Source organism: Paenibacillus sp. 8b26 (assembly GCF_050626875.1).
Classification (GTDB): Bacteria; Bacillota; Bacilli; order Paenibacillales; family Paenibacillaceae; genus Paenibacillus.
Genome location: NZ_CP192445.1, coordinates 2,395,343 through 2,453,013, shown reverse-complemented (window position 1 = coordinate 2,453,013; position 57,671 = coordinate 2,395,343). Strand labels below are relative to the sequence as shown.

Annotated in this window: 53 protein-coding genes and 1 pseudogene (2 of these 54 running past the window's edge); 31 read left to right on the top strand and 23 right to left on the bottom strand. The window is 45.5% G+C overall.

Annotation, left to right across the window (positions count from 1 at the left end; translation table 11 throughout):
* Together nirB and nirD are read left to right on the top strand one after the other, a co-directional pair.
* Window positions 1–1,287 carry the 3' portion of a nitrite reductase large subunit NirB gene (gene nirB / locus ACQ4MX_RS11110; protein WP_431090591.1) on the top strand. 1,143 nt of this gene lie to the left of the window's left edge, so the window shows 1,287 of its 2,430 coding nt (coding positions 1,144–2,430); its start codon lies beyond the left edge, outside the window; the stop codon is at window positions 1,285–1,287.
* Window positions 1,288–1,329: 42 nt separating this feature from the next.
* Window positions 1,330–1,650: a nitrite reductase small subunit NirD gene (gene nirD / locus ACQ4MX_RS11105; protein ID WP_044645354.1), complete on the top strand. Its 321-nt coding sequence runs from the start codon at window positions 1,330–1,332 to the stop codon at window positions 1,648–1,650.
* A 57-nt stretch (window positions 1,651–1,707) separates the two neighbouring features.
* Here the strand turns inward: nirD and ACQ4MX_RS11100 are convergent, their stop codons facing one another.
* The 3 genes from ACQ4MX_RS11100 to ACQ4MX_RS11090 all read right to left on the bottom strand — a co-directional run bounded on the left by ACQ4MX_RS11100 (window position 1,708) and on the right by ACQ4MX_RS11090 (window position 7,821).
* On the bottom strand, window positions 1,708–2,979 hold the full coding sequence (locus tag ACQ4MX_RS11100; protein ID WP_431090589.1) for an exosporium glycoprotein BclB-related protein: 1,272 nt from the start codon (window positions 2,977–2,979) through the stop codon (window positions 1,708–1,710).
* Between the two features lie 553 nt (window positions 2,980–3,532).
* Window positions 3,533–7,432, bottom strand: a complete 3,900-nt coding sequence (locus ACQ4MX_RS11095) for an immunoglobulin-like domain-containing protein (protein WP_431090588.1) — start codon at window positions 7,430–7,432, stop codon at window positions 3,533–3,535.
* A gap of 47 nt (window positions 7,433–7,479) precedes the next feature.
* The gene (locus ACQ4MX_RS11090) at window positions 7,480–7,821 is read right to left on the bottom strand and encodes a phage tail protein (protein ID WP_431090587.1); all 342 of its coding nucleotides are present in this window, start codon (window positions 7,819–7,821) and stop codon (window positions 7,480–7,482) included.
* Between the two features lie 312 nt (window positions 7,822–8,133).
* Here ACQ4MX_RS11090 and ACQ4MX_RS11085 point away from each other — a divergent pair, with 312 nt between their 5' ends.
* The 3 genes from ACQ4MX_RS11085 to ACQ4MX_RS11075 are packed head-to-tail and all read left to right on the top strand — an operon-like array spanning window position 8,134 to window position 12,150.
* On the top strand, window positions 8,134–9,834 hold the full coding sequence (locus tag ACQ4MX_RS11085; RefSeq protein ID WP_431090586.1) for a spore germination protein: 1,701 nt from the start codon (window positions 8,134–8,136) through the stop codon (window positions 9,832–9,834).
* Between the two features lie 28 nt (window positions 9,835–9,862).
* A complete protein-coding gene (locus ACQ4MX_RS11080; RefSeq protein WP_431090585.1) occupies window positions 9,863–10,954 on the top strand; it encodes a GerAB/ArcD/ProY family transporter in 1,092 nt (363 codons plus the stop codon).
* Window positions 10,951–12,150: a Ger(x)C family spore germination protein gene (locus ACQ4MX_RS11075; protein WP_431090584.1), complete on the top strand. Its 1,200-nt coding sequence runs from the start codon at window positions 10,951–10,953 to the stop codon at window positions 12,148–12,150. The genes ACQ4MX_RS11080 and ACQ4MX_RS11075 overlap by 4 nt, the downstream gene beginning before the upstream one ends.
* A 98-nt stretch (window positions 12,151–12,248) precedes the next feature.
* Here ACQ4MX_RS11075 and ACQ4MX_RS11070 read toward each other — a convergent pair whose 3' ends face one another.
* The gene (locus ACQ4MX_RS11070; RefSeq protein WP_431090583.1) at window positions 12,249–12,797 is read right to left on the bottom strand and encodes a PadR family transcriptional regulator; all 549 of its coding nucleotides are present in this window, start codon (window positions 12,795–12,797) and stop codon (window positions 12,249–12,251) included.
* Between the two features lie 167 nt (window positions 12,798–12,964).
* Here ACQ4MX_RS11070 and ACQ4MX_RS11065 point away from each other — a divergent pair, with 167 nt between their 5' ends.
* Complete coding sequence (locus tag ACQ4MX_RS11065; RefSeq protein WP_014279672.1) at window positions 12,965–13,456, top strand: phenolic acid decarboxylase; 492 nt, start codon at window positions 12,965–12,967, stop codon at window positions 13,454–13,456.
* A 406-nt stretch (window positions 13,457–13,862) separates the two neighbouring features.
* Here the strand turns inward: ACQ4MX_RS11065 and ACQ4MX_RS11060 are convergent, their stop codons facing one another.
* Window positions 13,863–15,383: an MFS transporter gene (locus tag ACQ4MX_RS11060; RefSeq protein WP_431090582.1), complete on the bottom strand. Its 1,521-nt coding sequence runs from the start codon at window positions 15,381–15,383 to the stop codon at window positions 13,863–13,865.
* Complete coding sequence (locus tag ACQ4MX_RS11055; protein WP_431090581.1) at window positions 15,380–15,577, bottom strand: hypothetical protein; 198 nt, start codon at window positions 15,575–15,577, stop codon at window positions 15,380–15,382. The genes ACQ4MX_RS11060 and ACQ4MX_RS11055 overlap by 4 nt, the downstream gene beginning before the upstream one ends.
* A 168-nt stretch (window positions 15,578–15,745) precedes the next feature.
* On the opposite strand from ACQ4MX_RS11055, the gene ACQ4MX_RS11050 reads away from it, so the two are divergent.
* A complete protein-coding gene (locus ACQ4MX_RS11050; RefSeq protein WP_192512300.1) occupies window positions 15,746–16,213 on the top strand; it encodes an Lrp/AsnC family transcriptional regulator in 468 nt (155 codons plus the stop codon).
* 75 nt (window positions 16,214–16,288) lie between these two features.
* Here the strand turns inward: ACQ4MX_RS11050 and ACQ4MX_RS11045 are convergent, their stop codons facing one another.
* Window positions 16,289–16,678: a winged helix-turn-helix transcriptional regulator gene (locus ACQ4MX_RS11045; RefSeq protein WP_014279676.1), complete on the bottom strand. Its 390-nt coding sequence runs from the start codon at window positions 16,676–16,678 to the stop codon at window positions 16,289–16,291.
* A 155-nt stretch (window positions 16,679–16,833) separates the two neighbouring features.
* Window positions 16,834–18,177: a glycoside hydrolase family 30 protein gene (locus tag ACQ4MX_RS11040; protein WP_431090580.1), complete on the bottom strand. Its 1,344-nt coding sequence runs from the start codon at window positions 18,175–18,177 to the stop codon at window positions 16,834–16,836.
* Window positions 18,178–18,372: 195 nt separating this feature from the next.
* Here ACQ4MX_RS11040 and ACQ4MX_RS11035 point away from each other — a divergent pair, with 195 nt between their 5' ends.
* The 7 genes from ACQ4MX_RS11035 (at window position 18,373) to ACQ4MX_RS11005 (ending at window position 24,100) form a co-directional block, all read left to right on the top strand.
* Window positions 18,373–19,053, top strand: coding sequence for a response regulator transcription factor (locus ACQ4MX_RS11035; RefSeq protein WP_431090579.1), 681 nt, complete (start codon window positions 18,373–18,375; stop codon window positions 19,051–19,053).
* Window positions 19,050–20,819 carry a sensor histidine kinase gene (locus tag ACQ4MX_RS11030; RefSeq protein WP_431090578.1) on the top strand — a complete coding sequence of 590 codons (1,770 nt, stop codon included), beginning with the start codon at window positions 19,050–19,052 and terminating at the stop codon, window positions 20,817–20,819. The genes ACQ4MX_RS11035 and ACQ4MX_RS11030 overlap by 4 nt, the downstream gene beginning before the upstream one ends.
* Window positions 20,820–20,843: 24 nt before the next feature.
* Window positions 20,844–21,368 carry a CDP-diacylglycerol--serine O-phosphatidyltransferase gene (gene pssA, locus ACQ4MX_RS11025; protein ID WP_044645397.1) on the top strand — a complete coding sequence of 175 codons (525 nt, stop codon included), beginning with the start codon at window positions 20,844–20,846 and terminating at the stop codon, window positions 21,366–21,368.
* 6 nt (window positions 21,369–21,374) lie between these two features.
* Entirely contained in the window at window positions 21,375–21,869 is a 495-nt protein-coding gene (locus ACQ4MX_RS11020) for a DedA family protein (protein ID WP_431090577.1), read from the top strand.
* A gap of 86 nt (window positions 21,870–21,955) precedes the next feature.
* Complete coding sequence (gene psiE, locus ACQ4MX_RS11015) at window positions 21,956–22,372, top strand: phosphate-starvation-inducible protein PsiE (RefSeq protein WP_431090576.1); 417 nt, start codon at window positions 21,956–21,958, stop codon at window positions 22,370–22,372.
* A gap of 56 nt (window positions 22,373–22,428) precedes the next feature.
* Complete coding sequence (locus ACQ4MX_RS11010) at window positions 22,429–23,436, top strand: AI-2E family transporter (protein ID WP_431090575.1); 1,008 nt, start codon at window positions 22,429–22,431, stop codon at window positions 23,434–23,436.
* Window positions 23,437–23,533: 97 nt separating this feature from the next.
* Window positions 23,534–24,100, top strand: coding sequence for an NADPH-dependent FMN reductase (locus tag ACQ4MX_RS11005; protein ID WP_431090574.1), 567 nt, complete (start codon window positions 23,534–23,536; stop codon window positions 24,098–24,100).
* 102 nt (window positions 24,101–24,202) lie between these two features.
* On the opposite strand, the gene ACQ4MX_RS11000 is transcribed toward ACQ4MX_RS11005, so the two are convergent.
* The 3 genes from ACQ4MX_RS11000 to ACQ4MX_RS10990 form a co-directional block, all read right to left on the bottom strand.
* Window positions 24,203–25,126 carry a ketopantoate reductase family protein gene (locus ACQ4MX_RS11000; protein ID WP_431090573.1) on the bottom strand — a complete coding sequence of 308 codons (924 nt, stop codon included), beginning with the start codon at window positions 25,124–25,126 and terminating at the stop codon, window positions 24,203–24,205.
* Window positions 25,126–25,998, bottom strand: coding sequence for a 3-methyl-2-oxobutanoate hydroxymethyltransferase (gene panB, locus ACQ4MX_RS10995; protein ID WP_431090571.1), 873 nt, complete (start codon window positions 25,996–25,998; stop codon window positions 25,126–25,128). Before panB ends, ACQ4MX_RS11000 begins: the two co-directional genes overlap by 1 nt.
* A gap of 387 nt (window positions 25,999–26,385) precedes the next feature.
* The gene (locus ACQ4MX_RS10990) at window positions 26,386–27,267 is read right to left on the bottom strand and encodes a metal-dependent hydrolase (RefSeq protein ID WP_431090570.1); all 882 of its coding nucleotides are present in this window, start codon (window positions 27,265–27,267) and stop codon (window positions 26,386–26,388) included.
* A gap of 130 nt (window positions 27,268–27,397) precedes the next feature.
* Here ACQ4MX_RS10990 and ACQ4MX_RS10985 point away from each other — a divergent pair, with 130 nt between their 5' ends.
* The 3 genes from ACQ4MX_RS10985 to ACQ4MX_RS10975 all read left to right on the top strand — a co-directional run bounded on the left by ACQ4MX_RS10985 (window position 27,398) and on the right by ACQ4MX_RS10975 (window position 29,563).
* Window positions 27,398–27,769, top strand: a complete 372-nt coding sequence (locus tag ACQ4MX_RS10985; protein WP_431090569.1) for an MmcQ/YjbR family DNA-binding protein — start codon at window positions 27,398–27,400, stop codon at window positions 27,767–27,769.
* A gap of 170 nt (window positions 27,770–27,939) precedes the next feature.
* The gene (locus ACQ4MX_RS10980; RefSeq protein ID WP_431090568.1) at window positions 27,940–28,566 is read left to right on the top strand and encodes a nitroreductase family protein; all 627 of its coding nucleotides are present in this window, start codon (window positions 27,940–27,942) and stop codon (window positions 28,564–28,566) included.
* 46 nt (window positions 28,567–28,612) lie between these two features.
* Window positions 28,613–29,563, top strand: coding sequence for a ring-cleaving dioxygenase (locus tag ACQ4MX_RS10975; RefSeq protein ID WP_431090567.1), 951 nt, complete (start codon window positions 28,613–28,615; stop codon window positions 29,561–29,563).
* A 128-nt stretch (window positions 29,564–29,691) separates the two neighbouring features.
* On the opposite strand, the gene ACQ4MX_RS10970 is transcribed toward ACQ4MX_RS10975, so the two are convergent.
* Window positions 29,692–30,147 carry a MarR family winged helix-turn-helix transcriptional regulator gene (locus ACQ4MX_RS10970; RefSeq protein ID WP_431090566.1) on the bottom strand — a complete coding sequence of 152 codons (456 nt, stop codon included), beginning with the start codon at window positions 30,145–30,147 and terminating at the stop codon, window positions 29,692–29,694.
* 511 nt (window positions 30,148–30,658) lie between these two features.
* A complete protein-coding gene (locus ACQ4MX_RS10965) occupies window positions 30,659–34,021 on the bottom strand; it encodes an SNF2 helicase associated domain-containing protein (protein WP_431090565.1) in 3,363 nt (1,120 codons plus the stop codon).
* 247 nt (window positions 34,022–34,268) lie between these two features.
* Between ACQ4MX_RS10965 and ACQ4MX_RS10960 the strand changes: the two genes are divergently transcribed.
* The 5 genes from ACQ4MX_RS10960 to ACQ4MX_RS10940 all read left to right on the top strand — a co-directional run bounded on the left by ACQ4MX_RS10960 (window position 34,269) and on the right by ACQ4MX_RS10940 (window position 38,114).
* Window positions 34,269–34,709 carry a hypothetical protein gene (locus ACQ4MX_RS10960; RefSeq protein ID WP_431090563.1) on the top strand — a complete coding sequence of 147 codons (441 nt, stop codon included), beginning with the start codon at window positions 34,269–34,271 and terminating at the stop codon, window positions 34,707–34,709.
* A gap of 296 nt (window positions 34,710–35,005) precedes the next feature.
* Window positions 35,006–35,281 (top strand): hypothetical protein, encoded by a 276-nt coding sequence (locus tag ACQ4MX_RS10955; protein WP_431090562.1) that lies wholly within the window; start codon window positions 35,006–35,008, stop codon window positions 35,279–35,281.
* 53 nt (window positions 35,282–35,334) lie between these two features.
* On the top strand, window positions 35,335–36,615 hold the full coding sequence (locus ACQ4MX_RS10950) for a lipase family protein (protein ID WP_431090560.1): 1,281 nt from the start codon (window positions 35,335–35,337) through the stop codon (window positions 36,613–36,615).
* Between the two features lie 63 nt (window positions 36,616–36,678).
* Complete coding sequence (locus ACQ4MX_RS10945; protein ID WP_404519719.1) at window positions 36,679–36,951, top strand: hypothetical protein; 273 nt, start codon at window positions 36,679–36,681, stop codon at window positions 36,949–36,951.
* Between the two features lie 74 nt (window positions 36,952–37,025).
* Window positions 37,026–38,114 (top strand): site-2 protease family protein, encoded by a 1,089-nt coding sequence (locus ACQ4MX_RS10940; RefSeq protein WP_431090558.1) that lies wholly within the window; start codon window positions 37,026–37,028, stop codon window positions 38,112–38,114.
* Window positions 38,115–38,195: 81 nt separating this feature from the next.
* On the opposite strand, the gene ACQ4MX_RS10935 is transcribed toward ACQ4MX_RS10940, so the two are convergent.
* From ACQ4MX_RS10935 to ACQ4MX_RS10925, 3 genes are all read right to left on the bottom strand, one after another.
* Entirely contained in the window at window positions 38,196–38,981 is a 786-nt protein-coding gene (locus ACQ4MX_RS10935) for a hypothetical protein (protein ID WP_431090556.1), read from the bottom strand.
* Between the two features lie 70 nt (window positions 38,982–39,051).
* On the bottom strand, window positions 39,052–39,282 hold the full coding sequence (locus tag ACQ4MX_RS10930; protein ID WP_044645326.1) for a hypothetical protein: 231 nt from the start codon (window positions 39,280–39,282) through the stop codon (window positions 39,052–39,054).
* Between the two features lie 225 nt (window positions 39,283–39,507).
* Window positions 39,508–40,416, bottom strand: a complete 909-nt coding sequence (locus ACQ4MX_RS10925; RefSeq protein ID WP_431090555.1) for an AraC family transcriptional regulator — start codon at window positions 40,414–40,416, stop codon at window positions 39,508–39,510.
* A 374-nt stretch (window positions 40,417–40,790) separates the two neighbouring features.
* Here ACQ4MX_RS10925 and ACQ4MX_RS10920 point away from each other — a divergent pair, with 374 nt between their 5' ends.
* The 6 genes from ACQ4MX_RS10920 (at window position 40,791) to ACQ4MX_RS10895 (ending at window position 48,991) form a co-directional block, all read left to right on the top strand.
* Entirely contained in the window at window positions 40,791–42,797 is a 2,007-nt protein-coding gene (locus ACQ4MX_RS10920; protein ID WP_431090554.1) for a beta-galactosidase, read from the top strand.
* A 133-nt stretch (window positions 42,798–42,930) separates the two neighbouring features.
* A complete protein-coding gene (locus tag ACQ4MX_RS10915; protein ID WP_431090553.1) occupies window positions 42,931–44,727 on the top strand; it encodes a sensor histidine kinase in 1,797 nt (598 codons plus the stop codon).
* Complete coding sequence (locus ACQ4MX_RS10910; RefSeq protein ID WP_431090552.1) at window positions 44,724–45,791, top strand: response regulator; 1,068 nt, start codon at window positions 44,724–44,726, stop codon at window positions 45,789–45,791. Before ACQ4MX_RS10915 ends, ACQ4MX_RS10910 begins: the two co-directional genes overlap by 4 nt.
* 172 nt (window positions 45,792–45,963) lie before the next feature.
* On the top strand, window positions 45,964–47,244 hold the full coding sequence (locus tag ACQ4MX_RS10905) for an ABC transporter substrate-binding protein (RefSeq protein WP_431090551.1): 1,281 nt from the start codon (window positions 45,964–45,966) through the stop codon (window positions 47,242–47,244).
* Window positions 47,245–47,282: 38 nt separating this feature from the next.
* Window positions 47,283–48,167 (top strand): carbohydrate ABC transporter permease, encoded by an 885-nt coding sequence (locus ACQ4MX_RS10900; protein ID WP_431090550.1) that lies wholly within the window; start codon window positions 47,283–47,285, stop codon window positions 48,165–48,167.
* Window positions 48,164–48,991 carry a carbohydrate ABC transporter permease gene (locus ACQ4MX_RS10895; RefSeq protein ID WP_431090549.1) on the top strand — a complete coding sequence of 276 codons (828 nt, stop codon included), beginning with the start codon at window positions 48,164–48,166 and terminating at the stop codon, window positions 48,989–48,991. Before ACQ4MX_RS10900 ends, ACQ4MX_RS10895 begins: the two co-directional genes overlap by 4 nt.
* An 894-nt stretch (window positions 48,992–49,885) precedes the next feature.
* On the opposite strand, the gene ACQ4MX_RS10890 is transcribed toward ACQ4MX_RS10895, so the two are convergent.
* Window positions 49,886–50,737 (bottom strand): aldo/keto reductase, encoded by an 852-nt coding sequence (locus tag ACQ4MX_RS10890; protein WP_431090548.1) that lies wholly within the window; start codon window positions 50,735–50,737, stop codon window positions 49,886–49,888.
* A gap of 173 nt (window positions 50,738–50,910) precedes the next feature.
* Between ACQ4MX_RS10890 and ACQ4MX_RS10885 the strand changes: the two genes are divergently transcribed.
* On the top strand, window positions 50,911–51,360 hold the full coding sequence (locus tag ACQ4MX_RS10885) for a MerR family transcriptional regulator (protein WP_431090547.1): 450 nt from the start codon (window positions 50,911–50,913) through the stop codon (window positions 51,358–51,360).
* A 230-nt stretch (window positions 51,361–51,590) separates the two neighbouring features.
* Here ACQ4MX_RS10885 and ACQ4MX_RS10880 read toward each other — a convergent pair whose 3' ends face one another.
* The 3 genes from ACQ4MX_RS10880 to ACQ4MX_RS10870 form a co-directional block, all read right to left on the bottom strand.
* Window positions 51,591–51,983 (bottom strand): hypothetical protein, encoded by a 393-nt coding sequence (locus ACQ4MX_RS10880; RefSeq protein ID WP_431090546.1) that lies wholly within the window; start codon window positions 51,981–51,983, stop codon window positions 51,591–51,593.
* Window positions 51,984–52,061: 78 nt separating this feature from the next.
* The gene (locus ACQ4MX_RS10875) at window positions 52,062–52,271 is read right to left on the bottom strand and encodes a hypothetical protein (RefSeq protein WP_431090545.1); all 210 of its coding nucleotides are present in this window, start codon (window positions 52,269–52,271) and stop codon (window positions 52,062–52,064) included.
* A gap of 717 nt (window positions 52,272–52,988) precedes the next feature.
* Window positions 52,989–53,219 (bottom strand): hypothetical protein, encoded by a 231-nt coding sequence (locus tag ACQ4MX_RS10870; RefSeq protein ID WP_431090544.1) that lies wholly within the window; start codon window positions 53,217–53,219, stop codon window positions 52,989–52,991.
* Window positions 53,220–53,401: 182 nt separating this feature from the next.
* Between ACQ4MX_RS10870 and ACQ4MX_RS10865 the strand changes: the two genes are divergently transcribed.
* Complete coding sequence (locus ACQ4MX_RS10865) at window positions 53,402–53,845, top strand: AbrB/MazE/SpoVT family DNA-binding domain-containing protein (protein ID WP_431090542.1); 444 nt, start codon at window positions 53,402–53,404, stop codon at window positions 53,843–53,845.
* A 506-nt stretch (window positions 53,846–54,351) separates the two neighbouring features.
* On the opposite strand, the gene ACQ4MX_RS10860 is transcribed toward ACQ4MX_RS10865, so the two are convergent.
* The 3 genes and pseudogenes from ACQ4MX_RS10860 to ACQ4MX_RS10850 form a co-directional block, all read right to left on the bottom strand.
* On the bottom strand, window positions 54,352–54,807 hold the full coding sequence (locus tag ACQ4MX_RS10860) for a hypothetical protein (RefSeq protein WP_431090541.1): 456 nt from the start codon (window positions 54,805–54,807) through the stop codon (window positions 54,352–54,354).
* A 421-nt stretch (window positions 54,808–55,228) separates the two neighbouring features.
* Entirely contained in the window at window positions 55,229–55,453 is a 225-nt protein-coding gene (locus tag ACQ4MX_RS10855) for an aspartyl-phosphate phosphatase Spo0E family protein (RefSeq protein ID WP_431090539.1), read from the bottom strand.
* Window positions 55,454–55,702: 249 nt separating this feature from the next.
* A pseudogene (locus ACQ4MX_RS10850) lies at window positions 55,703–57,075 on the bottom strand (helix-turn-helix domain-containing protein).
* 297 nt (window positions 57,076–57,372) lie between these two features.
* Between ACQ4MX_RS10850 and ACQ4MX_RS10845 the strand changes: the two are divergent.
* Window positions 57,373–57,671: the 5' end (the start) of a hypothetical protein gene (locus tag ACQ4MX_RS10845; protein ID WP_431090537.1), read on the top strand. Its footprint extends 748 nt past the window's final position; 299 of the gene's 1,047 nt are visible here — the first part of the coding sequence; it begins with the start codon at window positions 57,373–57,375; its stop codon lies off the right edge, out of view.

The following is a 57,671-nucleotide window of genomic DNA, read 5'->3' as shown; positions in this document are numbered from 1 at the left end:
GTACGGCAGCAAACGTTGATGACAGATGAGATATATGGACAGCTCATGGGTACTGGATGCAGCAAGGACGGGGCGAAATCATTATCCGCTGAAACGATGGCTGATGATGAAATTGTCTGTGGCTGTAACGGTGTAACTAAAAAGACGATTGTGGATGCAATTAATGAAAATGGACTGACCACAGTTGATGAAATTAAGGCATGTACCGGAGCAACTCGTTCCTGTGGAGGATGTAAGCCTGTCGTTGAGCAAATTCTGCAGTATGTTCTTGGAGACAGCTTCAAGACGTCAGCCAAGCAAGGAATATGTGGCTGCACAACATTGAGCCGGGACGAGATTGTGGAAGCAATCAAAACCAAAGGGCTGACGACAACGCGTGAAGTTATGAATGTACTGGGTTGGCATAATGATGAAGGATGTTCCAAATGCCGCCCGGCGCTGAATTATTACTTGGGTATGATTAACCCGGATACCTATGAAAATGAGGAAGATTCCCGTTTCGTCAACGAGCGGTTGCACGCGAACATTCAAAAAGATGGAACGTTTACAGTTGTTCCAAGAATGTACGGCGGTGTAACAACTCCAGAGGATTTGAAGAAAATAGCTGATGTTTCTCTTAAATACAACGTTAAAGTTGTTAAAGTAACAGGAGGACAGCGGCTAGATTTGATTGGTGTCCGTAAAGAGGATTTGCCTAAAGTATGGGAAGAACTCGATATGCCGTCGGGATATGCCTACGCGAAATCTCTTCGTACAGTTAAAACCTGTGTTGGATCGCAATTTTGCCGTTTTGGCACACAGGATTCTATGGGAATGGGAGAGTTGCTGGAACGGAAATTTGAAAGATTGGATTTTCCGGCAAAATTTAAATTAGCGGTCAACGGGTGTCCCCGCAACTGTGCGGAATCGTGTACGAAGGATATCGGGATTGTAGGCAATGATGGAGGCTGGGAGATTTTTATCGGTGGAAACGGCGGTATAAAAGCGCGGTTGGCTGATTCGCTCTGTAAAGTGAAGACGGACGATGAATTAATTGATATTGTGGGAAGCGTGATGCAACTGTACCGGGAAACAGGCCAATATCTGGAACGTACTTCGGAATGGGTCGAACGGACCGGCCTTGAAGAGATACGGAAGGCTGTCGTTCACGATGTAGATCATCGCAAAGCTTTAGTAGAACGGATCGAATTTGCACTCCAGCAGGTTGAAGATCCCTGGAAAAAGATCATCAACGATGCCGATTCACGCAAAAATTTATTTGAAGTAGTTACACCATCTGTTGTGTGAATGCTTTTTAAATAATGCCTTAAGAAGGGAGCAATCAAGCGAATGATCAAGCATGCTGAGTGGCTTATCGTCGGTAACAGTAAGGATTTCCCAAATAGAATTGGGCGGACTATCCGGTTGGATGATAACGAAATCGCCGTTTTTCGCACTTCGGAGAACAAGCTTTACGCTGTTGAAAATTCCAGCCCGCATCCCAAAGGAGGGCCGCTTACCGAAGCGATGGTATCTGGTCATTACATTTATGATCCGCTATGTGATTGGAAGATTGATTTGGAGACGGGTATCGTTCAAGAGCCTGATCACGGACAAATTAAAACATTCACCATTCGGGAAGATGGAGAAGAAGTGAAAATATCACTTTAATGCAAATAAGAAAAGGCTCGGCAGGAACAAGTCCTGCTGAGCCTTTTTCGTCTTGGATCAGGTAATGGTAATGCCTGCGCTCGCATAACCCACAACGGTATTCACAAGAGAAACTCCCGTAGCAGTCGCGGAGAAGACCAGAAGCAGACGAGTTTGTGCAGTTACCGGTATTGCTAATCCTGTTGTGATACCACTGGAAATTGTACCCAGGGCAACGATGCCTGTGAGTGGTGGTGCCAGAGTAACTGCGGCTCCAGGAACCGCTGTAAAGGTATTGTTAGGTGTAGGCGAACTGAACAACTGGGCAGTAATCGTTGAGGATGAAGCTACTAGAGCAAGCGCGGCCGTTGTACTAAAATATCCGGCAATCGATGTAATGACGCCATCCCGTGGAACGGAGAAAGCAAAGTTGATCGGTGGACCGACAAGCGTACCGGTCAGGTCTACGGTTCCACCCACAAGGCTAATGCCTGTTGCCGAGCTTCCGAAGCCGATTAAACTGGCAGTGCCCACCAAACCACCAGCAATGGTTGTCAAAATCGCAGGTCCGCCAGAAGCAAACGGAATGATCGCTCCCGAACCCGTGGCTCCAGTAACGCCTGTAGCTCCTGTAGCCCCAGCGACCCCCGCTGCGCCCGTGGTCCCGGTAGCACCCCCGGCAGGTCCTGCTGCGCCTGTAGCTCCAGCAGCCCCGGCGGCTCCTACTGGCCCAGCGGCGCCGATAGGGCCGGCGGCTCCAACAGGTCCGGCAGCCCCGACAGGCCCAGCAGGTCCAACTGGACCTTGTGGTCCTGCCGCACCCACAGGTCCTGGTCCACCGACAGGACCTGGCGCACCACCCGGCCCAACAGGTCCGGCAGGCCCTTGTAGCCCGGGTGTGCCTGACCTGCCTCCCAATGCAATACTGATAGCCGTCCCGGCACTTCTGATAGCACTGATCAAACTGTCTTTAAGGGCAGGGTCAATGGATTCCTGCAAAATGATAGACAACAAGATATCCAGTAGTTGTTGCAATGTGGTTCCAACGCCGATCGGAGAGAAAGGGGTGGCTTCCGACGCTACGATAGCCAGTTCCAACGCCGCCAGTAAATCTGCTTTAACGGAGCCTTTAAGTTTTAAGGTACTCGCCAGAGCTAATAACCGGCGTAAAATCTGTTGCAATGAAGATACATTAGCTGCAGAGGGATTAGCGAAAACCAGCGGGATGATCGCGATTAATTCCTGAATCAGCTTGAGAAGTTCTTCCATTTCTCTGCTAACTTTAGGTGGTTTGCAATCCTCTTCTTTTTTTGAAGCACCACTGAACCTGAACGGTTTTCTGTGTTTCATGTTCAATTATCTCCTCCTCACATTTCTCCCTACTGTAGAGGTGACAAGTGGATCATCGCCCCCGTTTTGCAGATATTAACAATATATTTACTGAAGCGAAAAGGGTGAATCACCACACAAGAATTATTATTGGAGGCTTGTACATGAGCTTTAATATCGATTTTCTGTATTTCCAAACCGGGCTTCTAACTTGTAACGCTGTATAAAATATTCGTTAATTGCGGAACAGTTGTGACCTCAATGTGAACTTTCGGATGCTCCTTCTTTAGTGAGACAATAACGTTGACCAGTGGCCTGACTGATGGCGGATTGAAGCGCATCAGGCGCATAAGCTTCCTGACTCCGTGTCTCTTGAGGAAGGAGCCCTTATTGAGCCAACTGCTGTGTTTGGAGCTTTTAATTTCAGACAAGCGTCAATCTAAAATCTTAATTGATACGCAAGGTTAGTCCATATCATTCATAAACAAAGCGCGGTCTCCGAATAACTCGGAAACCGCGCTGTTTTGCTTACACTCCACTAATATATCTAAATCCATTGGGTACTTAATCAGTCTTATTTGAAAATACGTACCAGTAGTTCAGCCATCTCGCCTCTGCTAATGGCTGCCTTTGGTTTGAGCGTTCCATCAGGATATCCGCTGATCCAACCTGAGGAAACAGCCTTTTCGAAGGCTGAGGAAGCCCAGGAAGCGATCTGCTGCTCATCCTTATAGGATTGCAATGTGACCGTGCCTAAAGCCGATGCCTTATCCGCCATCGCATGTGACAATATCACCATCGCCTGTTCACGGGTAAGACGTTCATCGGGGGCGAATGTCTCAGCATTTAACCCTTCGATCCATCCCTGACGATGAGCGGCATCCACGGCTGATGCAGCCCAGTGCCCTTTCATATCTGTAAATGAGGTAGGCACACTCTCATCTCCATTGGTTCCCAACGCTCTGGTTAGTATGGATACAAATTCTGCACGGCTTACCGCACCCTCCGGACGCATGTTGCCATCTTTGTAGCCTTGCATCCAGCCTTTGTCTGCCAGCGATTGCAGGGACTTCGCCGCCCAATGGCCTTGGGCATCCGGCCATACCGGAGCTGTGCCTTTCGAATCCGCTGAATTTGTTGTGCTGTCCTGCGCGTTTGTATTATCGGATGGAGACTTTGTATCAGTAGAGACAGCAATCGCAAAGGTACTAAACCGGGTCGTATCGAAACCCACAGCCGACAGATTTCCTTTGGAATCCCTCACTGCCGTACCTTTCAGAATCTCATGCTCTCCATTGTCATGAATAACGAGAATAGAAAACTGGGGTTCCTTGCCCTGCAATTCACGGATGGATTCGGCATCCAGTGGCAGAACGATATGCGATGTGCCTGTAACGTTAGCCTCGATCTCTACAGACGCACCGATCAGCTCCAGATTGGATTGTTGTCCGGCCCAATCGCGTATTTGCTGTGCATGTTGTGCATCTGCCTGCTGGAATGACAACGTAACGTCCTGCTGACCCGAGGCCATGTCGGTTAAGGTATGACTGGATAGCATTAGTGTTCCATATTGAGATATGACCGAGGCTCCGATGGTATCCCATTTATTCAGCGAAGAAAGGGGAAGAATAACCTGACTAATATTCTTTTCCTGCTCCAGATAAATATCCGCGTAAGCCTTGCCTTCCAAACGGGCCTGATTGATTTGTCCGTCCAGAAATGCAGTAGAAGGAATATGGATGATGACTGCTTTTCCTTGTTCAGAAAATCCAGGCTGCTTTTGTATAACAGCGTTGTTATGGTCCTCGTCTTTTTTATTAGAATTGCCAGTGTCCACAATGACCTTTGCGGGAACGGTTACTTCGATTTGCTGTGTCAAGGCATGAGAACCATCGCTTACCTTGGTGACCTCCAGTATCACAGTAACCGCCGTTTGGGTTGCTGCTGGGAAGATAGCCCCATCTGTGCGAATCATATCCGGCTGGCTAGTGCCGCTGATGGTCAGACGGAAGCCCTCGGGCACAGCAGGTAGCTTGAGCAGGGTATCACTGGCGGCAGGTGCAGCCAGGCTTGTGATGGAATCGGCTACACGTTGGGCGGTTAATCCCTGTGCATACACTAATTTGGAGGGAGCACTTTCCATACCATTCACGATCTGTAGCACGTAGTAGCTGACTCCTTCAGGAACAGGTGTAAATACATATTTCCCTTCTCCAGAAGCGGTTCCTTGCGCAATCAGCTCCTGCTGGGCATTGTACAGCTCAAGCCGTGCGCCCGGCCAAGCGCCTGTAACGATCACCGAGGCGGTAGCGTCATTGCCTGCTGCGGCTTCAATAGTACGGGGCAGCACGTTTATGTGGCGTTCGGCTGGCTCAGCCGACCAACCTGAATGATCGCTATAAGCATAGTTCAATACGTATACACCGGGCGTATTCGTATCCACGTTGCCGATACCTGTTAGTTCAGGTACCAGAACATTACCGTACACGCTGTCCAGTACGCTGGCTCCCGGATCGGTGAAGCTACTGCCAGCTTCCAGTATGATCGGGTTGTTGCCGTTCAAACGTACATAGGGCGTATTCGGCAACGCCTTCAATACCGTGATCATGAATGATCTTTGTACGGAGGCTGAACCTTTGGATATAGTGGCCTTTAATTGTACATTCACATCACCGTCTATAAACTTCGGCCGATTTACTTGACCCGTACTGCTGAGAACATCCGGTTGATCCGAAGACCAATCAATACGTGTGTCGAATGCTCCTGTATTGGGCAAAGTGATGGAATCCTTAATCCCCTGTGGGTAATCCAGTTTCAGGGTATTTGCTGCCAAATTCACTGCTTCATCAGCACTTACGGGCAGTGCGGGCACGAGCAGGCTGAATGTTTTTCGAAGTTCAACTCCGCCTCTTGTCAGAACAGCTTCCAGCGTAATGGTTTGATCGCCCTGTACATAGCTCGGGAACGTGACATGACCGTTGTGATCCAGGAACTCGGGGTGATTCGAAGTCCACGATACCTCAACACCGTTCAAGCCTTCTTTCGGCAAATATACGTCCCCGGTTACGGTGGTTACAGGTACATCAAGTGCCGCGTAAGCTGCGTTTACGGCTTCAATATCGTTCATCGGCAGACTGAGCACATGTGCAGTGAAATTCTTTGTTTTCGTTAAGCCTTCGAGATGCAGGACAGCCGTCAGGGTAACATCTGTATTTCCATCAATATAGGAGGGTCTGCTAAGTGTTCCATCTGGTGCGATAACAAGTGGATTGGCAGAGGACCATTCGATCTGGACACCACCATAGCCGGACAGAGGAAGAGACAAATTTTCTTTCACCGCAGACAAATCGCCCAGTGACAGGCTATCTGCTGCCTGATCCAGTGTATTTTGTGCAGCTACCTTCAATACGGTAACGTCAAAAGTTTGGGTATCCGAAGTGGTTCCCTTTGTAATCGTCGCGGTCAGCTTTACTTTCCGATCACCCGAATCGTAGCGCGGGCGTGTGACAGCCCCCTCATTGGTGATGACATCAGGGGTATCCGAACTCCAGCTTACCGTTGTATCGTTCAATCCGGTCAGCGGCAGTGTCAGCCGTTGTGATACCGTAGCAGCCGAATCTCCTGATGCAAAGCCAGGAGCCAGTGCAGCTTTAGCCTGTGCAACATAATCGGCATCGGTCAGAATATTCACCGTGACCTCTACGGGAGCACTTTCGCCCTTAACATTCACAGCCTGAAGGCTGTAAAGAGCTGCACCGGGAGGTAATGGCGAAGAATCTGTGAATTGGGTTAAGGGTCCTGTATACAAGGTGACACCATTTCGGATGACCTTGTATGAAGTCGCATAAGGAACAGCATCCCAGCTTAATTCCACCGTATTTCCTTTTTTGGTTCCTGTAAAATGACCTGGAGCCTGTGGAACGGGCAATCTTTCTCCATAAGCTTCAAATTCCATGACAGAAGCCCATTGGTTGTTTCTCGCATTTCCTTGATCAATATACAGACGCAAGTATCGTGCAGTCACCGGGGAAATGCTTCTGCTAAAATGAGCGTCAGCATTATTTTGAACAGTATCGGAGGTAACCCAATTCGTTCCATCACTGCTCGTTTGCAGTCGGAAACTGTAAGGATCACGCTGATCCTGCCAGCCATTCATGATCCCCATACCTGCTACACCGTAACGATCCACGATATACCAGTCTCCCAGATTCACCTGAAGCCATTTTTCACCGTTGCTGGCTTGATACCAGCGGCTTGTCGGCTCATAGGAGCCGTCCACTGCTCTGGCGGGGCCATAGGGTTGGCTGTAGCCGCTTGATGTTACGGGTTTGTTGAGTACTACATTTTCCGAGCCAGCAGCATGGGCTTCATTCGTCCCTATGAGCAGAACCGCACCGCCGATAATGGGCAGCAGTGGAATCAGCAAACGATAGGGTTTTATTTTGTTGCGTGTGAAGTTATTGCCTTCGAGCACGCGATCACCTCTTCTTTAGAAAAATAGCATAGCGCTTTGCACACTCATTAGTCACGAGGTGGGAATGTACCTTGAGTTGAAATGTAGTAGTCCACATTCGGCATCGGGGAGGCTCCGCGCAGGTCAGGTAAAGCAAAGGTGGTTGTTCCATTGCCACCGAAATTAGTGCCTAGCAGAGAGAATAACGCTGTATTCTGCTGAATACTCAAGATCTGACCTTCGCATTTTAACCATCCCCTGGGAGCGAAAGTGTAAGGATACATCGTAATTTCTCCGAGGTAAGGCATATCTGCTGCTTGTGCCTGCTTGGGACTTACCGCCGTTCCTCCTACCAAAATGACCGCTAACAAACTCAATACAGCGGCTTTCTTCCAAAAGTGCTTCTTCATACCTACAACCCCTTTTCAAATTCGAATAATAGACAACGAATTCAACAAATTCGTGACATTAGTCATGGAATGAAATGATACTATCATGGATTTGGGTTTTTGGCATCGCTAGACACCTATCAAATTAACCGTTTTATTCCTTTTATTAGACGAGAATTTTATTCCACCAAATAAGTATTCCTTGAAGGGAATCTCCCTTGTTATGTCTCAAATGTGCATCTGATGATGAGATGCGGGTCGATACTCGTGCATCTTTTTTCTAATTTCGGTAAATATATATACAAATCGGATGGAAGTGAAGGAGGAATGGACGTGTGGCAGGCAATCGGAACTCATGTACCCAAGTGGGCCGTGTGGATAGAAGCCTTCTTTTTGTTCATTGTACCTTTGATTATTTTTCTGACGGTACGACAAATTAAAGCGCTGGATGGCCGAGAGAGCAGACGTATGGAGCGATTGAAGCTTCTGGAAGAACAAGACCGTTCGGAGCAATCAGATCGTAATCTGTCTGCAAGTGAAGAAGAGAAGGAAAGGGAGAGCTTTACCGAAGACTATGACGTCAATTTAACCAAAATCAGACAAGCAGCGGCGGATATGGCGGATGTGAACGAACGGTCGATTTTTCTGGAAAATCTGAATGCTGTAGGCACACTTTTTTTTGTGGATGGATTAACGGACAAGGTTGGTATGGACCAGAACATTTTAAAGCCGCTGATGGATTGGGGAAGCTCCGGGCTAGAGAGCGATGATCTTCCGAGGGGAGAATTGCTTCGGGATATGATTATTCGTCAGGTCATGCTGGTATCAGAGACACAGTACACGCTGGATGTTCAATTTTCTTTGCAAAAGGTGCTATTCGGTTCTGTCATACTCATGATTCAGGGCATGCCGGGCGCTTTTGTTCTCGGTACACCCAAGGGAAATACCCGGGGGGTGGAAGATCCAATATCAGAGTCGGTGCTGCGAGGACCGCGAGTCGGTTTTACGGAGACACTCAGCGACAATACGGCGATGCTGCGCAGACATGGAGAAAGTACGGAACTGGCTATGTCGTCCTTCAAAGTCGGCAAACGAGTGGAGAAGCAGCTAATGGTGGTGTATTTCAGAGATATCGCTGATTCTGAGCTTGTAGATGAGGTAAAGCGCCGGATAAAAACCATTGATATGGATGAAGTGCTGGAGTCGGGCTATGTGGAGCAGCTTATAGAGGATAACTTTCTTAGCCCGTTTGTGCAGATTCAGAATACGGAGAGACCGGACCGGGTCATGGCCGCTTTGCTGGAGGGGCGTGTAGCGATTCTGCTGGATGGTACTCCTTTTGCGCTCCTTATGCCTGTAACGTACGGGATGATGCTTCAGTCTCCCGAAGATTACTACGAACGATGGATACCAGGGTCGCTTATTCGATTTCTCCGCTTCATGGCAACCTCAATATCTTTGTTCGCACCGGCTCTCTATATTTCCTTTATCTCATTTCATCCCGGTCTGATTCCGACCAAGCTGGTCATTTCCATTATTAGTGCGAGACAGGGGGTCCCTTTTTCTACGCTGATTGAAGTCCTGATTATGGAAATCTCCATCGAAATTTTACGTGAGGCAGGCCTACGGCTGCCTAAACCCATTGGTCCGGCCATGGGCATTGTCGGCGGTCTTATTATTGGACAGGCAGCGGTCAATGCGGGGATTGTAAGTCCGATTCTCGTCATTGTGGTAGCAGTTACAGCGATTTCTTCTTTTGCAACACCTGTATACAGCGCCGGGATTTCCATGCGTGTTCTTCGTTTTGCGGTTATGTTCACGGCGGCCATCTTCGGTTTGTATGGGGTGATCATGTTTTTTCTGATGTTGAGTATTCATATGGCGAAGTTAAAAAGCTTCGGCGTACCGTTCCTTAGTCTAACGGCTCCCCGTTCGTTGAGGGACTGGAAGGATTACTTCATACGGGCACCGCTCCAGTTTATGAGAAACAGACCCATTCTATTGAAGCATAAAGACCCCAAGCGCAAAGACTGATTTCGACAATGAAGGGGGCCGAACGGCCGTGGGAAAAGAAAAGGCAGATAAAATTACAACGTTACAGACGACAGTAATTATTGTTTCTTTTATGCTGGCCGCCGGGTTGCTTACGCTTCCCCGGGTCATGGTAGAGGATTCAAGGTCGCCAGACGTGTGGATATCCATTTTTTTGGCAGGGGGGATCGTATTCCTGTCCGGATGGATTATTGTTAAACTAAGTCAACGATTTCCGGAAAATACCTTTTACCAGTATGTACAGCGGATCATAGGTAAAGCCGCTGGCAAAGTTATTGGCGTGCTGTTAGTCATCTACTTTGTTTGTATAGCCGGATTCGAAATTCGATCTGTAGAGGAAGTAACAGCGTTCTTCCTGCTTGAAGGGACACCGGCATGGGCGATTTCAGCACCTTTTATGTGGATCTCTCTGTATCTGTGCATGGGGGGCATTGGAGCACTTGGCAAAATATGCCAAATCATTTTCCCGATTACGGCGTCTATTTTTTTGTTGATATGCTTGCTGGGATTGAATGTTTTTGAATTGAATAATTTGCGTCCTGTCTTGTCGGAGGGGGTGATGCCAGTATTTAAAGCACTGAAAACTACAACGCTTACTTTTACGGGGACTGAGTGCATGCTTATCATTCTTTGTCGCATGGAAAAACCAGAGAAAGCAACCAGGGTGATCGGTCTGGCGATTGGAATAGCGGCCGTTTTTTATATAGCTGCGTTGATCCTGTGCATTGGCGCTTTTTCGGTGGAAGGGGTCATGACCAGAACCTGGCCTTTTCTGGATTTAGCTCGCAGCTTTGAAGTGGAGTATCTGGTATTTGAACGCTTCGAATCCCTATTATTGTCGATCTGGATTATGCAAATTTTTGCCACATTCAGTATCGCATTTTACTGCGCTTCGCTGGGGGCTTCTCAAATTTTGAATGGCTCTTATGCCAAGATTTTGTTTATTCTGCTCCCGGTCATTTACATCCTATCTCAAATTCCCCAAAACCTTAACGAGTTGTTTTCATTAGGAACGATCCTTGGGAATGCAGCTATCTTTTTATTCGTATTGCTTCCACTGCCGCTGTTGCTTATTTCTCGCTGGAGGGGGGGGCGGTCATGAAAAAAGTCCGGTTAGGATTACTCGGAATGGCGGCTCTCCTGATATGCAGTACACTTTCAGGTTGCTGGAGCAGCTCTCCGGTGGAGGATTTAAATCTGGAGACAGGCATTGCTATGGATGTAGCGGAACAATCTTCGCAGGAAGAGCAAATCAATCGGAAAGGAGGAGATTATCCGAAGAAAGAGTTAATTAAAGGGACATTTCAATTCGTAGTGCCAGAGGAAAACAAAAGTTCAGGAAACTCTCCTTCGCAAATTAAAAAATTTTTCAACATTACGGAAACCGGTGATTCCGTCTTTGAGATGCTGAGGGAAATTTCATTACGAACCAATCGTCCTCCTATCGGATTTCATTTGAAGACGGTCATTATCAGCTCCAGTCTGCTTCGTAAGGTTCCGTTGTATGAGTTGCTGGACTTTTTTTTAAGGGATAATGACATCCGACCCAGCGTTCAATTGCTGATCAGTACGGGCACGGCAGGTGATGCACTTCAGGAGAAAATCCCCGGCCAGACCCCGGCCTTTATATTAAAGGATATTTTCGTAAACCGTAAACGAAATTCACGGATGTTAAAGCCCATGTCATTGGCTAAAGTGATCGGACCCATGAAAGCGAACAGCAGCTTTTTATTGCCTAATGTCATTACGACGGAAAGTGAAATCAAGCTGGCGGGTGCGGGAATCATCAGGGGAAAGACGCAAACATACGGTGGTTTTCTGAATGAGTCTGAGGTGGAAGGACTCACGTGGATCAAAGGCGAACTGAAAGGAGGTCTTCTGAAAAGTATCAATCCCAAAACTGGCAAAAATATGGCATATGAGATCAAATCAGTGAAAAGCAGCATCAAGGCCATGGTTCAGGGGGATGATATATCTTTCCGCGTGAGAATGACTTCAGAGGGACGCATTTCGGAAAATTTTAATCCGAATGAAGATTTGGGCAATAACCGGCTGCTCGGACGAGAAGAGAGTATCTTTCAGGAGAAAGTCAACTCATTAGCAGAACAAACCGTAGCCAAAATGCATAAGCTGCGGGTGGAAGTTGGAGGTTTCGGAGAAGCCCTGCGGATTCAGCATCCTAAAGTATGGCGCAAGGTCAAAGCGAATTGGGACACGACCTTTAGCACGATTCCGGTAAAATTCAGTACGGATATTCACATTGAGGATTATGGATCTTCCAATACGACGGCAGATTAAAGTATTTAGTTTGCACGTATTATGAAAAACCTTCAATACCACGAATCTACGTGGCGTTGAAGGTTTTTTAATACTTCTTATCGCTTTCTCCTAAAAGACTATTCAAACAGGGACAGCGTTTCTTTCAGCCATGTAATATAACTTTCTTCCCGATTGATAGCACGACTCAGTACCAAATAATGCCCAAATTGATGAGAGCCTGGAACCTGGAGGTTCTTGTCCAGCAGTTGGAGGGATTTTTTGCTTTCGTACAAATACTCCAGCTTCTCTTTACGTTTGGCGATCTGATCCTCGAACAGCCGCTTGTTCTCTTCCTTGGGGAGGGTGCCTGAGAAATACAGCATGAGCATAAACTCATCCTTTTCCGTTTCCGGCAGCTCTTTGGGGCTCAACAGCCACTCGGTCAGCTCTTGGGTTCCCTTGGGTGTGATGCAGTACAGTTTCTTTTCCAGCTTGGCTCCTGTAATGGAGGTGCGATATTCAATTAACTCTTCTTCGGTTAGCCTTTTGAGCTCAGGATAAATCTGACTGTGCTTGGCACTCCAAAATTGTCCGATTTCCTTCTTGAATTGGCTTGTTATATCGTAGCCGCTCATTTCCTGTTTGTGGACCAGGCCTAAAATGGCATATTTTAATATACGTTTCAACGTAGCTCTCCTCGCAATGCGGTATTTGACATTAGTATATCACAGTGCTACAATTTATATGTAATCAAAAACATGTTTGAGTTTACATGTTTAAAATTCAATACTTATTATTTTCAGCATGATGTTCAAATTCATGAAAACTCATAATACAGAAAGAAGGATGCAAGATGGACAAGTTTATCGGCAGTCACATGATCTACACCTACGAGAATGGTTGGGAATACGAAATATATATTAAAAATGAAGATACCATCGACTATCGCATTCATAGCGGCATGGTAGGCGGACGTTGGGTTCGTGACCAGAAGGTCAACCTGGTGAAGCTGGTGGAGAATGTGTACAAAGTATCTTGGACTGAACCGACAGGTACGGACGTTTCCCTGAACTTTATGCCAGAGGAAAAACGGATGCACGGCATTATTTTCTTCCCTAAATGGGTTCATGAGCATCCCGAAATCACTGTACGCTATCAGAACGATTTTATTCCACTGATGGAAGAATCGCGTGAAAAATACGAAACCTATCCTAAATATGTTGTCCCTGAATTTGCAGATATTACATTCATTGAAAATGCGGGTGTAAACAACGAAAAATTGATTTCTCAAGCGCCATACGCAGGTATGACAGACGATATTCGTGCAGGTAAGCTGCAAGCATAATCAAACATTTGCTGATGGGTGTAAAGCCTGGGTCTGTGATAAGCAGTCTCAGGCTTTTTTGTGTTGATTGGAGAGAGGGTAGGGATTAATCTGTGAGCGGGATTTAGAATGAATAGTAGACCAGACCATGCTCGATCAGATAAGAACGGCTAATCCGTGGTTTTACGATGGGCGTTGCAGGAGAGAGACTTTGCAGGTTCACGTGGGTGGTCAGGTCGGATAAGGCGGACAGAGCCAGCTCTGCCTTAAATCACAAACAAGGGCTTAAAATGAGGATGAGTAACGAAAACCGACTTTTAATACTCATGAAAGCGGATACTTGCATCCGTCTCTTTTATTATCTTGCCGATAGTCCTTTATATTGAAAAAAAGAGAACCCCGGATATCCTTATCCCGGGGATTGTCTTTATGCTCTCTTAGGTCCAAAAATCATAAAACTGATCGCGGCTAGAACCCAGACACCAATACCGCCGTAGAGCATTATCAAGCCAAAGCCGTGCACAAGCGCTGCATGGACGATGGCTCCAGACGCATCCAGAGAGGAGAGTTCTGGCAAACTCTGCTTGAGAGATACAGTATTTCCGGCGGCTATTTTTTCGGCTACAGACCGCAATTGCACTGCATTGAGAGTCCCGGAAAGGGCACCCTTCAAATAAGACAGAATACCTTCCTGCAAGATGAATCCCATCACAGCGATGTTGATGGCTAAAGTGATCAATCTGGCACTCATATCTATACCAGAAGCCATGCCTGCACGGGCACTCGGAACAGAGCCGGTGGTCGTGTTGGTCACAGGCGTGTTGGTTAAGCCAAGCCCAATACCAGCCAACAAGGAGCCAGGGAGCATGGTCAACCAACTGGCGTGATCGCTGCCGCTGCCATATTTCATCAAAATGAAGCCCATACCGAGGATGAACAGACCTGATGGAATGACTACGCGCGGCTGATAGCGGAGCGAAAAACGCTCTGCCAGAGGCGGAATTACCAAGGTGGGCAGCGCATAAGCCAAGAGAGACAGCCCGGCGGCTACGATGCCGTAACCCAGGCCACTCTGGAAATAGATCGGCAGATAGATCATGAACGGCCAAAAACTGAAGTTCATGCCGATGGAGCCAAGGAGAGCGCCGGAGAAATTACGTATCTTGAATACGGAAAAGTCAAACATCGGATGGGCGCTGAGCTTTTCGGCAAATAGAAAAACAATGAAACTTACTGCTACTGCAACAAGGATGCTGATGGATGCTCTGCTGGTAAAGCCGAGTTCCGGCCCTTGCGTGATAAAGTATGCAAGGCCAAAAACTGTCAACGAAAGCGTGATGATGCCGATAATGTCCAGCTTTTTCACCTGCGGATCTCTGGACTCCTCTATGCCACCGAAAACAAGAATCAAAGTGAGGATGGTTAACGGAACGTGGACCAGGAAAACCCAATGCCAGTTCAACACGGCCACGATCATGCCGCCGATGATAGGTCCAAAACCGAGGCCGATACCGAACACGATCCCCCATATGCCAAAGGCTTTGCTGCGTTCTTGTCCTTCCTGAAACCGATGTGAAAGAATTGCTATCTGGCAAATCTGCATCGCACCAGCACCCACCCCTTGGAGAAACCGACTGATGATCAGAACCGATGTGCTTTGCGCCAAGCCACAAATCAAGGATGTAATACCGAACAAGACGAGGCTGATAGTAAAAATACGCCTCCTTCCATACCGGTCAGCCAGCGTTCCAACAGCCATCAGAACTGTGGCACATGCAATGGTGTAAGCGTTCATAATCCATTGCATATCTTTAAGATCGCCATGCAATACTTTTTCCAGAGTTGGCAGTATCACTGGCACACTGGAAATTTCGAGGCCGAACATCAATGCGGACAAACATATAGCGGCCAGTGCAATTATATTTTTGCGGGAGAAGGATAGGCTCACTGAGAGGTCCCCCCAGACTTTTGTTCACGGTCTGGACATCCGGCAACGCAACTATAATATTGCGCCTCATTAAGCGCAACTTGTACACCAGCACCAACCAGTCTTTTTTCGTCAATTGTACGATCAATAGCCTCTTCAATATGTACTTCTAAATCTGCTACTGTTCCTACCTTATTTAAAACGTATTTACTCAAGGGCAGCCATCCTTTCTATCTTTTCATGTTTTGCCTTATCGATGTGAGTTTTATTATATAATATAAATCATTCATTTTACATAACGCAATCAATCCATTATGATGATTATACAAAGTAATTAAATGAATTTCTCATAAAAACGTTAAATTTAAAGGAGAGCATTCAAAGTGGATCATGTAGACAAACAAATCCTCTTTTATCTTCAAAGTCAGGCAAGAATTTCAATGACGGAGCTAGGGAAATGCGTGGGTTTGTCCCAACCTGCTGTAACAGAACGAGTTAAACGAATGGAAGAAAAAGGGGTTATCAAGGAGTATCGCACTATCATCTCTCCTGAAAAGATAGGAAAGGATACGGCAGCCTATATATTGTTTCGGACTAGAGATTGCCATGCATTTCTTGATTTTGTCCATACATCTCCACATGTTGCCGAGTGCCACCGTATAAGCGGAGATCACAGTTATTTATTAAAAGTAGTGACCAACTCGACGCGCACCCTAGAAGAGTTTAGTAACCAGTGCGATAAGTATGGAACCTACACGAGCCTGATTGTCATGTCGTCACCGATCGATCATAGACTTCTCATTCATTCTCTGGAAGAAGCAAGTGGAGCTGCTCATTCAGAAAAAGATTAAGAATGAAAAAAAGACACCCCCGGATATCGGTATCCCCGGGGGTGTCTTCATCATGAAAATATATAGTTAAGCTGATTAAACGGGTGTTACATCCTGAATCGCTTCTTCTTCTTTCCAAATCACGTTCTCGCGATAGTTTGATCCCCAATCATACATCGCTCTCAGTACCGGAATCAGGCTTTCGCCATGCTCGGTCAGTGAGTATTCCACATGCGGAGGAACGACAGGATAGACCTTACGAAGAATGAGTTTATCCTCCTCCAGCTCGCGCAGCTGGTTGGTCAGCATTTTTTGCGTGATATGGGGGATCAGCTTTTTCAGTTCACCGAACCGCTTGGTGCCTTCCAAGCCGAGATGCCATAAAATAATCAGCTTCCATTTCCCGCCAATGACGGCGAGGGTCAATTCCTTATCACAATTAATCAGCTTCAAATCAATCCGGTCTTTTACAGTAGTGATGTTCATCGACCTCCTGTCCGTAGTGACTCCAAGTATACTATTTATGGCTACTATACGCAAAAGGGGATACATCCATTTTGGAAACTAACCATACTTTTGGATACGGATGGACCGGACAGTGACGAGTAATGATTTGTGAGCGTTTGGGAAAGCTACGACGGTTAAGAAGGAATGACGATGGTGTTAAATGATTCCGGCTCCAACTCGAAATGATGCGTATCCTCTCCAGCGGACAGATTCAGCACACGCGATTCGTGGAATGGATTGGCAATGACCACTATCGTTTGTCCGTCAGCATTGCGGAAAGCGACGGCATTCCCCGTCCATGATCCATGGAGTCCAATGCGTCTCGCACCTGGCAATACAAAATGAGAAAAGTGCTTCATCACGTAATATTCCGGGTTCAGGGTACGCTTACGATCCGCCGGATCAACGGTGATCATCGAATTTTGCTCCCATCCCCATGTGCTCTTGCCTTTCGGCTCCAAAACCATGTTCCAGTAAATATAAGCATTCACGCCATTGGTGAAGTAGTGCTGGTACAGGTTATATACATATTTGGCGTAGTCCCACGAATTTTCTCCGTTCCCGCATTCATTTTCTGTCTGCATATAACGAAGCTCGGGATAGCTGGCTACGGTGCGTTGGATGGCATTTTTGCCTGCCCACTGATAGCCCACGCCTTTAATATATTTGTAGGCCTCCGGGTCACTCAGTACGGTATGGGCATATTCATCGAATCCGGTCGAAGTCTTCTTCATCAATTCTTCCCACGGATCGGGGGCATTAATGGTACCCAGCCAAATTTCCGTATCCAGTCCGTGTTCCTCGAAGGCAGGGCCCAAGTAGTCTCGAATAAATTCACGCAGCTGTTCTCCGGTCCATACACAGGAAGGGAATTTTTGATCGGCAATGACTTCATTTTGAACATGGACCTGATGAATCGTAATGCCTGCCTCGCGGTAAGCCTGCACAAATTTGACGAAGTATAATGCATACGCTTTCAAAATATTTTTTTCCCAGCGCAATGTGCCGTAATTGTAAGCCTTGGGCGATTTCATCCATGTCGGCGGGCTCCAGGGTGAAGCGAACAGCTTCAAGTCCGGGTTAAGTTGCAGCGCTTCCCGAATGAAAGGAATGAGATACTGCTGATCCCGCTCGATGGAATAATGCTTCATCTCCACGTCGCCATCCGTTTCATTATGACTGTACCATTCCAGCGCGTAGTCACTGGCTCCAATAGGGAGTCGGCAAATCGTGAATTTGTGTTCGCCCTCCGGGTGGAAGAGAGAATGAAGCACCTGCTCCCGTTCGTCGCTCTCCAAATGGTTCAAGGCTACATAGCCCAGTTCATTAAAACAGCCGCCAAAGCCTTCGACAAGCTGATACGTTTCGCCTGTAATGGTCAGGTTGGCAGGCTCTTGGGTTTCGCTAGGATGATGAGATCGGGATTGCCAAGCTTTAGCTTTGGAAGTGGAAAACCACTGAATGGTCTGATTGCTCATATATTACCCTCCTGTTAACGCTTTTTGTATCTCTTCTTATTATAGGGTAGGATCATAAGAGATGAGATGGTCTGAGCCAAGACAAATTTGCCCTAATCCAAGGTGGATTCTGCTGATAAGAGTTGCCAAGAACACATAAAGAACACATGTCTTTGGTATGCTGATGTCCTAGAATGACCGAAAGAGGGAAGTCGATTGAATAAAAGGGTTCTTCTCGTGGAGGATGAAATACGTATCCGTGAAGTCATTGCGGATTATTTTAAGCAGAATAATTGGGAAGTCTATGAAGCAGGCAATGGAAAAGATGCGCTAATCTGGTTTGATTCGGTGCAGCCCGACCTGATCATACTCGATATTATGATGCCGGAGCTGGATGGTTGGGAGGTATGCCGTCAGGTTCGCAGCCGTTCCGGTGTGCCGATCATTTTGCTGACCGCCAAATCTGGTGATGATGATAAAATATTGGGCTTTGAGCTGGGAGCAGATGACTACGTTACCAAGCCTTTTAGTCCCAAGGTGCTGATCGCCCGCGCGAACGCGCTGATGAAACGGGTGGATGGCCATGTGCTGCCTGAGTCGCATGTCCTGCGGTTCGGCACGGCCATTCTCAATACGATGGCTCATCGGCTTGAGGTAGATCAGGCGGAAGTCGAGCTGACGCCCAAGGAGTATGAGCTGCTGCGGTTGCTTATACATAACAAAGGTATGGTCATTTCACGGGATGCGATACTTAGCCGGGTGTGGGGGATCGACTTTGAAGGAGACACGCGGGTCGTGGACACGCATATCAAAAAGCTGAGAAGCAAGCTGGGCCGTGAATCACGCCATATCCGGACCGTTTTTGGTACAGGCTACAGGTTTGAGGAGGAAGAATGAACAAACGGGGAGTTACCTTTAAGTTGTTCATTATGACCGTTGTATTTTTTCTTTGTTTTTACGGCATGGTGATTTTAAGTCAATTGCTGTTTTTTGAAAATTTTTATCAGCAACAGAAGATCGGGCGTGTGGAAAGCCGTTTGCAAAGCTTCGGTCAAAGTTATGTCAAGGAGGCTTGGGGATCGGGCAGGGTTTCGCGAGAGGCAGCTCGCTTTATGCTTCAGAATAAGAACCAGTTGGCGATTGTCACGCTGGACGGCAAAGTAAAGCTGGATGACCCGTTCCATATCAATCTCCGAAAAGCAGACGGGCAGATCGTTAAAATATCGTTGTCTCTGTTTATGAGCCAATTTGGAGATGAACTGAGGGCAGCCCGGATTCAGTCGGGCGACTCATTAACCGTTGAAGGTGAAGTGTTGGAAACCGACGGCATCTCTTCTGCCAATTTAATTTATCCGACAGGCATTCAGAAGCCTGGCTCCAAACATATAGGAACGACCTCGGAAGAGTCGAGCACAGAGGGTAGTGTAAGGTTGTCCGGTACGGTGACAGAAATTGTGCTGCCGGATCTGAAAACCTGGAGCCAGCGGCAAGGACTGCTGTTTAGTGCTTTGGAGGAATGGTTTCCTTTGTCGCAGACCCATTTGGAGAAGCTCAAGAATTTTGAAGTGCTGGAGGAAGAGTGGAAGGAGCCTTGGACAGGTGTACGTAATGCGGTCATTGTCTATCCTGTGCGACAAAGCACCGGAGAGATCGACCTGCTGTTCACAGTGACATCGTTGCAGGAAATCAGCGAGACGAATGAAGCTCTGCGCTGGTTCTATCTGTACCTGGGCATCGGGGGTTTTGTACTGATTCTTATTTTGTCCTTGTTCTATTCCCGAATGGTGACCCGTCCGCTCATCGCATTGAACAAAACCGCCAAGCGGATGGCAAAGCTCGATTTTACAGCCCATACACCGATTCGGCAAAATGATGAGCTGGGCAGCCTGTCCTACAGCATGTATACCTTGTCCCAGAACCTGGACACCGCTTTGCGCGAGCTTCAGGAGGCTAACCAGCAACTGGTTGAGGATATGGAGCAGAAACAGAGGATGGAGGCTGTGCAGCAGGACTTTTTTGCCAACGCCTCTCATGAGCTGAAGACCCCGCTTAGTATTGTTAAAGGCTTCGCCGAAGGGCTACAGGATGGCGTTAGTGCCGGGAAGCAGGACCACTATATCAAGGTGATTGTGGAGGAAGCGGACAAAATGGATCGACTGGTCAAGGATATGCTGGACCTCGCCAAGCTGGAATCCGGCACCCTCAAGCTTCGCAAAACGACCTTTATACTGAGCGAGCTGGTGGAGGAAGTCGTGGACAAGCTGTTCCATCTGCTAAAGGAAAGGCATCTGGAAGCGGTCATTATCCCTGCTAATGAGCTGCCGATTCATGCCGATGCCGGATGGCTAGAGCAGGTGATTTTCAACTTCGTCATCAATGCCATCCGGCATGCCGAGGAAGGAAGCTCGATTACGATCCGTATCGAAGGCTCCGGGGAAATCAATACCTTTTCCATTGAAAATAAAGGAGAAACGATTCCCGACGATCAGCTGGAGCAAATTTGGGAACGGTTTTACCGGGCCGAGCTTTCACGCAGCCGTCAGACAGGGGGAACGGGACTGGGACTGTCGATCGTCAAACGGATTTTGGATTTGCACGATTTTCGCTATATGGCGGAGAATACCAGGGATGGCGTTCGTTTTGTCGTCATATTTGGAGGTTAAGCTATGGCAAAGGAGTCAAGCAGTATGAAATGGAATTGGTTGCCCTCACTATGCACGATGGCAAATCTGGGGGCAGGGGTACTATCCCTGTTTTACACGATTCATGAACAATATACGACCGCTTTTATTCTGATTATGGTGGCTGCTTTGTGGGATGTGCTAGACGGTTTGCTGGCAAGGCTGCTGCATTGCTCCAGTGATTTTGGCAAGCAGCTCGATTCGCTGGCGGATGTGGTCTCATTTGGCGTTGCCCCTGCTTTCTTGACCTTGTTCTACCAGCTGGGAGGTACACATTGGATGGGGCCGCTTGTGGCTGTTTTGTTTGTGATATGCGGTGCAGTAAGGCTGGCAAGATTCAATCTGATGGCTTTTAGTACAGGCTTCGTAGGTATGCCAATTACGGCTGCGGGTGTTATTTTGTCGTTTATGTTTTTATGGAGTGAGCATTTGCGACCCGAATTATTGCTTGGGCTCATGGTAGTGCTGTCTTTCCTGATGATTAGCCGTATTCCGTTCCCGTCCTTCAAAAAAAAACCGATCAGGAGGTAGCACCCTATGGAATGGGCTATGAGCATGATTACACATTATGGGTACATTTCTATTTTTGCACTTCTTGCTCTCGGGATTATCGGCCTTCCGGTTCCAGATGAAATTATTATGATCTTTGTCGGCTATCTGTCCTCCATCATGGTACTGAATTATTCAATGTCTGTGCTGGTCAGCTTTATCGGGGCGATGACAGGTATGATGATCAGCTACATGCTCGGCAAAAAGCTGGGACAGCCGTTAGTGGATAAGCACGGCAAGTGGGTCGGGCTGACACCGAAACGGTTTGCAAGGGTGAAGGGGTGGTTTGCACGCTTCGGGCTGTGGACCATTCTGGTCGGTTATTTCATTCCGGGTGTCAGGCATGTGACAAGCTACTTGTCTGGAATTAGCGCAATGCCTGTTCGAAAATATATGCTGGTCGCAAGCGCAGGTTCTCTCGTATGGACCCTTGTTTTTATCTCGATTGGTTATATTACCGGAGCGAATATACACTTTCAATAAGGTTACACCAAAAGTAATGTAGCATTTTTCATGTATTCCGTCGATAATATAATAAAGAAACTGTACAACCAGTGAGGGGATCTGTAGTGAACGCTTTTATGAAGCATATTGAAAAATTACCTGGTTTTCTGCAAATGATCCTGAATATCTCGTTGTTTCTGGTCGGACTGATTTTAAGCTTCTTGCTGCTAAAAGAAACATGGTCCATCTTTTCCTATGTTTTCTTGTCTGCAGAGTCGGATAAGAATTACTACGAATTCACGGAAGAGTTGCTTGTATTTTTCTTGTATTTTGAGTTCATTGCATTAATTGTTAAGTACTTTAAAACCAATTTCCATTTTCCTTTACGTTATTTCATCTATATTGGCATTACGGCTGTCATCAGGCTCATTATTGTAGATCACGATGATGCCAAGAATACATTTTGGTGGTCCATTGCCATTCTGGTCATGGTAGGTTCTCTATTGATCGCTAACAGTAAATTGTTAAAAAGAGAAAGCTGATCGTTAGGACAGATTACAAGGTTGACAGTCAAGTGGGAAAGAGGGAATAAAGACGAATGGTAAGAAACTGGATGAATCATGCGGGCGTCAGGCGGGTAGCCGTCCTTGCGATAATCGTTTTGCTGTTGTTTATGTTAAGAAGCATGATGAATATTATGTTGTTAACACTGCTGCTTACGATCTTGATTGGTAGTATCTATAACGGAGTGAATAAGCTGGTCAAGCGGTTTGTCAATGTGCCGTCAATGGTCGTGCTGCTACTGGTGTATGGGCTGCTAATCCTGATTATGGTGTGGGGCGTTTACCGAATGGTGCCGCTAATCATTGTACAGGTCAAGCAGGTGTATCTCATGATTCAGCAAGCATATATGTATCCTGATCGTAATCAATGGAATGAAACCATCATTGAGTTTATGGATACGTTGAATGTCCAGCGGCTATTTGAGCCGGGCTTGAATGCAGTGATGAAGGTCAGTCAATTGGGGACACAACTGCTGGTCTCGATTATTTTGAGCTTATTCTTCCTGATGGAAAAATCCTATATTACACGCTTTACAGCAACGTTTGTGGATAGCAAGCTGGGTTGGTTTTTCAAGGAAGTGGGCCATTTTGGTCGTATGTTCCTGGACACGTTCGGGAAGGTGCTGGAGGCTCAACTGCTGATTTCACTGATTAACTGTATCTTGACCACGATTGCGCTCTGGATTATGGGCTTTCCTAATCTGCTGGGTCTTGCGCTCATCATATTCGTGCTGGGATTGGTCCCGGTGGCAGGTGTGTTTATCTCGCTGGCGCCGCTCGGTCTGATTGCTTTCAGTGTCGGCGGCATTCAATATGTCATTTATCTGGTTATTCTGATTGTGGTGATACATGCCATTGAAGCCTATTTCCTGAATCCGAAGCTGATGTCTTCCAAAACGAATTTACCGATCTTCTTTACCTTTGTCGTACTTATTTTCTCTGAACATCTGATTGGAATTTGGGGCTTGATTGTAGGTATTCCGTTGTTTGTTTTCTTCCTCGATCTGATTGGGATAAAACGCAAGCAAGAGAAGGATACCTGATTTGACGAATGCCTGCGAAGCCGCAGGCATTTTTTAATTCTGGGTTATCTGTAGTACACTGAGTATAAAGATGTTGCCAGTTAAATAAGGAAACGAGATGATATTGGTGGATCAGAAAATTAAGGTATTGGCTATATCGGGTAGCCTTCGTCAAAAGTCCTCCAATACAGCGCTTATGAAGGCTACTATAGGGCTGGCTTCTGAAAATATGATGTTCACAGTCTATGATGGATTGGGGGATCTTCCGCATTTTAACCCTGACTTGGATGTAGATGAGGGGCCAGCTTCCGTAAGAGAGCTACGGGAACAATTGAAACAAGTGGATGGAGTGCTGATCTGTACACCGGAATATGGGAATGGTGTGCCGGGTGCTTTGAAAAATGCTTTGGATTGGCTCGTATCTTCAGGTGAGTTTGTAAATAAACCTACAGCGGTCATTAGTGCATCACCGTCTCCTATGGGCGGCAATCTGGCGCATGCCTCGCTGCTGCTCACATTGCAAATGATCAATGCAGAGATTGTGGAGAATGGAAAGGTCATTATTCCGCATATCACCCTGAAGCTAAATCAGGAAGGTGAAATTACAAACGCTGAAACTAGGCAGGAGCTAGAAGCATTACTTCAAGGGCTTGAGCAAGCTTGCTTAAGCACAGGAACTCTTTAGATTTTTAAAGTTTAATAAAGGAAAAGCAGCGGCAGTCTAAGATTTCATTTTCACCTTCGAAGCTGCCGCTGCCCCCTTTTAATTGACTTTAAAGTTTGAATTCTAGACGGTGACTAATAAGCTCTCGTATACCTTTAATCGGGCATATACCGTTTCGAGTATGGGGTAAACAGTATTACTGGTTGAAGCCAATGCAAGAAGTGAACCATGTAGATGACTGGCTTCAATCGGAAGCCTTTTATGCATATCGCGTTGCATGGATGACATCATCTCTGGTCGTAAGGATTCCATCGTTTTCAGTGTATGAGCTTCCATCTCTGAATCAATCGGTATCCCTGCGTTGCGAGCAAGTGTGACAATCTCATGCAGCAGCTTTTCGTATATAGCACGTGACTCTGCCGTAGCAAGTATAGTCCCAACCGAGGCATCCATCAGTATTGTAATTGCACTCAAGCTTGCAACGAAAATATATTTCTGCCAAACTTCACGCTGGATATCGTGACTTTGTGCCACTGTGAAGCCTGCATGATCAAGATGATTCAGCAGCAATTGTGTACGCTCTGAATGCACTCCGTTCCATTCACCGAAGACGATACGGTGGAACGGACTTGTCTGAACAACAGAACCATCATGATCCAGCGTAGTTTCAATATAACAAAGTCCGCCCAGCACTTTTTCAGAACCGAATTGCTTGCGCAAAAAGTCAAAATGTTCGTAACCATTAAGTAACGGAAGAATCATGGTATGATCACCGACATAAGGCTCAAGATCGAATTGCAATTGGGGAAGATGATACGCTTTGACCGAAATGATAATACAGTCGAACGGATCGGCAGCTTCACCATTTGTAATAGCACGGATTGGCGTCTGAAAATCCCCATGAACACTTTTAACAATTAGACCGTCTTCTGCCAACTGAGATTTTTTGGAAGGACGTACGAAGAAGGTCACGTCTTCTCCTTTTTGAACAAGACGTCCCCCGAAGTAGCCTCCAATCGCCCCTGCACCTACAACCAGAAATCGCATTATAGGGTCCCTGCCTTTACTTTTGCATTCCCGTACAGTCGTTCTACTACGTTCTCATTTGCCTTAAAAACATGCTCTTCGCCCGGAAAAGAACGATCCTTCACTTCCTTGACATATTGTTCAATGCTGTCGCGGATCAGAGTACCTATATCCGAATACGTTTTCACGAACTTTTTCTTTCGGTAAGGAGCTGAGTATTGTAACATGTCATGATACACCAAAACCTGGCCATCACAGTATCTCCCCGCACCGATGCCAATGACCGGAATAGATATCTCTCGGGTAATGCTCTTCGCCACTTCCTCTGTCACCAGCTCCAATACGATGGCAAAAGCTCCCGCTTGCTCCAGGGCCCGGGCATCATTTAGAAGGCGCTCAGCGGCCTGTGAGTTTTTACCTTGAATGAAGTATCCGCCGATTTGATGCACAGACTGTGGTGTAAGTCCGATATGCCCCAGCAGTGGGACGCCGGATTGAACAATTCGCTTCACGGTGTCGCAAATTTCCATGCCCCCTTCTAGTTTCACGGCATGGGCATGTCCCTCTTGCATGAGCCTGCGCACATTAGTAAGGGCTTCTTCACTACTCCCGTGGTACGTCATAAATGGCATATCCGCGACAATAAAAGTATGTTCCGCACCGCGCACGACAGACCGTGTATGATAGACCATATCGTCCATAGTGACGGGCAGTGTGGAGTTATAATTGGATAACACATTACCTACGGAATCACCGACAAGGATGATATCGATCCCAGCTTCCTCAGCCAAACGAGCAGACGGATAGTCATACGCCGTAATCATGCTTATAGGTAAACCTTCTCGTTTCATTTTCTTCAATTGCAAAATATTAAGTGCTTTCGAGGTTGCCATGGTTGCATTCAAATCCTTTCCTACCTTTATTTTAGATCACAAAAAAAACCTTTCAGCACATGGCTGAAAAGGTCCGAAAGGCAAAAAAAGAGTCAATTTGCGACCGTTCTTTTGTCTCGGTCCTTGCGGATCAGAGCAAAATCCAACGAGTTCACCTCCATAGGCTCACACATCTACATATTGAATTACACTAAACCAGAGTACCGTTCGAATTTGTCGATACAGCCTCTCACGGAAGTATATCAAAATATAAGGTTCTTGCATAACTTTCTCTGCAATACGAACAGAACAAGCCCTTCCAGCTTCCTAATGGGAAGTGAAAGGGCTGTTCAGCTTGCAGATACAGTATATGAAATATCGCTAAGTCTTCAGGACAAGTACAGCGTGTCACGGACTGTCGATAAATTCGTACAGAAAGGATTGACCCTCCCGATAGAAACGTGGGTCGTATACGCCCAGACGCTGTCCGTCGTCTACAACGACCACGAAGGGCGACCATTGCACAAGCGTTTGTGCCTTTGGATTGCTGGTAAACAGCGCATCCAGATTAGCCTGATCCTGGGATAGCAACTCTGCTACTGTATGAAAGCCTGTCCACAGGGAGCCTTTACTCAAGGTGACTACAGAGTCCTTTTTGCTAATCACAGTGAACACACCTGGGACAAAATCGGCAGATAACGCTGCCTGCTCATAAGGCGCTTGTGTCTTTTGCTGGTGCAGAATGAGCATACCTTGGGTAGTCTGGACGGTGAAATGCAGCGCCATCAGCGCCCATACGATCCGGTAGACGGCCATCGAGGAAATCCGGGCAGAGCGCCGGAAGCGGACATAGAGAAATCCCGCCAGCATCAACGCCCATAGAACAAGATCCACAATCGGAATCGTTCCGAAGGTCACTCTCATCTGCGAGAAAGGCTCAAAATACCCTGTGCCCCAAGCGTTAAACAGGTCGCTCGTATCGTGAATGAACACAGCTAGCAGGGCTACTCCAAACCACCGCCAGCCGGATTGTCGGAAGAGCAAGCGCACCAGCAAGGCAATACATGCCGCCCATACGGGAACGAGGAACAGTGAATGGGTAAGACCCCTGTGCCACATCTGGTATCGCCCCGACACATCCCACAACGTAGAAATCACATCTATATCAGGGATTTGCGAGCCAATAATGGTGGTGAATAGCAGTGCGCCCTTTTGCTTGCGCGTCATGTCCGGCTTCTTGACTGCGCCGTATAAGGCCAAGCCGAACAGTGTATGTGTAATGGTATCCATAATGACTCTCCTTTTGGCACAGATACCCTAATTGTAGCATGGACGTGGTGTATTTGAAGAGCATGAAGGTGATATAATAGGGCACAAATAGGTTCATAGAGCGATGACTAGAGCAGAGGAGAGAAGGCTAATGTACGGGCAAATTGTAACGTATGGTCTAAGCAAAAAAGAAGCGATAGAGGATTACCCTTTTGGTCCTGAGCCACTGGTGCTGAAGGTGGGAGGCAAAGTATTTGCTCTCCTGAGGCAAGCGAACGGTATTTGCCAAGTATCTCTGAAATGTGATCCGGTTATTGCGGAAAACCTGCGTGAGCAAAATAAGGCGATTAAGCCAGGCTATCATTTGAATAAAAAGCATTGGATCACGGTAACGGTTGATTCTACCTTCCCATTAGAGGATTTGTATAGCATGATTGACCATTCGTATGAGCTAGTGTTCAAAAGTTTGACCAAAGCGCAGCGTGAAGCGATTACGATGAGAATACGGGCAGCTGATCTGTGAAAGGTGTGTTTGACGATGATTCTATGTAAAATCCTTCTCATACGCGCTACAGGGTTATGTACATATTTACAAACATTTTTTATAGTTTTACTTGACAGAAAGGTTCCGAAGATATATTCTTAATTTAAAGATAATTCATTTGAGAATAATATCGAGGAGTGGAACTGAACATGAGCGAACTGGTGAATATTATTCAAGAGAGAAGATCAGCTTCTAAATTTATCCCTGATGTTACAATAGATGCAAAAGAACTGGAAGAGATATTCCAGCTGGTGAAGTTTGCTCCATCGGCTTTTAATTTACAGCATGCACGCTATATCGTGGTACAGGATTCGAATACGAAACAAAGACTGCATGATGAGGCAAGTAAACAGTATAAAATATTAACGGCTTCGGCGACCATTGTGGTACTGGGGGATACAGAGGCTTATACGAAAGTAGCTGACCTCAATGAGGGATTTCTGAACCTGGGCGTCCTGAGCAAGCAGGAGTATGACAGCACGGTGGAATCGGTAACCCAGTTTTATCGCGAGCGGGGACCTGTTTTCCAAAGAGAAGAAGCGATCCGCAATGCCAGCCTGTCTGCCATGCAGTTCATGTTGATTGCCAAGGACAAAGGATGGGACACTTGCCCGATGATCGGTTTTGACCCGGAGAGGGTACAGGAAGTATTGAATATTCCAGAAAATTTCGTGCCAGTTATGCTGATTACCTTGGGTAAAGAAGATGTATCTGGTCAGCGTGCACGTGGATACCGTAAGCCAGTTGGGCAATTTGTCAGCTACAACGGATTTTGAAATGTATAAATAAAATCAGATTAGATGAAGAAAAGGAGTGACTGAGATGTCATTGAAAACCGCAGGAATTCACCATATCACGTCCTTTGCAGCAGACCCGCAGGGTAATGTAGATTTTTACGCAGGCGTGCTTGGGTTGAGATTGATTAAAAAGACGATTAATTTTGATGCTCCTGAAGTATATCATCTGTATTTTGGTAATGAAGAAGGTAGCCCGGGAACGATCATTACCTTTTTTCCGGCTCCGGGTACACGCAAGGGCAAGCTCGGAGGCGGGCAGGTAGGAATTACAACGTATGTAGTGCCGCCGGGTACTCTGGATTATTGGGAAAATCGCCTGCACAGCTGGAAGGTATCCTTCACAAAATCAGCTCGTTTCGGCGAATCATTTATTCAGTTTCAGGATAATGAAGGCTTGCGTCTTGAGCTGGTGGAGCGGGAAGAAGGCCCGGCCAACACGTGGACGGCAGGCGGCGTGCCAGCGGATAAAGCGATCAAGGGCTTCGGCGGCGCAGTGCTGTTCAGTGCTAATTCCAAGCATACGCAAGGCGTGCTGGAGAACATTCTGGGAATGACTCCCATCGGAGAAGATGCAGATGCAGGCTACATTCGCTATCAGGCGACTGGTGATTTGGGCAACCTGATCGACATTCCGGTAAAAGATGTGCCGTGGGGTAACGGCGGAGCGGGTACAGTTCACCATATCGCCTGGCGTGCGCAGGATGATGCAGAACATCAGGTGTGGAACGAAACGGTTCGCCAGCATGGCTTTGGGACAAGCGGCATTGTGGATCGGCAATACTTCAATGCTGTATACTTCCGGGAGCAAGGTGGTATTTTGTTCGAGATTGCGACCGATCCACCCGGCTTTACCGTGGATGAGGAGCTGAACGAGTTGGGGCACAAGCTGATGCTGCCAGAGTGGTTTGAGCCTCAGCGTTCCGTGATTGAGTCTAATCTGGTTCCCATTGAAGTTAGAGTATTGAAGCAGGATTAATCAGGATCGATCACGACACATCAGGATAAGTAAACAAAAGGTCCAATTGCAGGGTGTTTCTACCGCAATTGGACCTTTTGTTTTGGATTTTTTTCAGTGACATCTTGCTTTATGACATCTGTATGGGGTTATCCCTCAATGTAGGTTTTGTTCAGCCTTACTAACAGCTCCCCGAATTTTTCCTGTTCCTCATTTGTCCAGCTCTCCAGCATTTCGCAATACCGGGCTACTCTCATTTTCTTGTCTTTCAGCAACAGTTTCTTACCCAGCTCTGAGATTTCAAACAGGCTGACGCGCCCGTCCGAAGGGTCGGATAGACGGCGAATCAGTCCCTTGGTTTCCAATGCGGCCGTTTGTCTGCTGACGGTAGAAATATCGAGCAGAAACATATCTGCGAGCGTTTTTACACGAGTGGGGCCATACTCCATGAGCTGCCTCAATAGCAGATACGTGGCGCGCTCCAAAGTGCCGATTTTGTGCTCAGACTGATCAATGTATACTGCGCGGCGTATAAATGTTGTTAACTCATACTCAATAAGCTCCACTGCTTTATTCCTGTGAGAATCATGAAGAGGATGGTTCATTATAAGTTCCTCCTTAATGTGGTGGTTCATCAGAATGTTGGAATAGATATAATTTTAAATAAATGATTGATATGAAATTTTATAGTTGTACAATACAAATAAATATGGTTGCATCGAACAAGTAATTATGGATTATCTAAATTCTTATATAAATAAGGGTTTTTGGAGAGCTTCAACAACAGGAACATTTACGAACCCACGTTGTTAATGTACAGCATCATTCAAATTAATCCACTATACTCAACTATGCAAGGTCCGTGGAATGTACTATTTCACGGACTCTGGTTATGGTTTGAACATTGAAAAATATCCCCAGTCATTTCAGGTTGGAGGGATTGTGAAGAAAGAGGGACGGTCATTGCTGATCGGGTGGTTTGTCTGATCACAAAAAATAACCTGCACAGCCGCGTGAGCCACACGGCGATGTGCAGGTAAGAAACATAAGAACATAGAATTCATTCAGCGCCAGGCGGTATGATCCAGAAGTCTCCTCCAGGAAAAATGATGCAGCCTAGATCATTAACAGTTCACGAATCTCCAGCTCAGTCAGTGCCGAAAGGGTTTCTTGTCCCGGTTGGATGACCTGGTCGATGAGATTTTTCTTTTTTTGCTGTAATTCATACATCTTGTCCTCTACCGTACCTTGCGCGACGAGACGAATCACCTGCACGACTTTTTTCTGGCCCATCCGGTGGGCGCGATTGGCAGCCTGTTCCTCTACAGCTGGATTCCACCACAGATCATACAAAATGACGGTATCTGCTCCGGTGAGATTCAGGCCTGTTCCTCCTGCTTTCAGAGATATCAGGAACAGATCGCGTTCTCCTTCATTAAAACGGCTGCACAGCTCCACACGTTCCGAAGCGGGAGTCTGCCCGTCCAGATAGAAGTAGGGCACTCCTTCCTGAGCAAGCTCACGTCCGATCATTTGAAGCATCGTCGTGAATTGTGAAAAGATGAGCATCCGCTTGCCCGAGCTAAGGCATTCCGTAACGATCTCAAGCAACTGCTCAAACTTGGCTGAGCTTCCGGTGTAGCCCTCAATGAACAAGCCCGGATGACAACAGAGCTGGCGAAGCCGGGTCAGACCCGCAAGGATCTTGATCCTGTTTTTCTGGAAGCCTTCCTCATTCAGATGCTTTAATGTCTCATGCTGGAGCTTGGCCAGATAGGCCGTATACAGCTTCTTCTGATCCGGCAGGAGCCGCGATACCTGAACAGATTCGATTTTTTCCGGCAGCTCCTTCAGGACGTCGCTCTTGAGGCGGCGCAGCAAAAACGGTCGTACCCGCTTGGCGATCACATCCTGGGTGAGATTGTGAAATGCTCTTTTGCCACCGGGAAATAGCTCGGGAAATACAACATCGAAGATGGACCATAGCTCTTCCAGTGTGTTTTCCACCGGCGTTCCAGTAAGGGCAAAACGATAACGGGCTTTTACATCCTTCACGCTCTGCGCCGTTTGGGTGGCATGGTTCTTGAATGCCTGCGCCTCGTCCAGAATCAGCGTGTGGAACGATAGCTTGCCGTACAAGTCCGTATCCCGACGCAGCAGAGGATAGGAGGTGATGATGACATCATACCGGGCTGCGCCCCTGATGATTCGACTGCGCTCATCCGTGTTACCGTCTGCAATAGCGACGCGGATATGGGGTGCAAACTTCTCCAGCTCATTCCGCCAATTGTACACCAGTGACGCAGGGGACACGATCATGGCTGGAAGCTGCTGATTGCGAATTTCCGGCAGCACAGAGACGAGGAAGGCGATACTTTGCAGTGTTTTGCCCAGTCCCATATCATCTGCCAAAATGCCCCCGAAACGGTAATGCGCCAGCGTCTTGAGCCATTGAAAGCCGTAGACCTGATAATCTCTCAGGATCGGAGCGAGTGTATCGGGTACTGGAAAGTCGAGATGATCGGGATTACGAATATTCTCCAGCAGTTGGCGAAACGTTTTGCCCAGCGTCAGATTCTTCCCTTGATCATGAGGATCTATTAAATACAGTCCTTGCGTAACGGATATGCGAATTTGTGCGGCATCCAGGTCGCTTTTGCGAATTCCCGTTTCGTTCATGAACCGGATCAGTTCCTTGTATTCCTCTGTTTCCAGCGGCAGCAAAGCACCATTCGGCAAGCGGTGATATCTTCGCTTTTCCTCCAATGATTTTAGCAGCAAGCGGATTTCGGATTCCGGAATGCCTTCGATATCAAATTTAAATTCAAGCCAATCGGTACGTTCGTCTAGCTCTACTCGTACCTTCGGGGTGGGCAGGGTGTTGTTTACTTTCGATTTAACAGCACCCGTGGCATACACCTCTACCAGCTTTTCCAGCTGTGGCACCGTATGATATAGAAAATCATATTCCGCATCCTCATCTTCCATAACATATCCACTGTCTGTCTTGGCGAAGGAGCTATGCTCCATCAGATCCAAAATTTGTTGTTCCTGCTCCCCATCCCGTATCAGAATACGCTCGTTGTCAGGCTTCCGCTCGTCGGTTTCCAGTGGGTTCACGATGATTTCCCCGTATTGGAACTCCAGTCCTGCCAGCAGCTTGTCTCTTACCCGATCCAGATATAGCTTCGCCTTCAATGGCTGCTGTGTGACCCGCTCAGAGACAGATCGTGTCATATGGACACGTCCAAGCTTCGTCAACCCGGGGACAACCTTGTCCATAAAAGACTCCATCTGTTCCGGTGCAATCTGAATTTTCCGCTTGTGGTGGACTTCCACCATCCGTTTTAGCTCGGACAGACGTCGCAGCGGATCGTCCTTCTGCTTTACGAGCTTGCCATTGGCAATGACGATGCCGTAGTCTTCCATAATGGTTAGATCAGCCAGTCCCTGAATGCTTAGCTGGTAGCCTTCGGTTTCAGCCTCGGCCTTGTCGAATTCAAATTGCAGCGGCAGCATGTTGCCTGACTGAGGAATACCCTCGGTTGTGTTTCCATGAATTTCAAACTGGACGCCCTGTGCTGCTGCCAGCAAGGGGAGCAGCCTTTCCCAGGCTGCAGGTGGAATGAGCAGCATCCGTTCTCCACTCATGTGGCTGACAGAGGACGAATATGTGCCCGAGGTTTCCCGGATCATCCGCTCATTGCGGCGAACTTGAACCAACTGCTGGAGAATGGCATCATGTTCAAGCCGAAATCGGTATAACTGAGGCTCGTATGAAAAGTTTCTCGTAAACATGTAGCTGTCGCCACGATCAATGCTGTCGAGAAACGAACGGATTTTCTGGACAATATACAACCGTTTGGGTCCGGCCTTCATCTCTATGCCAAACATGTACTTCTGGTAGCCGTAGGCAAAGGGACGGATCACAAACTGAAAATCCAGAATAGCGCGAGTATCCAGCAGCGTAGGGGTGCTGCGAAGCGGCTTCTTGCTGCTGAATAGCTCTAGCATACTGTCGGTCAGTTGGAGATCACTTTGCGTGATGCCAGAGAAGCGTGCGGTCCGGGCGTGATCATGCTGAGCATCAGTAGCGGTGTAGGTTCCGTCTTTCTCAGTTCCTTTTACTGAATCCGGGGTCATGCCCGAATGGAGTCTGGAAGCATAAGAACGTACAGACAGGCTTTTTCCGTGCAGCATTTCATGGGCGTTAATGAGAACGGCAGCAATATGCTTACAATACTGTCCGGTAGTCTGAAATGTGTTACAGGTGCATTCCGCGCGGATACTGCCGTTGGGGCGGATCATAGCAGCAACGGCATAAAAGCGACTGCCTTTGACCGTGGCCTCATACACACCATCATCATGATCTATTTGCGTAAAGGCCACTCTTTTGGCCCGATAATAGGCATCCCCGTCGTCATAAGCGGCTTGACTGCATAGCTGTCTAATGACCCGCCGGGTAAGTTCAAAGCTCATGGTTCGCAATCCTCTCCTGAGTCATTCCGTTTTCTTTTATGATAACAGAACAGGCGTGATCGTGGACACATGCGGATGGTTATTGAAACATATGGATAATATTATGCGAAAAATGAAACTAACAAACTATACGGATGGAAATACTTTTCCAATTTATTACTATAGGATGAAATGAGTTCTATGTCTAAAAGCTTATTGAATGAACAGGGGAACTAACGATACAATTTATGGAAAGAGAAAGGGCGTCGTGGATATAGATCAAGATGACTTCGTTGTGGAAAAGGTGATTAAAATTAGCTGTGGCAGATTAGTAAAGGGAATGATGTTGGGGATAGTCCTCATTTTAATACTCGGAGGATGTCAAAAGGTGAATACAGATGAAGATGCTGAATTAATTCATAAAGCTAAGGATACGGCTGTCCAGTATTTGAAGGATAAGTATAAATTAAATGTAGAAATCACATATGCAAAAAAGTTTCCAACTTATGTAACGAGTAAGGTCGATATAAATGGTAATGTAATAGGCCATGCGGAAGAGGATTTCACCATTTCTGTGAATTACGAAACTCAAGAAACTTCGGATTTTGCTATTAAGTCCCGAATTAGAAAAAGTCCTTATCGAAAATGGAACCTATCCGAATACAAATTCATTAGACAAGTAATTAATAGTTGGAGGCGAATATTATAAGGGCATAACCGAAATTATTATTGAAAAATATGGATAATTTTGTTGTTGAACTGAAACTATTCAGCTAAGAACGTGGATTTTATACATCCTTTTGATGCTGTGGACTTAATCATGTCTTAAGCCTAAAGGCGTATTGTTTGTTTCCGTAGAGAAAAGGTACAATTCATAAAAGGGATTTTGTGGATATAAGATGGGGCGTTGTGCATATGAAAGGGATGATTAGAATCGGCCACCGGTATCTAAAAGGGATGATGGTGTTGATAGCTCTAATTTTAATATTGGGAGGATGCCAAAAGGTGAGTAAAGATGAAGATGCTGAACTGATCAGTAAAGCGAAGGCTACGGCTGTCCAATATTTGAAGGAGAAATACAAGCTTGACGTAGAAATCACCTATGAACACAAGTTACCAAAGTATGTAGCTTATTCAATAAACTTTAAAGGAAATGTAAAGGGCCAAAAAGAACAGACCTTTGATATTTCAGTAAATTATAAGACACAGGAAACCTCTGATTTTATAATTAGCCCTGAGCTAGAGAAGGTCTTATTAGAGAAAGGATATGAATTGAGCTAGAGTTTGTAACTAATGTATCTTGTTTTAAGATGCGATGACAGGAGTTTTCATAAATGAGTATTTCAACTCGTGTAGACGATAAAACTTATAGAACAATGTCAAAAATAGCATATGAAGATCGGGAAGCAGGTGGAAAAGTAGAAGAGCTTCCAGGCTGGAGGGTACTGGACTCCATTAATCGTGAAGACTCAGGATTAGCGGCTACTACATTTTACAACGATGAAACGAATCAGGCTGTCATTGCCTATCGTGGGACAGAAACAGATGATCCACAGGATTTGTATAACGATGCGACCCTCGCACTTCCTGAAATTAACCGAAAAATTCATGGTAGTTTAAATATTCATTCGGATGCTTACAACGAGAATATGAAGAAAATGGACGACGAGTTAGGGTTCACGGCGTTCAACAACTGGATGGGGAAAAAAGAAAAGAGTGTAGATAAGGCTTTGTTCGGTAGCTCAAACCAGTTCTATCAGGCAGAGGACTATGCGAAGGATTTACAAAGCAAATACAAGAACTATAACTTCTCGCTAACTGGACATTCGCTGGGAGGAGGAAATGCACAATATGCAGCAGCTTACACGGGTTTGAGTGCTGTTACATTCAGTGCGCCTTCGGTTATTTCCAGCTTGACGCCAGAATACAGGGATAAAGCAGAAAAAGGCGAATTTGACCATCAAATTACGAATTTCCTTCATCCAGGTGATATGATAGCCAGCTTTATTGGGGGAGGATACGATCTTCACGTAGGATCTTCTTACCATATCAACAGTAATTATCAAACGGCTAATGACGGCATAGGGTTAAAAGAGCAAATTGACAACACGTTGGGCGGACCTTACTATCACTCCCTTGAGTATTATAAGTTTGATGAGAACGGTTATATCTCTAATCCGCTGTACGATCCCGTAACAGGCGAACGAATCACGGAATCTCCGCGTATTCCATCTGACTTCAACCTGATGGATACGGTGGACGGCTGGATACATCAATTAGGACAGACCTTAACTCAATTTCAAAAGGCAGCGCTGGTAACAGCGGCTACATCTGCTTCTGCGGGTACGATTCAAGTCATGCCGGAGCATTTACTTGCTGTAGCCGAAAAATGGAAGGCAAACGCGCAACAATGCGATGCGGATTTTCAGCGTGTGAGGGTAAGACTTTCCCGCTATATGCATACAAGTCAAAGCCGCCGATTACAGCCGATTGTAACGCAGCTTGATTCCTCAATGACAGAATTTAGCCAATGGTATTTGCAACATACGAATGAATTTCTGTATTACCTTCAGCACAAGATAGAGCAATTCATCCAAGCTGACAGCGGCTCGTAACAAGGTACTGATAATGTTTAATTATTTTATAGTCAGTAGGATACATAGGAGGCGGACAGTGATTTGAACGGACAAATACGGGTCGAACTGGAAGAGTTATTGCTTGCGGAAAAGGAGCTGACATGGCTGCTCGCTCAGCTTCGCACAGATGAACAAGCGGCGCGGGTGTTGTATGGTCGTCTGCATGAATGGAGAGGGCATTCGGCTAATGTGATCAGGGACCAAATCGAAGCTTTTTTTGCCGGGTTAGCGAACAGGATTCATGTCTTGGAGCAGCAAAAGGCAGAGCTAATTCAGTACGTTGAATTGATGAAGCGAACAGACGCTGTACATTAATTGAAGCAAGGAAGTTTTTACAAGCTGTACATAGCAGGATACAATGGAAGTGTAGAGAAAGGAGGCGGACGCTTTTGCAAGAAGAAGATAAAAAGGCTAATTCCAAATCCGGCTCATCCAAATGGTATCTAGGCAGTGCAGCGGCGCTGCTTCTTTTGAAAGGGAAGTCGTTGCTGGCTCTATTGAAATTCGGTAAATTCGGCGGTGCGCTGATATCTATGGCGACGACAATTGGCTTCTATGCGCTTCTGTACCCGTGGGGATTTGCGGTCGGTTTTGTGCTGTTGCTGTTCGTGCACGAACTGGGGCATGTATGGGCTGCCAAGCGCAAAGGACTTCCGGTGTCGGCACCGTTGTTTATTCCTTTTCTGGGTGCGCTGATTACGATGAAACGGCATCCATTGGATGCGCAAACAGAGGCGTATGTGGCGATGGGCGGCCCGTTACTGGGCACGGTTGGGGCTATGGCGGTATATGCAGGAGCCTATGTAACAGATAGCCCATTACTGTATGCGCTGGCGTATATCGGTTTTTTCCTGAATCTGATCAATCTGCTGCCGATTCACCCGCTTGACGGAGGACGGATTTCCACGGCAGTAACGCGGTGGTTGTGGCTAGTAGGCTTGTTGGGTGGAATCGTCGTCATTGTGTATTTAAAATCCTTTTTATTTTTCCTGATATGGGCGCTTTTTGCCTACGATTTGTACAAAAAATATGTGAAACGCAATAAAGGAGAGGTCAAGGTCCAATCTCTATTGCAAAAGCCGCTGGTTAATGTACAGCATCTTTATGAGCAAGGATACCCACTGCCCGGACCGGAGCATACTCGTAGACTATCCTTTAATACCTACTCGGATCTGGAAGGGCAGCAATATGTGACGGTGTATATGGAAAGTCTGGATGTGGAGCAGACGCTTTTGCTGCCACAGCAGTGTCTTGTCCAGGATGTATGGCTGAATGGTGTGGAGCATATACCGACACCGGATGCGTATCAGCTTAAATTGTTGTGTGAGATGGATTACCTTCCGTTTGAAAATGATAAATATTACGAAGTACCCACGTCATCACGCTGGAAATTCGGGATTGGTTATTTGGGACTGGCTTTGTTCTTGATGGGGATGATGTATGTGGTGCATCAGCATATAGGGGATGTAAGGCTGTGATGTAAAAAGGCGCGGTATTCTGCTATTTTTAACCCGCGTCTTTTTGCAATTATATTGAATAAGCAGTATCTTACATTTCTATTATTTAAAATCAGAAGCTGCTACGGGTACCTTTCCTTTAATTAGGAACCACCTGTTATTTTTGTGATTTTGAATGATTCCAATATCAAAAGTGATTGAATCCACATTGTTTTCCAGAAGAATATCGTGGGATATATTGGCTTCCAACGTATACTGAACGGAGTTATCATTTGTTTTATGATGAGAGAACTTTAAATCAGACGCATACTTTCTAATGTGAGACGGAAGCAGATATTCTATTTTGGAGTTGTTATCTTGAGGAAGTATGATATCTGCAAGCAAGTGTCCGTTTGTGAATTTCAAATGAAAATTCTTAACTTCAAGAATTTGCTTCTCAAAATCATTTAAATCTTCCTCCTTGAATTTTTCAAAATAGTATTGACCAGGATTTAATCGTACAATTTTCCCATCTTCAAGAAGGGCCTCAATGGCATTAAATTCAGGAAGAAAATTGATATTTACAGTCAATTCCTTTTCATTGATCAGAGTTATTTTGACATTATCTAATACAACTTCATTATTTAATAATAAAGATGCCTTTTTAATGTTTAGGCCTTCTACTCTATAGGGGAAACTAATCTTAATCTTTTGAGGACTATCATCATGAGAATTGAAAATAAAATAACTATTCTGACGTACATGTACTTGTCGTATATATTCCAATTGAGTGTTTCTAGTTTCATCTGATTTATCTATAGCTTTTTCTTGGCTAGTCTTTGTACATCCAAATAAAAAAATAGAATTAGTCAGCAGCAACATGATGATTAGAATAAAACGTAGTCTCAATATGTAGTCACCTCTTTTTGTAATTGGTAAACCCTCCTCATATCGAGGAGGGTTATGTAATCGGATTATTTTATCTGTTTAGAGTTTGGGTATCTTCTTTTTGCTCTTTATCAAATTTTTTAATGTCCTCAGAAGAATAATATGGAACACCATCCATATACAACTGATCTCCTACATTACTTTCGACTGGGGGTTTGAAATTCCCTTCTAATTCATTCTGATCTGAGGCAGCCTGTGCAGTCAACGCTGATAGATTCAGCATTAAACCCAAAATAAGTGTTGATTTGATCAATTTCTTCAAAATATTTCACTACTTTATTTTTTGTTTCGCAAATACGCAGTTTAGTTCTATTAATGGCTAATAATCATTCAGGTGAGAAACATAAATGTATGCCATTCTCCATCCAGTAGTTTTATCTATAAAAAAATGTCGTAAGCTCTTGAATAAAGAGCCTACGACATTTTTTTGGAAAATTTTATTGTGTAAATCCTTTAAAAAAACTTTTGTACTCCAACTGTAATCACCTTAATCCTGCTCAGTAACCGGACTCAGCGTTTGGCGGTATTTGAGCGGACTGGTGCCGGTCCAGCGCTTGAACTGTCTGCTGAAATGGGCCAAGCTGGAGTATCCGAGCAGGGAGGCCACCTTGTTCAGCGGCAGATTGGGCTGCTGGATCAGCACTTTCGCTTCGTGCAGCTTCGTCTCCGACAGGTAGTGACGCGGCGAATAGCCGTATACCTTGCGGAATACCTCCTGTGCGTATCCGGGACTGATCCCGAGGGAGGCTGCCACATCCTCAATACGGAACGTCGGCTCGGCAGATTCATCATTCCGATAAGGCTTGAATCTGGATTGAATGGCCTCCATAATGGCCTTGGCATACTGAACGGATGAGGGCGAGAGCGTAGGCTCCATCCCGGTAGATATCATTTGCGAGAATATGCCGAACAGCTCGAACAAGGCAATTTGCATGCGAAAACGATCCGCTGTCGTATATTCTCCGTTCTCCTGCATCATGCCAATCCAGCTGTGCACGACCTTTTGCAGCTTCATGTTCGTTTCAGTGCCGGCCGGAAAAAAAAGCTGATTGCTCTTAATCATCTCCTGACGGAACAACGGATCATCTATATTAAAATGAGTGCTGAAATAATACATCCCGTCTGGGGAAGCACATTGACTCACATGCTTGAATCCCGGTGGAATGATCAGAATATCCCCGACACCAACCGAATACACGTTATTTTCCATGATCGTCTCCTGACGACCCTCCAAAATCAGTACAATTTCAAAACCGATATGTGACTCTTCTGGCATAACCCAGTTTGCTTTTACCCGGTGAATATGAGCACCGAAAAATTTCACATTCCAGTCAATGATAGGAAGCCAATGGCAATTTTCGAATAGAGCTGGATCAACTTCAGAATTCAATATCATGAGATCACCTTCGATTAGGGCAAATTTTACACGGCTTAGACAATCTCATTGTACCTAACATGTAACTATAATAAAAGAGCGTTTACAAATCCTATAATATAAGCTTTTATATAAAAGAGAGTGCTTATATAAGGATTGATTGAAAACGATTCCATTTTGGAATCAGGAAGAGCTATGTAAACAACATCAACCCGTATGATATGCGCTGGCTTTTGCAGGCTATATCCCGAATGTACCGCAGAGCGGACAGGTTCGCATGGCTGGCAATTACCCATAGCCGTTCAATCTCTGTCAAAACCGCATAAAAGCCACGGCATTTAAAAATAATGCGCATAACATGACACACTACTACGAACATATTGGAGGACGACTTGATGAAAAAGCTGCTATATGGTGTTGCTTATTATGATGAATATATGCCTTATGACCGTCTGGACCAAGATATTCAAATGATGAAGGATGCGGGCATCAACGTGGTTCGAATTGCCGAATCCACCTGGAGTACGCATGAACCGCAAAACGGAGTGTTTGATTTCACCTCCGTGGATCGGGTGCTGGACGCAATGCATAAGGCGGGCATTGAGGTCATCGTGGGCACGCCCACCTATGCTGTACCGACATGGCTGGTCAAGGAGCATCCTGACGTATTGGCGACAACCCCTCAGGGACCGGGGAAATACGGGGCCCGTCAGATTATGGACATTACGAACCCGGTGTACCTGTTCCATGCCGAGCGAATTATACGCAAGCTAATTGGGCGGGTGAGTCAGCATCCGGCGGTCATCGGTTTTCAGACGGATAACGAAACGAAGCATTACAACACAAGCGGGCCGAATGTACAATTGCGATTCGTTAAGCATTTGCGTGAGCAATTTGAATCACTGGAAGAGCTGAACCACAAATTTGGCCTTGATTACTGGAGCAATCGGATCAATAGCTGGGAGGATTTCCCTTCCGTGGTTGGGACGATTAATGGAAGCCTGGGCGCAGCATTTTCCCAATTCCAGCGCAAGCTGGTCACGGATTTCCTCGCCTGGCAGGTCGCGCTCGTGAATGAATACAAGCGGGAAGATCAGTTTGTTACGCAAAACTTTGATTTTGAGTGGAGAGGCCATTCCTTCGGCGTTCAGCGGGATGTGGATCATTTTGCGGCATCCCAAGCATTTGATGTGACGGGGGTGGATATCTACCATCCAACACAGGATGATTTGACCGGGATTGAAATTTCCTTCGGTGGTGATGTGGCGCGCTCCACGAAGAATAATAATTATCTGGTGCTGGAAACGGAAGCGCAGGCTTTTACCCATTGGGTTCCTTATCCGGGGCAATTGCGGCTGCAAGCGTTCAGTCATCTGGCTTCCGGGGCCAATATGGTGGCCTACTGGCATTGGCATTCCATCCATAATTCCTTCGAAACCTACTGGAAGGGTCTGCTGAGTCATGATTTTGAACCTAGTCCTGTCTATGAGGAAGCACAGACGATTGGGAAGGATTTTGCAAGATTATCCCCTCATCTAGTAAACCTGAAAAAGAAAAACAAGACAGCGATCCTCGTCAGTAACGAAGCGTTAACGTCGATTGACTGGTTCAAGTTCAATATGAATAGTCCGCTGAATTACAATGACATTGTACGTCGCTTGTATGACGAGCTGTACAAGCTGAATATCGGTACGGATATCGTTCATCCGGGTACGGAGTCCTTTGACGACTATGATCTCTTGATCGTACCCGTTCTCTACTCTGCACCGAATGCGTTACTGGAAAAGCTGAACCGTTATGTGGAAAACGGCGGTCATGTGGTATACACGTTCCGAAGCGGGTTTACCGATGAGCATGTGCAGGTGAGAACCTCCCGGCAGCCGGGCGTGATTAGCGAAGCTTGCGGCATTCATTACAGCCTGTTCGTGGAGCCGAAGAATGTAACGCTCAAGGATAATCCTTTTGAAGTGGCAACAGAGGAGAATAAGGTAGATACGTGGATGGAGCTGATTACACCGACAACTGCCGAGGTGTTGGCCTATTACGACCATCCGCACTGGGGCAAATATGCCGCAATTACGCAAAACCGCTATGGTCAGGGAACGGCGACCTACATCGGCTGTGTCGTAAGCTCGGCGGTCATTCGTGAACTATTCCGTACTGTCGCGAAGCAGGCGGGAGTGTGGGGAGTGGATCAAGAAGCGTCGTATCCGATCATTGTTAAATCCGGTACCAATGAGCTGGAACGGACGATTCGGTATTATTTTAACTATTCCGAACAAGCAGGCTCAGTTGTGTATCCGCATGGAGACGGCAAGGAGCTGATCGGGGAGCAGATAGTTACTCAAGGACAAACGCTTCAATTAGAGCCTTGGAGTGTTATAATTATCGAAGAAGCGTAAATGATGAGTAATGAGCTGAAATTGACATATAAATGAAATCATATATGTGTCCAGCCGGGAATACCCGGAAAATGAGCGCCCCTGCGTATAGCGGGGCGTTTTCGCATATGGCTGAACAGAGGAGAGCATCGCTATGCCAACCCGAGTAGTCCGCTGGTTTCGGGCACTGACAGCCCCGTATCGACGCAGCATTCAGCTCAAGCTGATTTTGACGATGGTCGTCCTTTCTGTGTTGCCGGTCATCGCCGTCACGGTGCTGGCTGCTGAAAAGAGCAGAGCGTCGATGGAAACTGAAGTGGTGGAGACGAACATGTCCAATATGAAATGGACGGGAGTCTATATCAGCGACCAGTTAGATCGTCTGAACCACCTGATTTACAGCATTCAGATCAGTCCCGATCTGAGTGATTATTTGAATGAGCGTGAGCCGGGCAATCTTTCCAGCCAATTTAATGCACAGCGAAAAATGCTCAATACGCTGGCGAATGTATATTATTCGGCCGGGAGCCATGTGATCGGCATCCAGCTCTATTTGAAGCAGCCGCAAACGTTGTTTACCTTCAATGGTATGCAAAATGACATTACGACGGTGAACGGTATACCCCCTCAGTATGCCGAGATGTGGAAAGCGAATAAGGATTATTCGATTCGCACAAGCCACGCTGACCCGGAACGATTTACACTGACGCGCAGTATTCGGCGTTTTGAAGATCAGAAGCAGACGGGAGCTATTTCGCTGGATGTGCTGTGGTCCCAATTTGATCAGACGCTGGGTTTGCTGGGGCGGGGAGACCAGCATCAGGTTTTTATTACAGGTTCAGATGGAAAGGTGATGTATCCGTCGCAGGCCCACCAGTCGCCTCCTGCGGAGGTACTAACAGCACTGCGTGATGTTCGGTCGGGTCCGGGAATGATCAAGACAGCCGGTAATTATGTATTTTATAATGATTTGGATGTGGTAGGGCTGCGGCTGGTCAAAATCGTACCTACTTCCTCCATTAACCACAGCGCTTTTTCGACCATGCTGTACGGTATTATTATAGGCGGGATCTCCATATTGGTTTCGATCTGCATTGCTGTTTTTATTGCCTGGCGTACTGCACGTCCGATTGTTCATTTGGCGCGTTCGGTGCAGGAGCTGGATATGATCAAGGGACCTGCCGGAGAACCCAGTACACGCCCGGATGAGATTGGGTTGCTGGAAAGAAGTCTGCATGGCATGGCAGGACGAATCCGCGAGCATATCCAGACGGAATACAGTATGAATTTACAAAAAAAGACGGCTGAGCTAAAAGCGCTCCAGGCGCAGATTCACCCCCATTTTCTGCAAAATACGCTACAAATGATCGGAAGCATGGTATTTTCCCAAAAGCCGGAGGACACGTATGAGGTGATTCGGTCGCTGAGTGAGATGTTCCGCTATGTGGTACGGGAGCCGCAGGATATGGCCTCTTTACGCGCGGAAATTGACCATGTAGGCCACTATATGCGCATCCAACAGCGGCGGTTTCCGCAACGACTGGTGTTTCAGGTGGAGACCGATGAACAGGCGCTGGATGTTCGTCTGCCCAAGCTGTCGCTTCAGCCGTTGCTGGAAAATGCGTTTCAGCACGGTCTGGATCGTAAGGCTGGAGCATGGCGGGTGGGAATCCGGGTGGAGATTATGAAAGAAGACATATGCATTACAGTCTGCGATAATGGTAGCGGCATGGCACCCGACAGACTGGAAGAAGTACGGGCACGGCTGGAACATGCATCGGAGGAGCCGATCTGGGCGCAGGGTAGCCATATCGGATTAAGCAATGTGGCTTCACGGATACGGATGAATTTTGGAGTGAATTACGGGGTGACGATAGACAGTGAGCCGGGAATCGGTACACGTGTCACCATCCGCATTCCATTCACATCAGCAGGGGAGGGAAATGGATGATCCGGGTATTAATTGTCGACGATGAGCCGTGGAACCGGGATATTCTAAAGACATTCGGCGCATGGGAAAGGCTTGGAATGTCGGTGGTTGGTGAGGCTGAGGACGGGGATGAGGCGTTCAGGCTGGCCGGGGAATTATCCCCGCAGATTGTGATTACCGACATGCGTATGCCGGGCGCGGACGGAGTGGAGCTGCTGCAAGCGCTGAATAACCATTTTCCCGATATGAAAATCATTGTCGTGAGCGGCTATGACGACTTCGCGTATGCCAAACATGCCATTCGGTACAAGGCCGTCGATTACTTGTTGAAGCCCGTCAATCCCGTCGAGCTGAATGCGGTGCTGCTTAAATGCAAAGACGATCTGGAAGCCAAGGCAGCGGAACAGCAGCAGGAGGCGGCGGAGCTGGACTATGAGTTCTTCCACAAGCTGTCCCGGTATAAGCAACTGCTGCGACTTTATTTTAATGAGCTGAACCGGGAAGGCGTACAAATGACGTGCAAGCAGGTCTTGCAGGAGCTGGAGAGCTACGGGGAACCCAGTCAACATATGCTGGGCAGGCTGGTGCAGGAGCTTCTTTCCCAGCTTAAAGAGCTGGCAGCGTCCAACGGGCTGGATATGCCCACTGCCAAGGCTGGATTTCCGCTTTCGCAGGACACGCTATCCTCTGCGGTTCGTGCGCTGGAGTTCGTGTCGACATGCTATGTGCAGGAGCTGGAGCAGCTCATTCGGCAGCGGAAGTATAAGAACAAGCTGAATCTGGAGGAGGTTCGGCGCTATATGGACAGCCACTTTGCCGAGCCGATTACACTGGAGCAACTGGCGAAAAACTTTTTTGTCAGCAAGGAGTATATGAGCAAGGTATTCAAGCAGGAGTATGGTCAAAATGTAACGGACTATATTGTACAGCGGAGAATGGAAAAAGCGCGCGAGTGGCTGGCAGATAAACAGATTTCGATTAAAGCGGTGGCGGAGATGGCGGGCTATGAGGACGTATCGTATTTCTACCGGGTGTTTAAAAAACATTTTGGCATGGCTCCCGGTGAAATGAGGAAGGAGCAATGATGTAGGCTGTTAACAGCCGTAGTTTAAAAAAATCCAACCCAACAGGCTAATGGTGTCCAATGGCAGAAGTGACTTCTCATCCTATAATGAAAGCGTATACAAAACGAATAGTACAAAGGAATTAGCAGCCAGTGGGTCACAGTTATTTTCAACTTAGGGGAGGTCATTTTGCATGAAGATGTGGAAAGGTGTATTGAGCACAATGCTGGTTGGCACGTTGTTGGCCGGGTGCGGAGCGAATTCTTCAGGTAGTGACAGCAGCGGTTCCGGTGGAGACGGTAAAACGGTTAATCTCAAAATGTTTATCGCACAGCCCCGTTTGAAGGAGCATTACGATAAATATATTAACGCATTCGTAGCGAAGGAAAAGAAAGATAAAAATATCGACGTTACGGTCCAATTGGAGATGCCGCCTTCCGACAATGCCGCACAAATTTTGAAGACAAGACTTGCATCCAACGATGCGCCGGATGTGTTCGCTCTGCATGCAGTGAATGAAATTCCTCCGTTTTATAAAGCGGGCTATTTGGAGGACTTGTCCGGGCAGCCATTTGTCAGCAAATTAATGGATAGCGTGAAGCCTTCGGTGACGACGAAAGACGGCAAGGTTGTGGCTGTTCCTTTGGAAACGATTTCATGGGGCTACTTGTACAATAAAAAGATATTTAAGGACCTGGACTTGAAGCCACCGGGAACGCTGACCGAAATGAAGGCTGTGGTCGAGAAGCTGAAAGCGAATAATGTGAAGCCGTTCCTGTTGTCCTACAAGGAATCCTGGATTCCACAGCTGTTCGTGCCGCTGACAGCAGGTGCGATGATGAACACACAGAATAAGGATTTTATCGACCAGATGAATCAGGACAAAGGCTCTTTTTCCGAAATGAAGAGTATGTTCGACATTATTGATCTGGTGAACAGCAACGGTACAGACAAGGCGCTGGAAATTGGCGGGGATGACGGATCGGCGGCCTTTGCTGCGGGGAAAGCAGCAATGTGGATTCAAGGACCGTGGTTTGCGGAAACGATTTTGAAATCAGATCCGAAGATGGATTTTGGGGTAGCTCCGCTGCCGATCAACGACGATCCGAATGCGACATTGATCAATCTGTCCACTTCGACTTCGCTGGCTGTATCCTCTACAAGCAAAAATAAAGAGGTTGCGCTCGATTTTGTCAACTATGTGTTGGATGACAAGGATTCCAGCGCGTTCTATGAATCATTGAAATTCAACCCAATCTCTAAAGTGCATACGTTCAAAAGCTATCCTTGGGTCAATGACGCTACCGAGTATGTGAAAGCAGGCAAGTCGTATCAAGATCCGTCCATCCCGCAAGCGGTCAAGGATGAGGCAGGTAAATCGCTGCAATCCTATTATGCAGGCCAGCTCTCGCAGGATGACGTGATTAAGGCGCTGGATAAGGCATGGAAATCGTATAACAAAGTGAACAAGTAACGGAAACCTACAGAAATACATCAGGAGGGGGAGACTCCATGCCCTTTAAAATCTATAAAAAATACGTGATGCTGCTGGCGTTTACCGCCCCGGCGCTGATCTTTTATGCCATCTTCCTGCTTATTCCGACGATCAGCGGCATGTACTACAGCTTTACAGACTGGAACGGATTGAATCCGAATTACAGCTTTATCGGCTTGGGAAACTTTGTCGAGGCGCTGAAGGAAGACCCGGATTTTCTCAATTCCCTCTGGTTCACGCTCAAATATGTACTGGTCATGATTGTACTGCAAAATGTGCTGGCGTTAGCTCTGGCGGTGCTGATTGAATCACGTACACGTACCAAAGGATTTTTTCGGACGATATTTTTTATGCCCAATATGATCAGTACCATTATTAGCGCATTTATGTGGACGTTCGTTTTTTCCTCCGTGCTGCCGCAGATTGCCGAAAAGACAGCTATCGCCTTTTTGGGCCAATCGTGGCTGGGCGATCCGAAGGTATCTTTCTTCTCGATCATTATTGTGTCGCTCTGGAATGGTGTCGGCTATATGATGATCATTTATCTGGCTGCGCTTCAAGGTGTACCGCAAAGCTTGAAGGAGGCCGCTATTATTGATGGGGCGAACGCGTTCCAGACGTTAAGAAGTGTGACGCTGCCGATGATTACCCATGCGGTTACCATCTGTTTCTTCCTGACGCTGAACGGTGCCTTCAAGGTCTACGAGGTCGTCTATGGACTGACTGGTGGAGGGCCGGGGCGCAGTACGCAGGTAATTACGATGAACATTTATGAGGAGGCGTTTTCCAACAACTTCCGTTATGGTTATGCAAGCGCCAAATCCGTTATTTTGTTCGCCATCGTGCTGATCTTCACGCTGATCCAGTTACGTGTGATGAAGAAGAGGGAGGTGGAGGCATGAGTCTGAAAAAAGCCAACTCCTTGTTGATTACGCTGATCCTCTGTGTGGGCGCTGTGGTGTCCTTCTTCCCGATCTACATGGCGGTGATTAATTCCTTTAAAACGCAGGGTGAGATGTTCGCATCCTTTACGGCGCTGCCGACGAAGCTTCATTTTGAAAATTACAGCCAGGCTTTTCAAAAGACCCATTTGCTGAACAGTGCTCTTAATTCCACGCTCATTTCTTTTATCGGAATAGGCGGCATCGTGATCTGTTCTGCGCTGGCGGGCTACAAGCTTTCTCGTACACGGGGAAAAATGAGCAGTGCGATCTTCTTCCTGTTTGTCGCATCCATGCTGGTACCGTTTCACTCCATTATGATACCGCTTACACGGATGGCGAAAGATTTGTCCGTCCAAGGCAGTACGTATGGTCTGGCACTGATCTACATCGGTTTGGGTGTGAATATGGCGATCTTTTTGTATCACGGATTCGTCAAATCCATCCCGCGTGAGCTGGAGGAATCGGCACAGATGGATGGCTGTAATGAGTTCCAAACGTTCTTCCGTATTATATTTCCTTTGCTGCTGCCGATCACTGTTACGATTGCGATTTTGGATTTCCTGTGGATTTGGAACGACTTTTTACTTCCATTGTTGATGCTGACGGATGTGAACCACTACACCCTGATTCTTTCGACAAATATGCTCTTCGGGGAGTATAACAAGGAATGGTCGCTCATTCTCGCCGCACTTGTGCTGACCTCCATCCCGGTTATCTTGATCTATTCGTTCTTCCAAAAATTCATCATGGAGGGCATCGCGGAGGGAGCAATTAAGGGATAAAGTGGGAAGCCTTCCTATCAACAAGGAAGGCTTTTTTTCTGATTCAACTTTTTTCTCGCCAACGTTTCAATAAAAAAATAGCAGTAATCACGAACAAGATTACAAAGGAGAATACAAAAGCTACAATGATCCACCACTGAGGGTCAATGATATACAACACGACTCCGATAAGCAGGACTGTTGTTATTATTGCAATTCTTACTTTCATCAGTGTTCTCTTACTTATCCGAGGTTCTAATTTTCGTATCGTTATTTGAATTATTATAGCAAGTACAACGAAAAATATTGAAGTAAATGAATTATAGATAATACCAGCTCCCTTTATTAATGTGTACCTGATGCGCCTATGTTACTATATCTGGAGTTTTGCTGTCCTTTCCTCTAGATCTCTTAAAGATATTAAACAGTAAGCTACCAGCAATGATTGCAATAAAAAAGATAAGCAAATATATATTCATATTATGATCCTTCCTATATAAATTGGACTGGAAAGTCTCTGTTTTCATGTGTATTTTACGAGTTCATTATATACAGTAATTATCACCGATGATACGATTTGTTGCGATCCCTTTTGAGCCACCTTTTTATGACAATAAATAAATAACTAAAAAGAGCAACGAAAAAAATAATACCGATTATTGCTACAGTTGCCCAAAGAAAATAAAGTGTTGGACTGGCATCGCTCTATTCAGCAGGCAAGATAATTATGGATGTCTCGATGGTTCTGTGTGTTACCTGTAATGGTAGGAGTGTAGATTTCGTTGCACCCTTAGCAGCAGTTTTACTATTCTTGGATTTTGCAATCAAGTACAGAAAAAGGACAAGGGGAACCCTCCTTGTCCTTTCTTATTAGATGAGGAGAAACGCGTGATGAGTTTACGGTTCGATCAAGGTTTACAGTTCGACTCTCCAGTTGCCCATCATCTTGGCGACTTCCGGATCGCGGTACGATAAGAAAAGACTTTCCCGCGTATCGAGAGTGGAAATCTGTTCGATATCGCCTGCGCTCAACTCAAAATCGAAAATGTTGAAGTTTTCGACGATCCGCTCTTTACGCACGGATTTTGGAATAGCAACGACTCCACGTTGAACAAGCCAGCGAAGCACGACCTGGGCTACGGACTTGTTGTGTTTTTCTGCGATCGAGGCCAGCACATCGTTGCCAAACAAGTTGTTAAGTCCTTCAGCAAACGGGGCCCATGACTGGTGCTGTACTCCTTGCTCTTTCATAAAAGCGGCGCTCTCGATTTGGTGGTAGAAAGGGTGCGTTTCGACCTGGTTGACCGCGGGCACGATTTCGTTATGCACGACGAGGTCCATCAGGCGGTCAGGCAAGAAGTTGCTGACACCGATCGCCTTGATCTTGCCTTCGCGGTACAGGTCTTCCATCGCACGCCAAGCGCCGTAGTAATCGCCGAACGGCTGGTGAATAAGGTATAGATCGAGATAGTCGAGCTGAAGCTTCTTCAAGGATTTGGCAAACGCCAACTTGGCACTCTCGTAACCAGCATCCTGAACCCAAAGCTTGGTCGTGATGAATAGCTCCTTACGCGGTACACCGCTGCGCTTGATCGCGCGTCCGACCGCTTCCTCGTTCAGATAACCGGCTGCGGTGTCAATCAGGCGGTAACCAGCCATCAGCGCTTCATATACCGCGTTCTCGCATTCTTCAGCATTCGGAACTTGGTAGACACCAAAGCCGATGATCGGCATTTTTACACCATTGTTTAATGTTACGGTTTGCATTATAATTCCTCCTAATGTTCAAATGTCTAATAGCAAACGGCGCGTAACCCCTGAATCAGGAACAGCAGAGAGGGATTCCACTTACGGCTTATTTGCATTACAATAAGCCTATGACCTTCGTGTTACACGAAGTCAAGGCATCTTTAAAAATTTATTTTCCGAGGAGGATTCACATGCATACGGTCAAAGAAGCAGCCCTAATAACGGGACTAACTGAGCACGCTGTACGCTTTTACACGGATAAAGGCCTGGTGCCAAGCGTACAGCGCAATCAAAATAATATTCGGATGTTCGACGAAGAATCGATTAACTGGCTACATGGCATTAAATGCCTCAAGCAATCTGGTATGCCGATTGAAGTCATAAAAAGGTACGTCGATCTCTGTCTCGAAGGAGATTCGACCATTTCGCAACGCTCCGCTCTCATGATGGAGCATAAAGAAGCGGCGCTCGCTAAGCTCGAAGAAGCCAAACAGCACGTAGCCCATTTGGAAGAAAAAACCGCACTATATCAAGCCATTCTGGAGCACGGCTCTCCAGACACGACCAATCCTGGCAACTGGGACAAAATTCAGCATATGCATAGTGACGTATTTTACTCGCCCATTATTCGGAAGGTGTGAGAGATCTACGTGAGACCCAACCGCACTTGAAGAAATACTCGGATTTAAACTCCTAATTGGCTTGGGAATGAACAAGATTCACATCAGTCATAAACTAAAATAAGAACGATAGTTGAATGATAACAGTGGCAGTCTAATACTTTATTTTCACCGAACAACAGTCAGAGCAAAAGTCATTACTAACAACTCCTTCCCTCTTTAGAATTTTTATATTTTAACTGATCGGTAAATTAGCTTATGATGAAAAATAAAAGCGAAATGATTATAAAAAGTAGATATATACTAGAAACCCATTTTCCGATTTTAGCTCCAAATGCTTTAGGATTTTTGTATCCAATGATTAAACTAGGAATAAAGAAGATACTGGATAGAAAAATGGTGTAGTGAAACCCAGTATTATCAGCATTAGACCATGCGGGTAATCCTAAAAAGGAGAGCAACTGATCGCCAAATATGTAATTGCCAAATTCAAAAGAAACAGCCATGCCAAGAAGAGCTAAAAGGGGTGAAAGTGATCCCCACCCCACTTTTTTTTCGTTTCTTCTCAATATATTAAAGATAACGAGTAAAATCGCAATTGCTTGTATGCTGTATGTCAATATTGATGAAAAAGATTGTTCCATGAAGTACCTCCTTGATCCTAGACGTATTTGTCTATGTATTGTTACTTCCATTTTACTGGGTTTAGGAGTTTACACAATCTATTTTACAGACTCCTTATCTACTTGCTGCTTGTTTTTGTTATCTCCTAATTCATCATTTATATTAAGAAGAATGCCTATTATTATCGATCCATAGAAATAAAGTGCACTAGCGTTTGGTCCTTCAAAAATATTAATACCTATTGCTCCCAAAATCCAAGACAGTACCCATACAACAACGAAGGTGCCAATAATATAGAATGCAATCATAACTGATCTCCCTTCAATTCATGATTATCCTTATATAATAACTCCAATTAAAGGCTGAAGATCTGTTTAGTTCGTAGTAATAAATCCTCCAACCATTCTATGAACAATTGAAGGATTTATTCGCTATGGTTCTAAAAACTTTTAAATCGTAAAATTAAATTGAAGTATAGTCAACTTTGCCAGTTCCACTAAAGGAGACAACTCCAAAGCTTACACCAACGCCTGTAGTGAATCCAGGCAGGGTTCTTTTATGTTAATATCCTACTGCAATTGCTGTATTTATCCCTTGGGACGAAGTAGGATATCTCAATTTTTTGTTATATTATCTCTGCCTTTTCTCCAGCCATACAGGATGCGTCCAATAACAAGAGCAGAACCAAGCACGAGGACTGTAGTGTGCCAAGTCCACTCTTGTATGCCACTGAGAAAGACAGGAGTGATGCCTAACGCCAGTCCGATCACTAATCCTATAATGGTTACTACATCAGGCGCTTTACTACCTTCCCCTTGGCTTGGCTTTTCTTAAAGATATTAAATAGCATGTTGCCAGCAATGATTGCAATAAAAAAGACAAGCAAATATATATTCATTTAGTATGCCTCAGTTCTCAGTTACTTGTTACTTCGAAGTATCCGGGGTGAAAATTAATAGTTACACCTCTTCCGTTATCGTTAGCCTTCAAACGATTTAGCACCAACGAAACTCCACTACTAAGTATTACCGATGGTGCGCTGTTATTTGTTGCTTTGTCTCAGCATCCGAGAGAGTTAATGCATACCCCCACCAGTACCAATTACCATACATATTCGTACCAATCTCTTTGTAGTTAGGATTTGCGACAAGTTCCCATTTTTTTGTTTGCAGAATCCCACTTTTAAGTTGCTCATTTACAGATTCAACAGCTTTTGAGTAGTTATCAAAGACCTTTTCGCTAACCACTTCTTTCATTACTAAACAACCGTAACATAGATAAGGAATCATTTGTATAATTATTTTGAATAAAATGTAAAATCATACTAAGGTACCATACTACCACATTTATCCTTTCGTTTATAAAATTTCTCTCATCAAAGGCATATATTTCTATCTTTATGAAAATAAGGATCATATGTCTTGGAGGGGTGTATACTTTGAATGACGCGGCAATGAAAAGAAATTTAGATAGCCTAGGGAGAGTTGTAATCCCAGTGGAAATAAGAAATCGACTGGGTATCAACAAGAATACAGAAATGGAGTTTTTCATAACTGAAAGCGCTATTGTTATGCGTAGATCAGAAAGTGAATCATGTCTCCTATGCGGGGGAAACAAACAACTCATTCGCTTCAAAAAATCTTATGTATGTATCTACTGTGCAAATGGCCTCAAAGGGTACCCAATCCCAGAGAATCAGCTACCTTCTACATCAGAAGATATTCAAAATGTATCTGATGAACAAATGGTTAAGCTCCTGTTAGACCTCATGAAACAATATCCCGGTGCTTCCATGAAAACCTACGCGCAGCTATTGAAGATTTCACCAACGTATGTCTCTTTCCTTAAAAGTAAGACGACTGAATTAGATCCCCCTAAGTAAGACTAAGTGTTCAATAAATGGGCGAGCGACCTCATCACAAGTTTCTCGCCCAGAACCATGGATTGTTTGAGTACACTAGCGTGACCAAAGCCATGTTTATTTTGGAGGTCATACAGTTGTTGTCTAGCTACTTCTACCGCTAACACAAAAGACCTCCTATAATTAAGGAAGTCTTTTATGTTTGACCGCTGTGATAGGGCCTACAATAATTCAACTGTAAATACGAAAAAGCATAAAGTCTAGTCCTATGGTGTTACGTTAGTAACAAGCTGAGAAATTCCTACAATAACCAAGAAAATGTAGATTAAAACAATTCCCAAAACAGAGAACCCTACAATTTTCTAAATTTTTTTGTTCATAGTTATTAGGAAGGGACAACACGAATGTTATTGACCACCCATAGGTTTAAAAAGAAACAGATAATAAAGATCGCTAAAATGACTCCGACAATGATTAAAATAGTTTTCTTTTTCATTAATATTAGTTAATTAAAATCCCAAGTATGGTTAGCTAATGTCTCCTGTGTACTGACCAGTAGTACCCCAAGCTTCGCCTCTAACTTCGTTACCGTTGGCTCTGAATTGAATTACGTATTTCCCTGAAGGCATCCCATTAGGGAATGAATTAAGACTAGTCCACGTTAATGTGTCTCCTTTGCCAACAGTTTTATAGACATACTCTTTCCCGTTACCCTGCAAGCTCCAAGTGAGATTTGATGTCCCTGTATTCTTCACTTTAATCTTTACATGTCCATAACCTTTTTCAACAGTTAAGTCCATCGTTGGACTTGTCCCACCAAGAACCGAATGTACCTCTTGACCAGTTTGTTGGATAACTATACCTCCATGATCCTTCGATACTTCAATCCCCGTAACTGGTGCGGCAGAAGCCGCCATTGGAGCTACTGCCGTAAGAGCTAATACACCTGTAAGGATAATTGCTGTGTTTTTCAATTTTAACATACTAGCACGTCCTTTTCTATTTTTTGTATTACTACACAACAGTAACATATATAAGGTATCATTTGTATTTTTATATTGAAAAAAATGTAAAATGATACTAAAGCATTATATTACCACATTTATCCTTTATATTATGAAATTTAATTTATTCAAAGCGTATATTACTATATTTATTAAAATGAGGATCATGAAAATTGAAGGAGTGAACACATTAAGTGACGCGTTAATGGTAAGAAATTTAGACAGTTTGGGGAGAATTGTGATCCCTATATAGAAATAAGAAGGCGACTTGGCATTAACACGGATACTCCAATGGAGTTTTTCACTACGAAGGATTCCATCATCATGTATTAAGTAGGTAACTTATGTACATTTTCTCAAAAATAAATCGGAGGAGTGATGTCTTCACTCAGATTATGCACTACATAAAAGGTGAGTTGTACCACCAAAGGTTACTCACCCCAATCTGCACAGTCGGCTTTTTTTCATGTCTATAATAAGTGTATTGATATTGATTGATAAGTTCATCCAGAACCATGGATTGTTTGAGGACACTAGGGTGACCAAAGCCATATTTATTTTGGAGATCATGCAGTTTTTGTCTAGCTGTTTCTACATGGTGACTCAAAATGTTGTCGGTTTGCATCACAATTCCTCCTTTGTGCTTTTATTTTAAGCACTCATGTGGAATCCAATAAAAAGTAAACGTTTGGTACATGTTCTATATATTCCAAATAAAAAAGACGTACTCTGAGAGTACGTCCCTTAATTCACTTCATCTAAAATAGGTTACATTTCCCCATGGCATGTCGGTTGGTAGCTGAACCCTTTATCTTGAAATTGTAAGGGGACAGTTACAACAGCTACTAGCATCAGAACAGTTACTAAAAGGGCCTTACTCTTCGTCTTCACCCACAGCATTAGCCAATTTTCTGTAAAATGTTCTTGTGTCAGAAGGTGCGTGTTCTTTAAAAGACACAAAGAGTCTCATACACCTCATTGCTTGTATCCTGTTATTGATTGCAACAGATTTCTCCATACAATTTAATAAAAATCTAAATCCATCTGAAAACCTTCCTTTACGCAAATAGTAAATCGACAATTCCCTCGAAAAATGTATAAAGCGTTCTGTTATGAATCGTTGAGTATAAAAGCTTTTAACTTTTTGTTGCTCCAGATAAGATGAAATATCCGCTTCGAATTGCTTTAGAGTATCATCTACATCAAAATGATATCGGTTAGCGGCTTGAAGGATGTTATCAAGCGCGGGAAGAACTTCATCTTTTCTTGAAGAAATATATGCTACATAATCGGGAAGCACGTTCCTTTCGCCCGAAAGAAGCTTATTTACATACATATTGACTACTGCCCAATCCTCATAATTCTTTTTCCATTTCAAGGTTTCTTCATCCGTATCCGTTACCCAGCTTAAATTAGAATACTTTTTAATATGATAAAATGCCTGTTCATAATCTCTTCTTTCGCCACAGGCTTGTGCTCGAAGTAAATGTGAGAATGCCCAGTAAGCAAACAAAGGGAAGCTGGGTTGCTTTGAATTTTCTTTTTTTACACGATGTTGCTGTTTGCTCAATTTGTATTGAATCTCAGCCTTTTCTCCCAAAGCTTTAGCGAATAATTCTACTTTGTCCCATTTACGCAACGAACGATATGTATTCGCTAAAGCCTTTAAACCATCTAGCTGATCCAGTTCGTCCAAACGATCAACGTAGGTTCCGAACTGCACGGCTGCTTCATAGTTTTTTTCCTGGTCATTCCCTTGTCTGCTCTGAAACAGACGGTATTGACATATGGCCAAGCGCTCTGAGTGCTGCTTATTTTCACTGAAAGCAACATTATCATAAAGTATAGCCGCTGCCCCTATAAACCGTCTTCAAAAAAATGCTCAGCCAGTTCAAATAATGGAGTAGCATAGCTTAACTTGTCCAATAACATATTCACGACTTGCTGAATACAATCCAATTTGTTCAATTTTGCACAACTTTCCAAAAACGGACTTATCCTACGCCAGTTGGGATTGGCGTCGGCCAAGTACTCAGAAATATAACGCTCGTAATAATAACCGACGGGAAGCCCCATCGCTTCTGTTAATCTATCCAATTGATAGACTGAGAACTTGCGATTTCCATTAACGAGACCGCTAATTGTGCCGGGATTCATATTGCATGCCCTGGCTAAATCGCTAACACCTAATTTTTTTTCTTTCATGTACTTCATCAGTTCTGTGAGTATCGTGGTTGTATTGGACAAAATTAACCACCCCTTTAAAGGAAACGTATTAGGATATCAACCTATTTAAAATAGGAACATCAGAATCAAATGCTAAAATGTCAATTTCGGAAATGAGTATATCATCTTTTGGGATATTTTTGTATACCTTTCAATGGCTTACTTTATATATACATAATAATTTTTGGGATTTTTCGAATTCAACTTATATAGACTTGAATCTTACGGCGGTAGGTAGCGCAGCGATCGTAAGATCAAATGGAACGCGGAGCGGCCTTAGCCATACAATATTTCATCTGAATGTAAAAGGGGATGATTATGTTGGCTACCTTCTCGGCCGCCCTTCAAGTGAAAAAGCGGATGGCCAAGCAAGTCTTAAAAATGTCTGGTGTCCACGGCATCGGCGTAGGGTATAGGGACCCTGCTCGTCCCAAAAGGGGAGCCGCTGTCATTGTGTACACAGATCGGTTGGCCACGGCCTCTACCGGACTTCTGTCGGCCACAGCACTAGGCAAGCAAACGAGCGTTCCTGTCCGGATTGTAAAGTCTGGAAAGATGAAAGCCCATGCTACGGACTACATGACGCGTATACGCCCGGTCATCGCCGGCTACAGTGT

Bases quoted from the DNA above. Each gene is read 5' to 3' on its own strand.
- nirD (WP_044645354.1), top strand. From the start codon at position 1,330: ATGATCAAGCATGCTGAGTGGCTTATCGTCGGTAACAGTAAGGATTTC.
- ACQ4MX_RS11100 (WP_431090589.1), bottom strand. From the start codon at position 2,979: ATGAAACACAGAAAACCGTTCAGGTTCAGTGGTGCTTCAAAAAAAGAA.
- ACQ4MX_RS11090 (WP_431090587.1), bottom strand. From the start codon at position 7,821: ATGAAGAAGCACTTTTGGAAGAAAGCCGCTGTATTGAGTTTGTTAGCG.
- ACQ4MX_RS11075 (WP_431090584.1), top strand. From the start codon at position 10,951: ATGAAAAAAGTCCGGTTAGGATTACTCGGAATGGCGGCTCTCCTGATA.
- ACQ4MX_RS11065 (WP_014279672.1), top strand. From the start codon at position 12,965: ATGGACAAGTTTATCGGCAGTCACATGATCTACACCTACGAGAATGGT.
- ACQ4MX_RS11045 (WP_014279676.1), bottom strand. From the start codon at position 16,678: ATGAACATCACTACTGTAAAAGACCGGATTGATTTGAAGCTGATTAAT.
- ACQ4MX_RS11040 (WP_431090580.1), bottom strand. From the start codon at position 18,177: ATGAGCAATCAGACCATTCAGTGGTTTTCCACTTCCAAAGCTAAAGCT.
- ACQ4MX_RS11030 (WP_431090578.1), top strand. From the start codon at position 19,050: ATGAACAAACGGGGAGTTACCTTTAAGTTGTTCATTATGACCGTTGTA.
- pssA (WP_044645397.1), top strand. From the start codon at position 20,844: ATGAAATGGAATTGGTTGCCCTCACTATGCACGATGGCAAATCTGGGG.
- ACQ4MX_RS11020 (WP_431090577.1), top strand. From the start codon at position 21,375: ATGGAATGGGCTATGAGCATGATTACACATTATGGGTACATTTCTATT.
- ACQ4MX_RS11010 (WP_431090575.1), top strand. From the start codon at position 22,429: ATGGTAAGAAACTGGATGAATCATGCGGGCGTCAGGCGGGTAGCCGTC.
- ACQ4MX_RS11005 (WP_431090574.1), top strand. From the start codon at position 23,534: ATGATATTGGTGGATCAGAAAATTAAGGTATTGGCTATATCGGGTAGC.
- ACQ4MX_RS11000 (WP_431090573.1), bottom strand. From the start codon at position 25,126: ATGCGATTTCTGGTTGTAGGTGCAGGGGCGATTGGAGGCTACTTCGGG.
- panB (WP_431090571.1), bottom strand. From the start codon at position 25,998: ATGGCAACCTCGAAAGCACTTAATATTTTGCAATTGAAGAAAATGAAA.
- ACQ4MX_RS10990 (WP_431090570.1), bottom strand. From the start codon at position 27,267: ATGGATACCATTACACATACACTGTTCGGCTTGGCCTTATACGGCGCA.
- ACQ4MX_RS10985 (WP_431090569.1), top strand. From the start codon at position 27,398: ATGTACGGGCAAATTGTAACGTATGGTCTAAGCAAAAAAGAAGCGATA.
- ACQ4MX_RS10980 (WP_431090568.1), top strand. From the start codon at position 27,940: ATGAGCGAACTGGTGAATATTATTCAAGAGAGAAGATCAGCTTCTAAA.
- ACQ4MX_RS10975 (WP_431090567.1), top strand. From the start codon at position 28,613: ATGTCATTGAAAACCGCAGGAATTCACCATATCACGTCCTTTGCAGCA.
- ACQ4MX_RS10970 (WP_431090566.1), bottom strand. From the start codon at position 30,147: ATGAACCATCCTCTTCATGATTCTCACAGGAATAAAGCAGTGGAGCTT.
- ACQ4MX_RS10965 (WP_431090565.1), bottom strand. From the start codon at position 34,021: ATGAGCTTTGAACTTACCCGGCGGGTCATTAGACAGCTATGCAGTCAA.
- ACQ4MX_RS10950 (WP_431090560.1), top strand. From the start codon at position 35,335: ATGAGTATTTCAACTCGTGTAGACGATAAAACTTATAGAACAATGTCA.
- ACQ4MX_RS10925 (WP_431090555.1), bottom strand. From the start codon at position 40,416: ATGATATTGAATTCTGAAGTTGATCCAGCTCTATTCGAAAATTGCCAT.
- ACQ4MX_RS10920 (WP_431090554.1), top strand. From the start codon at position 40,791: ATGAAAAAGCTGCTATATGGTGTTGCTTATTATGATGAATATATGCCT.
- ACQ4MX_RS10915 (WP_431090553.1), top strand. From the start codon at position 42,931: ATGCCAACCCGAGTAGTCCGCTGGTTTCGGGCACTGACAGCCCCGTAT.
- ACQ4MX_RS10910 (WP_431090552.1), top strand. From the start codon at position 44,724: ATGATCCGGGTATTAATTGTCGACGATGAGCCGTGGAACCGGGATATT.
- ACQ4MX_RS10905 (WP_431090551.1), top strand. From the start codon at position 45,964: ATGAAGATGTGGAAAGGTGTATTGAGCACAATGCTGGTTGGCACGTTG.
- ACQ4MX_RS10900 (WP_431090550.1), top strand. From the start codon at position 47,283: ATGCCCTTTAAAATCTATAAAAAATACGTGATGCTGCTGGCGTTTACC.
- ACQ4MX_RS10895 (WP_431090549.1), top strand. From the start codon at position 48,164: ATGAGTCTGAAAAAAGCCAACTCCTTGTTGATTACGCTGATCCTCTGT.
- ACQ4MX_RS10890 (WP_431090548.1), bottom strand. From the start codon at position 50,737: ATGCAAACCGTAACATTAAACAATGGTGTAAAAATGCCGATCATCGGC.
- ACQ4MX_RS10885 (WP_431090547.1), top strand. From the start codon at position 50,911: ATGCATACGGTCAAAGAAGCAGCCCTAATAACGGGACTAACTGAGCAC.
- ACQ4MX_RS10880 (WP_431090546.1), bottom strand. From the start codon at position 51,983: ATGGAACAATCTTTTTCATCAATATTGACATACAGCATACAAGCAATT.
- ACQ4MX_RS10875 (WP_431090545.1), bottom strand. From the start codon at position 52,271: ATGATTGCATTCTATATTATTGGCACCTTCGTTGTTGTATGGGTACTG.
- ACQ4MX_RS10870 (WP_431090544.1), bottom strand. From the start codon at position 53,219: ATGAAAGAAGTGGTTAGCGAAAAGGTCTTTGATAACTACTCAAAAGCT.
- ACQ4MX_RS10860 (WP_431090541.1), bottom strand. From the start codon at position 54,807: ATGTTAAAATTGAAAAACACAGCAATTATCCTTACAGGTGTATTAGCT.
- ACQ4MX_RS10855 (WP_431090539.1), bottom strand. From the start codon at position 55,453: ATGCAAACCGACAACATTTTGAGTCACCATGTAGAAACAGCTAGACAA.